This is a genomic window from Streptomyces hebeiensis, from assembly GCF_052983195.1.
Map to the genome: position 1 here is coordinate 6,947,878 of NZ_CM129812.1, position 55,419 is coordinate 7,003,296.

The 55,419-nt window shown below is 72.8% G+C and carries 54 protein-coding genes, 1 tRNA gene and 2 pseudogenes (2 of these 57 cut by a window edge); 38 read left to right on the forward strand and 19 right to left on the reverse strand.

All coding sequences use genetic code 11. From position 1 onward, the window contains the following. On the forward strand, positions 1-572 hold the final stretch of the coding sequence (locus tag ACU6P3_RS29800) for a hypothetical protein (RefSeq protein WP_447194929.1). It extends 826 nt beyond the left edge of the window; 572 of the gene's 1,398 nt are visible here — the last part of the coding sequence; its start codon lies off the left edge, out of view; the stop codon is at positions 570-572. A gap of 78 nt (positions 573-650) precedes the next feature. Here ACU6P3_RS29800 and ACU6P3_RS29805 read toward each other — a convergent pair whose 3' ends face one another. From ACU6P3_RS29805 to ACU6P3_RS29815, 3 genes are read right to left on the reverse strand one after another with little or no spacing between them, the layout of a single operon-like run. Continuing rightward, complete coding sequence (locus ACU6P3_RS29805; RefSeq protein ID WP_447194930.1) at positions 651-1,358, reverse strand: class I SAM-dependent methyltransferase; 708 nt, start codon at positions 1,356-1,358, stop codon at positions 651-653. 11 nt (positions 1,359-1,369) lie between these two features. Beyond that, positions 1,370-1,993, reverse strand: coding sequence for a TIGR04282 family arsenosugar biosynthesis glycosyltransferase (locus tag ACU6P3_RS29810; RefSeq protein ID WP_447194931.1), 624 nt, complete (start codon positions 1,991-1,993; stop codon positions 1,370-1,372). Then, positions 1,990-2,736, reverse strand: coding sequence for a glycosyltransferase family 2 protein (locus ACU6P3_RS29815; protein ID WP_447194932.1), 747 nt, complete (start codon positions 2,734-2,736; stop codon positions 1,990-1,992). The genes ACU6P3_RS29810 and ACU6P3_RS29815 overlap by 4 nt, the downstream gene beginning before the upstream one ends. Positions 2,737-2,828: 92 nt before the next feature. On the opposite strand from ACU6P3_RS29815, the gene ACU6P3_RS29820 reads away from it, so the two are divergent. Then, positions 2,829-3,551: a response regulator transcription factor gene (locus tag ACU6P3_RS29820; protein ID WP_447194933.1), complete on the forward strand. Its 723-nt coding sequence runs from the start codon at positions 2,829-2,831 to the stop codon at positions 3,549-3,551. Between the two features lie 6 nt (positions 3,552-3,557). Then, positions 3,558-4,673, forward strand: a complete 1,116-nt coding sequence (locus ACU6P3_RS29825) for a sensor histidine kinase (protein ID WP_447194934.1) — start codon at positions 3,558-3,560, stop codon at positions 4,671-4,673. A 108-nt stretch (positions 4,674-4,781) separates the two neighbouring features. Here ACU6P3_RS29825 and ACU6P3_RS29830 read toward each other — a convergent pair whose 3' ends face one another. Then, positions 4,782-5,864 (reverse strand): NAD-dependent epimerase/dehydratase family protein, encoded by a 1,083-nt coding sequence (locus ACU6P3_RS29830; protein WP_447194935.1) that lies wholly within the window; start codon positions 5,862-5,864, stop codon positions 4,782-4,784. Positions 5,865-6,169: 305 nt separating this feature from the next. After that, complete coding sequence (gene cobF / locus ACU6P3_RS29835) at positions 6,170-6,964, reverse strand: precorrin-6A synthase (deacetylating) (protein WP_447194936.1); 795 nt, start codon at positions 6,962-6,964, stop codon at positions 6,170-6,172. A gap of 209 nt (positions 6,965-7,173) precedes the next feature. Between cobF and ACU6P3_RS29840 the strand changes: the two genes are divergently transcribed. The 3 genes from ACU6P3_RS29840 to ACU6P3_RS29850 all read left to right on the forward strand — a co-directional run bounded on the left by ACU6P3_RS29840 (position 7,174) and on the right by ACU6P3_RS29850 (position 10,348). Next, entirely contained in the window at positions 7,174-7,893 is a 720-nt protein-coding gene (locus tag ACU6P3_RS29840; protein ID WP_447194937.1) for a (Fe-S)-binding protein, read from the forward strand. Beyond that, entirely contained in the window at positions 7,890-9,527 is a 1,638-nt protein-coding gene (locus ACU6P3_RS29845) for a lactate utilization protein B (protein WP_447194938.1), read from the forward strand. The genes ACU6P3_RS29840 and ACU6P3_RS29845 overlap by 4 nt, the downstream gene beginning before the upstream one ends. Before the next feature lie 197 nt (positions 9,528-9,724). Next, the gene (locus ACU6P3_RS29850; RefSeq protein ID WP_447198125.1) at positions 9,725-10,348 is read left to right on the forward strand and encodes a LutC/YkgG family protein; all 624 of its coding nucleotides are present in this window, start codon (positions 9,725-9,727) and stop codon (positions 10,346-10,348) included. Positions 10,349-10,376: 28 nt separating this feature from the next. On the opposite strand, the gene ACU6P3_RS29855 is transcribed toward ACU6P3_RS29850, so the two are convergent. Continuing rightward, positions 10,377-10,865: a DUF309 domain-containing protein gene (locus ACU6P3_RS29855; RefSeq protein ID WP_447194939.1), complete on the reverse strand. Its 489-nt coding sequence runs from the start codon at positions 10,863-10,865 to the stop codon at positions 10,377-10,379. Positions 10,866-10,970: 105 nt separating this feature from the next. Here ACU6P3_RS29855 and ACU6P3_RS29860 point away from each other — a divergent pair. The 9 genes and pseudogenes from ACU6P3_RS29860 to ACU6P3_RS33605 all read left to right on the forward strand — a co-directional run. After that, positions 10,971-11,047, forward strand: a tRNA-Pro gene (locus tag ACU6P3_RS29860). A gap of 316 nt (positions 11,048-11,363) precedes the next feature. Continuing rightward, on the forward strand, positions 11,364-12,086 hold the full coding sequence (locus tag ACU6P3_RS29865; RefSeq protein ID WP_447194940.1) for a hypothetical protein: 723 nt from the start codon (positions 11,364-11,366) through the stop codon (positions 12,084-12,086). Positions 12,087-12,388: 302 nt separating this feature from the next. Continuing rightward, positions 12,389-13,102, forward strand: a complete 714-nt coding sequence (locus tag ACU6P3_RS29870; RefSeq protein ID WP_447194941.1) for a hypothetical protein — start codon at positions 12,389-12,391, stop codon at positions 13,100-13,102. Positions 13,103-13,389: 287 nt separating this feature from the next. Next, a complete protein-coding gene (locus ACU6P3_RS29875) occupies positions 13,390-13,626 on the forward strand; it encodes a hypothetical protein (protein ID WP_447194942.1) in 237 nt (78 codons plus the stop codon). Further along, complete coding sequence (locus ACU6P3_RS29880) at positions 13,623-13,787, forward strand: hypothetical protein (protein ID WP_447194943.1); 165 nt, start codon at positions 13,623-13,625, stop codon at positions 13,785-13,787. The genes ACU6P3_RS29875 and ACU6P3_RS29880 overlap by 4 nt, the downstream gene beginning before the upstream one ends. Beyond that, positions 13,784-14,155 (forward strand): hypothetical protein, encoded by a 372-nt coding sequence (locus ACU6P3_RS29885; RefSeq protein ID WP_447194944.1) that lies wholly within the window; start codon positions 13,784-13,786, stop codon positions 14,153-14,155. Before ACU6P3_RS29880 ends, ACU6P3_RS29885 begins: the two co-directional genes overlap by 4 nt. 415 nt (positions 14,156-14,570) lie before the next feature. Continuing rightward, entirely contained in the window at positions 14,571-15,266 is a 696-nt protein-coding gene (locus ACU6P3_RS29890) for a TetR/AcrR family transcriptional regulator (RefSeq protein ID WP_447194945.1), read from the forward strand. A 403-nt stretch (positions 15,267-15,669) separates the two neighbouring features. Beyond that, positions 15,670-16,812, forward strand: coding sequence for an FAD-dependent oxidoreductase (locus ACU6P3_RS29895; RefSeq protein WP_447194946.1), 1,143 nt, complete (start codon positions 15,670-15,672; stop codon positions 16,810-16,812). Positions 16,813-16,873: 61 nt separating this feature from the next. Next, positions 16,874-17,254, forward strand: a pseudogene (locus ACU6P3_RS33605) (alpha/beta fold hydrolase); the annotation flags it as partial. Positions 17,255-17,728: 474 nt separating this feature from the next. Here the strand turns inward: ACU6P3_RS33605 and ACU6P3_RS29905 are convergent. Beyond that, positions 17,729-17,961: pseudogene (locus ACU6P3_RS29905) on the reverse strand (hypothetical protein); the annotation flags it as partial. Between the two features lie 94 nt (positions 17,962-18,055). On the opposite strand from ACU6P3_RS29905, the gene ACU6P3_RS29910 reads away from it, so the two are divergent. Together ACU6P3_RS29910 and ACU6P3_RS29915 are read left to right on the forward strand one after the other, a co-directional pair. Next, positions 18,056-19,162: a glycoside hydrolase family 43 protein gene (locus tag ACU6P3_RS29910; protein ID WP_447194947.1), complete on the forward strand. Its 1,107-nt coding sequence runs from the start codon at positions 18,056-18,058 to the stop codon at positions 19,160-19,162. Between the two features lie 395 nt (positions 19,163-19,557). After that, on the forward strand, positions 19,558-19,998 hold the full coding sequence (locus tag ACU6P3_RS29915) for a VOC family protein (protein ID WP_447194948.1): 441 nt from the start codon (positions 19,558-19,560) through the stop codon (positions 19,996-19,998). Between the two features lie 324 nt (positions 19,999-20,322). Here ACU6P3_RS29915 and ACU6P3_RS29920 read toward each other — a convergent pair whose 3' ends face one another. Continuing rightward, on the reverse strand, positions 20,323-21,237 hold the full coding sequence (locus ACU6P3_RS29920) for an SDR family oxidoreductase (protein ID WP_447194949.1): 915 nt from the start codon (positions 21,235-21,237) through the stop codon (positions 20,323-20,325). 193 nt (positions 21,238-21,430) lie between these two features. Continuing rightward, the gene (locus ACU6P3_RS29925) at positions 21,431-23,158 is read right to left on the reverse strand and encodes an enoyl-CoA hydratase-related protein (RefSeq protein ID WP_447194950.1); all 1,728 of its coding nucleotides are present in this window, start codon (positions 23,156-23,158) and stop codon (positions 21,431-21,433) included. A 550-nt stretch (positions 23,159-23,708) separates the two neighbouring features. On the opposite strand from ACU6P3_RS29925, the gene ACU6P3_RS29930 reads away from it, so the two are divergent. The 8 genes from ACU6P3_RS29930 to hypA all read left to right on the forward strand — a co-directional run bounded on the left by ACU6P3_RS29930 (position 23,709) and on the right by hypA (position 30,305). After that, entirely contained in the window at positions 23,709-25,127 is a 1,419-nt protein-coding gene (locus ACU6P3_RS29930; RefSeq protein ID WP_447198126.1) for a hypothetical protein, read from the forward strand. Between the two features lie 179 nt (positions 25,128-25,306). Next, positions 25,307-26,425: an NADH-quinone oxidoreductase subunit B family protein gene (locus ACU6P3_RS29935; protein ID WP_447194951.1), complete on the forward strand. Its 1,119-nt coding sequence runs from the start codon at positions 25,307-25,309 to the stop codon at positions 26,423-26,425. 7 nt (positions 26,426-26,432) lie between these two features. After that, positions 26,433-28,232, forward strand: coding sequence for a nickel-dependent hydrogenase large subunit (locus ACU6P3_RS29940; protein WP_447194952.1), 1,800 nt, complete (start codon positions 26,433-26,435; stop codon positions 28,230-28,232). After that, positions 28,225-28,791: a NifU family protein gene (locus ACU6P3_RS29945; protein ID WP_447194953.1), complete on the forward strand. Its 567-nt coding sequence runs from the start codon at positions 28,225-28,227 to the stop codon at positions 28,789-28,791. The genes ACU6P3_RS29940 and ACU6P3_RS29945 overlap by 8 nt, the downstream gene beginning before the upstream one ends. After that, positions 28,788-29,399 (forward strand): DUF5947 family protein, encoded by a 612-nt coding sequence (locus ACU6P3_RS29950; RefSeq protein ID WP_447194954.1) that lies wholly within the window; start codon positions 28,788-28,790, stop codon positions 29,397-29,399. The genes ACU6P3_RS29945 and ACU6P3_RS29950 overlap by 4 nt, the downstream gene beginning before the upstream one ends. A 15-nt stretch (positions 29,400-29,414) precedes the next feature. Next, the gene (locus ACU6P3_RS29955) at positions 29,415-29,621 is read left to right on the forward strand and encodes a hypothetical protein (protein ID WP_030740999.1); all 207 of its coding nucleotides are present in this window, start codon (positions 29,415-29,417) and stop codon (positions 29,619-29,621) included. Between the two features lie 99 nt (positions 29,622-29,720). Continuing rightward, positions 29,721-29,870: a hypothetical protein gene (locus ACU6P3_RS29960; RefSeq protein ID WP_447194955.1), complete on the forward strand. Its 150-nt coding sequence runs from the start codon at positions 29,721-29,723 to the stop codon at positions 29,868-29,870. 60 nt (positions 29,871-29,930) lie between these two features. Then, positions 29,931-30,305, forward strand: a complete 375-nt coding sequence (gene hypA / locus ACU6P3_RS29965) for a hydrogenase maturation nickel metallochaperone HypA (protein ID WP_447194956.1) — start codon at positions 29,931-29,933, stop codon at positions 30,303-30,305. 69 nt (positions 30,306-30,374) lie between these two features. Here hypA and ACU6P3_RS29970 read toward each other — a convergent pair whose 3' ends face one another. Beyond that, complete coding sequence (locus tag ACU6P3_RS29970; protein WP_447194957.1) at positions 30,375-34,772, reverse strand: HAD-IC family P-type ATPase; 4,398 nt, start codon at positions 34,770-34,772, stop codon at positions 30,375-30,377. A gap of 160 nt (positions 34,773-34,932) precedes the next feature. Here ACU6P3_RS29970 and ACU6P3_RS29975 point away from each other — a divergent pair, with 160 nt between their 5' ends. Further along, entirely contained in the window at positions 34,933-35,532 is a 600-nt protein-coding gene (locus ACU6P3_RS29975; protein ID WP_447194958.1) for a hypothetical protein, read from the forward strand. Positions 35,533-35,687: 155 nt separating this feature from the next. Here ACU6P3_RS29975 and ACU6P3_RS29980 read toward each other — a convergent pair whose 3' ends face one another. Further along, positions 35,688-35,822 carry a hypothetical protein gene (locus ACU6P3_RS29980; protein ID WP_344281300.1) on the reverse strand — a complete coding sequence of 45 codons (135 nt, stop codon included), beginning with the start codon at positions 35,820-35,822 and terminating at the stop codon, positions 35,688-35,690. A 96-nt stretch (positions 35,823-35,918) separates the two neighbouring features. Here ACU6P3_RS29980 and ACU6P3_RS29985 point away from each other — a divergent pair, with 96 nt between their 5' ends. After that, positions 35,919-36,956 (forward strand): coiled-coil domain-containing protein, encoded by a 1,038-nt coding sequence (locus tag ACU6P3_RS29985; protein ID WP_447194959.1) that lies wholly within the window; start codon positions 35,919-35,921, stop codon positions 36,954-36,956. Positions 36,957-37,348: 392 nt separating this feature from the next. Here ACU6P3_RS29985 and ACU6P3_RS29990 read toward each other — a convergent pair whose 3' ends face one another. The 4 genes from ACU6P3_RS29990 to ACU6P3_RS30005 form a co-directional block, all read right to left on the reverse strand. Next, positions 37,349-38,059: an HAD family hydrolase gene (locus ACU6P3_RS29990; RefSeq protein WP_447194960.1), complete on the reverse strand. Its 711-nt coding sequence runs from the start codon at positions 38,057-38,059 to the stop codon at positions 37,349-37,351. Positions 38,060-38,078: 19 nt separating this feature from the next. Continuing rightward, positions 38,079-38,771, reverse strand: coding sequence for a phosphatase PAP2 family protein (locus ACU6P3_RS29995; protein WP_447194961.1), 693 nt, complete (start codon positions 38,769-38,771; stop codon positions 38,079-38,081). Between the two features lie 348 nt (positions 38,772-39,119). After that, positions 39,120-40,055 (reverse strand): M56 family metallopeptidase, encoded by a 936-nt coding sequence (locus tag ACU6P3_RS30000; protein WP_344280650.1) that lies wholly within the window; start codon positions 40,053-40,055, stop codon positions 39,120-39,122. 113 nt (positions 40,056-40,168) lie between these two features. Further along, the gene (locus ACU6P3_RS30005; RefSeq protein ID WP_447194962.1) at positions 40,169-40,858 is read right to left on the reverse strand and encodes a DUF5134 domain-containing protein; all 690 of its coding nucleotides are present in this window, start codon (positions 40,856-40,858) and stop codon (positions 40,169-40,171) included. Between the two features lie 302 nt (positions 40,859-41,160). On the opposite strand from ACU6P3_RS30005, the gene ACU6P3_RS30010 reads away from it, so the two are divergent. Beyond that, the gene (locus ACU6P3_RS30010; protein ID WP_447194963.1) at positions 41,161-41,712 is read left to right on the forward strand and encodes a GNAT family N-acetyltransferase; all 552 of its coding nucleotides are present in this window, start codon (positions 41,161-41,163) and stop codon (positions 41,710-41,712) included. A 116-nt stretch (positions 41,713-41,828) separates the two neighbouring features. Here the strand turns inward: ACU6P3_RS30010 and ACU6P3_RS30015 are convergent, their stop codons facing one another. Continuing rightward, on the reverse strand, positions 41,829-42,512 hold the full coding sequence (locus tag ACU6P3_RS30015; RefSeq protein WP_447194964.1) for a glycerophosphodiester phosphodiesterase: 684 nt from the start codon (positions 42,510-42,512) through the stop codon (positions 41,829-41,831). A 245-nt stretch (positions 42,513-42,757) separates the two neighbouring features. On the opposite strand from ACU6P3_RS30015, the gene ACU6P3_RS30020 reads away from it, so the two are divergent. The 4 genes from ACU6P3_RS30020 (at position 42,758) to ACU6P3_RS30035 (ending at position 47,002) form a co-directional block, all read left to right on the forward strand. Beyond that, entirely contained in the window at positions 42,758-44,155 is a 1,398-nt protein-coding gene (locus tag ACU6P3_RS30020) for a DUF6421 family protein (RefSeq protein ID WP_447194965.1), read from the forward strand. Between the two features lie 26 nt (positions 44,156-44,181). Continuing rightward, positions 44,182-44,943: an SDR family NAD(P)-dependent oxidoreductase gene (locus ACU6P3_RS30025; protein WP_447194966.1), complete on the forward strand. Its 762-nt coding sequence runs from the start codon at positions 44,182-44,184 to the stop codon at positions 44,941-44,943. Beyond that, positions 44,922-46,010 (forward strand): threonine aldolase family protein, encoded by a 1,089-nt coding sequence (locus ACU6P3_RS30030; RefSeq protein WP_447194967.1) that lies wholly within the window; start codon positions 44,922-44,924, stop codon positions 46,008-46,010. The genes ACU6P3_RS30025 and ACU6P3_RS30030 overlap by 22 nt, the downstream gene beginning before the upstream one ends. Positions 46,011-46,303: 293 nt before the next feature. After that, on the forward strand, positions 46,304-47,002 hold the full coding sequence (locus ACU6P3_RS30035) for a B3/B4 domain-containing protein (protein WP_447194968.1): 699 nt from the start codon (positions 46,304-46,306) through the stop codon (positions 47,000-47,002). Positions 47,003-47,099: 97 nt separating this feature from the next. On the opposite strand, the gene ACU6P3_RS30040 is transcribed toward ACU6P3_RS30035, so the two are convergent. Further along, the gene (locus ACU6P3_RS30040) at positions 47,100-47,828 is read right to left on the reverse strand and encodes a lysophospholipid acyltransferase family protein (protein ID WP_447194969.1); all 729 of its coding nucleotides are present in this window, start codon (positions 47,826-47,828) and stop codon (positions 47,100-47,102) included. Positions 47,829-48,218: 390 nt separating this feature from the next. Between ACU6P3_RS30040 and ACU6P3_RS30045 the strand changes: the two genes are divergently transcribed. From ACU6P3_RS30045 to ACU6P3_RS30060, 4 genes are all read left to right on the forward strand, one after another. Further along, positions 48,219-48,536, forward strand: coding sequence for a TlpA family protein disulfide reductase (locus ACU6P3_RS30045; protein WP_030740962.1), 318 nt, complete (start codon positions 48,219-48,221; stop codon positions 48,534-48,536). Between the two features lie 218 nt (positions 48,537-48,754). Beyond that, a complete protein-coding gene (locus ACU6P3_RS30050; protein WP_344280677.1) occupies positions 48,755-49,549 on the forward strand; it encodes an electron transfer flavoprotein subunit beta/FixA family protein in 795 nt (264 codons plus the stop codon). 93 nt (positions 49,550-49,642) lie between these two features. Continuing rightward, positions 49,643-50,605, forward strand: a complete 963-nt coding sequence (locus ACU6P3_RS30055) for an electron transfer flavoprotein subunit alpha/FixB family protein (protein WP_352085751.1) — start codon at positions 49,643-49,645, stop codon at positions 50,603-50,605. 387 nt (positions 50,606-50,992) lie between these two features. Then, positions 50,993-52,330 (forward strand): DUF6986 family protein, encoded by a 1,338-nt coding sequence (locus tag ACU6P3_RS30060; protein WP_447194970.1) that lies wholly within the window; start codon positions 50,993-50,995, stop codon positions 52,328-52,330. Here the strand turns inward: ACU6P3_RS30060 and ACU6P3_RS30065 are convergent. After that, entirely contained in the window at positions 52,327-53,370 is a 1,044-nt protein-coding gene (locus ACU6P3_RS30065; RefSeq protein ID WP_344280685.1) for a LacI family DNA-binding transcriptional regulator, read from the reverse strand. The two genes, ACU6P3_RS30060 and ACU6P3_RS30065, sit on opposite strands and share 4 nt — an antisense overlap. Before the next feature lie 316 nt (positions 53,371-53,686). On the opposite strand from ACU6P3_RS30065, the gene ACU6P3_RS30070 reads away from it, so the two are divergent. Further along, on the forward strand, positions 53,687-54,652 hold the full coding sequence (locus ACU6P3_RS30070) for an ROK family protein (protein ID WP_447194971.1): 966 nt from the start codon (positions 53,687-53,689) through the stop codon (positions 54,650-54,652). A gap of 217 nt (positions 54,653-54,869) precedes the next feature. Here ACU6P3_RS30070 and ACU6P3_RS30075 read toward each other — a convergent pair whose 3' ends face one another. Beyond that, a complete protein-coding gene (locus ACU6P3_RS30075; RefSeq protein WP_107055501.1) occupies positions 54,870-55,046 on the reverse strand; it encodes a DUF8839 family protein in 177 nt (58 codons plus the stop codon). Positions 55,047-55,278: 232 nt separating this feature from the next. Between ACU6P3_RS30075 and ACU6P3_RS30080 the strand changes: the two genes are divergently transcribed. Beyond that, on the forward strand, positions 55,279-55,419 hold the 5' end (the start) of the coding sequence (locus ACU6P3_RS30080; RefSeq protein ID WP_447194972.1) for an NUDIX hydrolase. 897 nt of this gene lie beyond the right edge of the window; 141 of the gene's 1,038 nt are visible here — the first part of the coding sequence; it begins with the start codon at positions 55,279-55,281; its stop codon lies off the right edge, out of view.

Genomic DNA, 55,419 nt, shown 5'->3' on the forward strand with positions numbered 1-55,419 from the left:
ACGGGCTCACGCTGTTCGCGATCGTCGCCCTCGGCGTACTGCTCGCCGCCCGCACGACGCGCCCACTGCCGCTGGTGCTGTCAGGGGCGGCCGCCGTACCGCTGGTGTTCACCGTGCTGGGCTTCGACTGGTGGGAGGCGTACCGGCTGCTGACGGAGCGCTACTACCAGGGGGCGGGAGGTGTCCGACCGTACGGGTACTGGGTGTGGGCCAACCTCGCCTGTACGGTGATCGTGCTGGGCCCGGCCACCGTCGCGGGTCTGCGGCGGGCGGTGGTGGCCTCACCCGGTGCGGTGCGGGCGGCCCGTCTCCGTCAATCCGTGTCCTGGCCCGTGAGGGGGACAACGGGGGCGCAACGACTGGTGATTCTCGTGCTGGCGGCTCTCCTCGCCCTTGTCGTCGCCGATCTGTCCGGAATGAGCAAAGCCGAGACCGAGCGCATCTGGTTGCCGTTCGCCACGTGGCTGCTGGCCGCCGCCGCCCTGCTGCCTGCCCGTGGCCGCCGAGCCTGGCTGACCAGCCAGGCGGTTCTGGCGCTGGTGGTCAACCATCTGCTGTTCACCGGCTGGTGAACAGCGGGGCCGGGGCCTGGCCGCCGCTCGAGCCCGAAGGCTGAGCAGCGGCCGGGCCGATGAGCCGGACCGGTTCGGTCAGGACGGTTGAGCCGGGGCAACCCTGCCCGCCGCCACACGCCGCAACTCCGCGAAACTGCGCTCTTCCGCCCGCCACTGTCCGGTGACCCTCCACCCCGCCGCTTCGGCGGCGGAACGCAGCGCCCGGGCACCGACCCGGGCCCAGGGGAACGCGTCCCCCCGGGCCCCGCGCCCGTCGTCGACCCTGACCCGTACCCGTTCGTCGACATCGGGCAGGGCGGTTTCGACGAGCGCCACCCCGTCATCGGCGGCGAGTTCGGCCACCCTTGTCAGCAGCGCGGCCGGGTCACCGCCGATGCCGATGTTCCCGTCCATCAGCAGCACCGTGTCCCAGCGGCCCCCGCCGGGCAGCCGCTGGAAGACCGAGCGGCACAGCGCCCGGCCGCCCGAGCGGACGGTGCGCCGCACCGCCTCGGGGTGCACATCTATGCCGAGCACGGGACGGCCCCGGGCGGTGAGCGCCGCCACCAGCCGACCGGGCCCGCAGCCGATGTCGAGCACGGAACCCCGGCACCGCTCCAGCACCGCCAGGTCGGCCGCGTCCGGCGCGGCGCACCAGCGCTCCACCTCCAGCGGCAGCAACCAGCCGTCCCCGCGCCGCAGGAAGAGCGGGCCGCGACCGGTGCGCAGGGCGGCGGCATACAGATCGTCTCGCCATGCCGCCCGTATTGGTTCCGGGGCGCGGGCGACCGATACCTCGGCCACCTTTCCCCCGCTCACCGGGCCCCGGTCCGGTCGAGTTCCGCGTGGAGAGCACCGAACCGGGTGCCGGGTGCCCCGGCCGCGACCGCCGACGCGTCGGCCGCCGTGTCGACATCCCGCAGCATCGGCAGATCCCGCACAGCCAGGCGGGCGTGCGTCAGTCTGCGCCGCTGCGCCGCGCCCGTCCCGGGCACGGACATGGGCACGCCACGCAGCAGGGCCGGGTCCGGTTCGGCGAACCCCAGCGCCCAGAAACCGCCGTCGGCGGCCGGTCCGAACCTCGCCCGCGCGTAGCCGAAATCGAGCCCTTCGGCCAGGAGCGACGGGGTGACCTGCGGGGTGTCCATGCCGATCAGGAGCGTCGGCCCGGTGCTGAGCGCGAAGGCGCCGGCGAGCCGTTCGTCCAATGTGCCGTCGCACTGGGGTACGACCTCGAAGCCGGGCGGCAGCCACGGTCCCGGTCGCCCGTCGAGTACCAGCACCCGGCGCTCGGCCGGAGTGGCACGCACCGCCTCCAGCGTGTCGGCGAGCGCCGCCGCCGCGAGCCGGGCCGCCTCCTCGGGGCTGAAGGGCGGGCTGAGCCGTGTCTTCACCCGGCCCGGCACGGGTTCCTTGGCGATGACGAGCAGTGTGGTCATCGGACGCTCCCCGCTCCGGTCGTACTGGTCGTCGACGGCGCGGCGAGTACCCCGCGCATATCGTGGACCGTTTGCCAGGTGCCCCGCCATGTCCCGGTGACCTTGGACTTTCCGGTACGGGGTAGATACGGCACGTCCATCTCATGTACTCGCCACCCCGCGTCGGCGGCACGCACCACCATCTCCAGCGGATAACCGCTGCGACGGTCGGTCAGCCCGAGCCCGAGCAGTTCCGCGCGCCGCGCTGCCCGCATCGGCCCGAGGTCGTGCAGGCGCAGCCCGGTACGGCGGCGCAGCATCCGGGCCAGCACCAGATTCCCCGCACGGGCGTGCACAGGCCAGGACCTGGGAGTCCGCGGGCGCCGGCGCCCGAGCACCAGGTCTGCTGTGCCGGCGGCCACTCGGGCGACGAAAGGAACGAGCAGTGCCGGATCGAGCGAGGCGTCGCAGTCGCAGAAGCAGACGACATCCGCCTCCGCGGCCAGCAGCCCCGCGTGGCAGGCGGCGCCGAAGCCACGTTTCGGCTCGTGCACCACGGTCGCCCCCAACGCGTGGGCGATGCGAGGGGAACCGTCGGTGGAACCGTTGTCGACGACGATCGCCCGCCACGCGGCGGGTATACGCTCCAGGACCCAGGGCAGGGCCGCCGCCTCGTCGAGGCAGGGCAGGACGACGTCGACCGTCGATGAGATCGAGGGAAGGGAATCGGTCACGGTTTCACCGTACGGAGCCGAAGCGGACATTTGGGATCTCGGGGTCTTACGAAACGCGAACGTCGTCCCGTGACACCGGCAATCGCAGGGAACGGCGGCAACCGCGGTGCGAGTCTGGAGACATGGAGAGCAACAAGAGCATCCTGGTCGTGGACGACGATCCCACCGTGGCCGAGGTCGTCACCGGCTATCTGGAGCGGGCCGGGTTCGCCGTGCACCAGGCTCCCGACGGGCCCGCAGCCTTGCGGGCGACCGAACTGCGGTGGCCCGACCTGGTCGTCCTCGATCTGATGCTGCCCGGTATGGACGGCCTGGAGGTCTGCCGCCTCCTGCGCTCCCGCGGCCCCCTCCCCGTCATCATGCTCACCGCGCGCGGCGATGAGGACGACCGGATCCTCGGCCTGGAGATCGGCGCCGACGACTACGTCACCAAGCCCTTCAGCCCTCGCGAGCTGGTGCTGCGCGTCGAGTCCGTACTGCGCCGTGGCTCATCGTCCCAGCCGCCCGGGGCGACATTGAGCGCGGCGGGCCTGGAACTCGACCCCGCGGCCCGCCGCGCCACCAAGCACGGGCACGACCTCTCCCTGACACTGCGAGAGTTCGACCTCCTGGCCTACTTCCTGCGTCACCCGGGGCAGGTCTGCGACCGCGACCGGCTGATGCGTGAGGTGTGGGGCTGGGAGTTCGGGGACCTGTCCACCGTCACCGTCCACGTACGGCGACTGCGCGGAAAGATCGAAGACGACCCGGCCCGGCCCCGGCTCATCCACACCGTCTGGGGTGCGGGGTACCGCTTCGACCTCCCAACGGGTCCCGCACCGCACCCGGCGGGGAATCAGGTCTGACAGCCAATGCGCGATCTTCTGCTCATCGCCCTGTACGCCTTCCTCGGCGCGGCCGCCGCCGGGCTGCTCGGAGCTCTCGCACTGCGTCTGCTGCGCCGCCGTTCGATCGCGGTCTCCCTCGCGGTGGTCGCCGCCGTCGCGGTCGGCGCGATGCTCGCCGGAACTCTCGCGGTCGCCAGGGCGATGTTCCTCTCCTCCCACGACCTGACCGTCGTCACCACCGTGGTCGCCATGGCCGCCGCCGTCTCGCTCGCCACCGCTCTGCTGCTGGGCCGCCAAGTCGTCGTCATCTGCCGCGATCTGGCCCGGGCCGCACGCCGCTTCGGCGAGGGCGGCACCTTCACCGCCCCCGGCGCCACGGCGCCCGCCGAACTCAGGGCACTCAGCCGCGAACTGACCGCCACCAGCGAACTCCTCACCGCGGCCCGGGAGCGGGAACGCGCGCTGGAGACATCCCGGCGCGAACTCGTCGCCTGGATCTCACACGATCTGCGCACCCCACTCGCGGGGCTGCGTGCCATGTCCGAGGCTCTGGAGGACGGCGTCGTCACCGACCCCGCCCGCTACCACCGTCAGATCCGTACCGAGGTCGACCGCCTCAACTCCATGGTCGGCGACCTCTTCGAACTCTCCCGTATCCACGCCGGCGCCCTCGCCCTCACCACCGCCCGCGTCTCCATGTACGACCTGGTGGGCGACGCCCTGGCCGGTGCCGACCCGCTCGCCCGCGAACACGGGGTCCGTCTCGTCGGCAATCGCGTCGCCGCGGTGCCCGTCGAGGTCGACGGCAAAGAGATGACCCGCGTCCTCGCCAACCTCCTCGTCAACGCGATCCGGCACACCCCCGCCGACGGCACGGTCGCCGTCGCCGCCGAACTCCGCGCCGACTCCGTCGTGCTCTCCGTCACAGACGGGTGCGGAGGCATCCCCGAGAGCGATCTGCCGAACGTCTTCGACACCGGCTGGCGCGGCACCGCCGCCCGCACACCGAGTCCGGCGGGCGCCGGACTCGGTCTGGCCATCGTGCGCGGCATCGTCGAAGCGCACGCCGGCCGCGCCGCCGTGCACAACGTCACCGGCGGCTGCCGCTTCGAAGTCACTCTCCCCGCAGCCCGCTCCTAGTGCCCCTCCCGGCAACGTTTGCCCCGTCGCGGCGCCCGGCACGCGCGCTCGCCGCGTTGGCCAAAAGCCCAGGTAGCTCCGCTACATGGACTTCTGACCGCCTTGCGATCACACGCACCGGACGCCGCTCCTTGACGGGCAAACCTTGCCGGTCGCGGCACTAGCGAATTCCGCCATACCCTCCGCGAAACCGGTCTCCGGCTTCCACCCTGTCTCGGCGATCAGCCGTCGCGAGTCGGCCGTGATGTGCCGGACATCACCGAGCCTGAAGTCGCCGGTGACCGTCGGCCGGGGCCCGTCGTGCGCGGCGGCCAGCGCCCGCGCCATCTCGCCGACCGTGTGCGGCTCGCCGCTACCGGTGTTGTACGCGGTGAACGCGCCCGGCGGCCGCCCGGCGATCGTCTCGGCCACCAGTGTGTTGGCCGTGGCCACATCGTGCACATGGACGAAGTCACGGCGCTGGCCGCCGTCCTCGAAGACCACGGGAGCCTCACCACGCGCCAGCGCCGATCGGAACAGGGAGGCCACACCCGCGTAGGGAGTATCGCGGGGCATGCGCGGACCGTACACGTTGTGATAGCGCAGCGACACGGCCCGGCCGCCCACCGCGCGTGCCCAGGAGGCGGCCAGGAACTCCTGGGCCAGCTTGGTCGCCGCGTAGACATTCCGGGGATCGGCCGGGGCGTCCTCACCGACCAGCCCAGGCTCCAACTCGGCTCCGCAGCGCGGGCAGAGCGGCTCGAAGCGACCGGCCTCAAGATCCGACACGGCGCGGGGTCCCGGCCTGACCTGGCCGTGCCGGACGCAGTCGTAGCGCCCCTCCCCGTACACCACCATCGACCCGGCGAGAACCAGGTCCCGTACCCCGGCCTCGGCCATCGCGGCGAGCAGAACCGCCGTCCCGAGGTCGTTGCAGGCCACATACGCGGGCGCGTCCGCGAAATCCTTACCGAGCCCCACCATCGCCGCCTGATGGCACACCACGTCCACCCCGGCCAGAGCCCGCGTCACCGTGTCCGGGTCCCGCACATCGCCGGGAACCCACTCCGCTCCGTCAGGAACCGCCGGGGCCTGCTGGTGAGCGGTGGGAAGCAGGGCGTCCAGGACGACCGGCTCATGCCCGCGTGCCCCGAGTTCCTCGACGATGTGCGAGCCGATGAAGCCCGCCCCTCCGGTGACAAGTACTCGCATGATGCCAACGCTACGGAACCCGGCCGCCAACGGAACGGACGTGGCCGCCGATGTCACGAAGGCGTAAGAACCCGCGAGACCATCCGAAGCCGTCGCGCCGGGCGTATGTCTCGGAGAAAGCGACGACGTGAGGGTCGGCGGGGCGGAAGAAGCGCCTTCCTCTTGCCGTGGCGGCCCGGCGACCGTACGGTGATCCGAGGGGTGAAACGTTTCACATCCGGTGTGGCAGGGAGGGTGAGGGGATGGCGCGAGGCCGCGCCGCGATCGCGATCGCAGTCGGGTCGGCGATCGAGGACCCCATGGCGCTACCGGCCCCGCTCCGGTTCCCCGTCGCGCCGCAGCAGATACGTGTCCATGATCCAGCCCTTGCGGGCGCGCGCCGCCGCCCGCAGTTCCTCGATCCGGCCGGCGGCCTCGGACAGCCGCCCGGAGACCAGGATCTGGTCCTCCGTCCCCACGTAGGCGCCCCAGTGGATGACCGGATCCGCCGCGAGATGGCGCCGGTAGGACTGCTGGGAGTCCAGCATCACCACGACGTCGTCCACGCCCTCGGGCCAGCCGTCGGCCAGCCGGCGGCCCGTGGTGATCTGTACGGGGCCGCCCACGCGGTTCAGTGCGATCCGGTGCGCGGCGGCGAGCGCGGAGACACTGCTGATGCCGGGGATCACCTCGTGGTCGAAGCGGACCGTGCCGCGCGCCAGGATGTCCTCCAGGACGGCGAGCGTCCCGTCGTAGAGGGCCGGATCGCCCCAGACGAGGAAGGCTCCGGTCCGGTCGTCGGCGGGTCCCTCGCCCAGTTCCTCGGTGATCAGGCGTTCGTAGAGGTCCGTCCGGCGAGCGCGCCACTCGGCCACGGTAGCGGAGTAGGCGGCGGTGTCCGGCGCGGGCGCCCGCACCGGATCGCGCGCCTCGACCACCCGGTGCGCGTGACCGCCGATGTGCCGGCGCAGAATCTCGTGCCGCAGCCGCCGGGGGCCGGACCTCTCCTCGCCCTTGTCGAGGAAGAAGAAGACGTCCACCTGATGGAGCGCCTTGACCGCCTGCACGGTCAACTGGTCCGGGTCGCCCGCGCCGATACCGATGACATAGATCTTTCGCACCCGGTCGAGTCTGCCGTACGGGCCGCTCGGCGCCACCGTCGCGGTGGCCGGATCCGGTCCGCCGGGTCCCTCGGGGCCGGATCCCCCCGGCTCCGACTTATCTCCGCCGAGAAAGGCGACGATCCCTCCGATGTCTGATGCCTGATCTCCCGTCATCCGCGTCGCGTGACGGGCTTACGTATGTCCCTGACGCGACATATGCTCCGCCCATGCGTGCCGCCCTCTTCGTGACCTGCGTCAATGACGCCCTCTATCCCTCCACCGGGATCGCGACCGTACGGCTGCTCGAACGGCTCGGTGTCGCCGTGGACTTCCCCGACGCGCAGAGCTGCTGCGGCCAGCCGCAGTTCAACACCGGCTACCGCCGGGAGACCGAGCCGCTGGTACGTCGCATGGTGCGGGCGTTCGAGGAGTACGAGTACGTCGTGACACCGTCCGGGTCCTGCGCCGCGATGATCCGTCACCACTATCCGAAGTTCGGGGGCCGGGCCGCCGCCTCGCTCGCCGCGCGGACCTACGAGCTGACGGAGTTCCTGGCCGACGTCCTCGGGGTGACGGACGTCGGGGCGTACTTCCCGCACACCGTCACCTACCACCCCTCCTGCCACGGCCTGCGCGTGCTGGGCCTCGGGGACCGGCCGCGGAGACTGCTGGAGGCGGTGCGCGGACTCCGGTTGCGCGAGCTGCCGGGCGCGGAGGAATGCTGTGGCTTCGGCGGCACCTTCGCGGTGAAGAACTCCGATGTCTCGGTGGCGATGGGCCGGGACAAGGTGCACAACGCCGTCTCCACCGGAGCCGGTGTGCTGTGCGGCGCGGACAACTCGTGCCTGATGCACATCGGCGCGATCGCGAGCCGCGCGGACGCCCCGCTGCGCCCCGTCCACCTCGCGGAGATCCTGGCGTCGACGGAAGAGGAGCCCTGGTCATGAGCGGCACGTTTCTGGGCATGCCGGCCTTTCCCGCGGCGGCGCGCGACGCGGTGGCCGATCCGACGCTGCGCGCCAATCTGCGGCACGCCACCCACACGATCCGCGACAAGCGGGCCAAGGCCGTCGCGGAACTGGACGACTGGGCGCGGCTGCGGGAGGCCGGCAAGCGGATCAAGGACCACACGCTGCGCCATCTGGACCGCTACCTCGTCCAGTTGGAGGAGGCGGTCACGGCGGCGGGCGGTGTGGTGCACTGGGCCGCCGACGCGGCCGAGGCGAACCGCATCGTGGCCGGTCTGGTCAAGGCCACCGGCGAGCGCGAGGTCGTCAAGGTCAAGTCGATGGCCACCCAGGAGATCGGCCTCAACGAGGCGTTGGCGGCCGAGGGCATCACCGCGTACGAGACGGACCTGGCCGAGCTGATCGTGCAGCTCGGCGACGACCGGCCGTCCCACATCCTGGTGCCGGCGATCCACCGCAACCGGGGCGAGATCCGGGACATCTTCCGCGACCGCATGGCCGCGTGGGGCCGGGCGGCGCCGGAGGGCCTGTCCGACACGCCCGGCGAGCTGGCGGAGGCGGCCAGACTGCACCTGCGGGAGAAGTTCCTGCGCGCCAAGGTCGGTGTCTCGGGCGCCAACTTCATGGTCGCCGAGACCGGTACCTGCGTGGTCTTCGAGTCGGAGGGCAACGGGCGGATGTGCCTGACCCTGCCGGAGACACTGATCTCGGTGGTGGGGATCGAGAAGGTGGTGCCCACCTGGCGGGATCTGGAGGTCTTCCTCCAGACGCTGCCCCGTTCCTCGACCGCCGAGCGGATGAATCCGTACACCAGCACATGGACCGGCACGCATGACGGCGACGGGCCGCGCGTCTTCCACCTGGTGCTGCTGGACAACGGCCGCACGGACACCCTCGCCGACGAGGTGGGCCGGCAGGCGCTGCGCTGCATCCGCTGCTCGGCCTGCCTGAACGTCTGCCCGGTGTACGAGCGCGCCGGCGGGCACGCGTACGGCTCCGTCTACCCCGGCCCGATCGGCGCGATCCTCACCCCCCAGCTGCGCGGGACGGAGAGCGAGATCGACGCCTCGCTGCCGTACGCCTCCTCGCTGTGCGGGGCCTGCTACGACGTGTGCCCGGTCGCCATCGACATCCCCGAGGTCCTGGTGCACCTGCGGGAGCGGGTCGCCGACCGGGGCGGCAAGGGGCACCGGCTGGAGAAGGCGGCGATCAAGGCGGCCGGCTGGGTCTTCGACCACCCGCGGGCGCTGGCGGCGGGGGAGCGGATCGCGTCGAGGACCCGCGCGGTCCATCCGTCGAGGATCCCGGGCGCGGGGGCGTGGACGGAGGGGCGCGATCTGCCGGTGCTGCCGAGCGAGCCGTTCCGCGACTGGTGGCGGAAGAACCGGAGGAACGGCGCGGACCCCGCCGGCCTCGGCGTGCGTGGGCCGGTGCGGGCGAGCCCGGACGCCGACGCCGGCCGGTCGGACGATCGATCCGGCGAGCGTCCGGACGGCCGGCCCGCGGTCCGCTCGGGTGATCGGGTCGGCGACCGGCCGGGCGACCGCGCAGAGGACCTGTCCGGGGAACGGACCTCGGAGAAGCCTGCCGAGCGGAAGGACGGCGACGTATGAGCGGGGACGGCGGTACGGGCCCGGGCCGGGAGCCCGGCGCGGGGGCGGCAGGCGTCGGTACGGGCGCGGTCACGGGCCGGGACGCGGGGCCGGGCGCCTCGGTCGGTTCCGTACCCGGCGCGGCGGGAGGCCCCGGGACCGGTTCGGGCGGCGGCACTCCGGGTGCCGCCGGCGCCACCACGGCCTCGCGGGCGCGGATCCTCGACCGGATCCGCAGGGCCGTGGCCGACGCGCCGGAGGCGCCCGTACCGGACCGTGACTACCTGGACACGCACACCCCCGACAGTCGTGCCGTCGACCTGCTCGCCGAGAACCTCGCGGACTACCGCGCGATCGTGCACCGCACCGACGCCGAGGGCCTGGCGGTGCTGATCGCCCGGCTGCTGTCGCGGCGCGGGGCCCGCACCGTCCTGGTGCCCCCGCTCCTGCCGTCCTCCTGGCTCTCCGCGACACCTGCCGAGGTGGCGCGGGTCCAGGACGGGGCCGGGGACACGGCACGGGAGCTGGACGCGCTGGACAGCGTGGTCACCGGCTGCGCGCTGGCCGTCGCCGAGACCGGCACGATCGTCCTCGACGCGGCACCCGACCAGGGGCGGCGCCGGATCACGCTGGTCCCCGACCACCACATCTGCGTGGTGAGCGTCCCCGACCAGGTGGTCACCTCCGTGCCGCGGGCCATGCCCCGGCTCGACCCGACGCGCCCGATGACCTGGATCTCAGGCCCCTCGGCCACGAGCGACATCGAGCTGGACCGGGTGGAGGGCGTGCACGGGCCGCGCACGCTGGAGGTGGTGCTCGTGACGGAGGGCCCCGCGGGGTGACGGCGGGGGCACCCCACGTCCGTAGGCGTCAGGCGGCTTTCGTAAGGCGGGGTGCCTCCTCCGCCGCGTCCACGGTCGCGCCCCCGGCTACCCGCGCGGCCAGCTCCCGGGCCCAGATCAGCAGCCCCGCGATGTCGATGCCATGAGGGGTGGGAGTCATCCCGTACGCGGCGATCCCGTCGGCACCGCGCAGCAGCAGCCGCGCCCCGCCCGTCGTATTGCCCCGGGCGGCGTGCGTCAGGCCGACCGCCAGCTGCGCCATTCCACGCCACAGCGCTTCCTCGTCGGCGGGACCCGATTTCCACGCGTCCTCGAACACCTCGTGCGCGTGAAAGGGCTTGCCCGCCGCCAGCAGCCGCTGTGCCTCACTCAGCGTCTGCTCGGGCCCACGGACGATTCCCTCCGGCTGCCGAGCCACTCCGGGTGCCCCGTACGGCAGCGGACGCCCCAGCCCGTCCCGCGGCCGAGCGCTCCGCGCCCGCCCCTCACTGTCCCGGTCCCGTCGGTTCTCCGTCATACCGTCGATTGTCGCCCGGGGCGGGGGCGTCTTCCCGCCACGTGGAGTGAGGTAAACTCTCTTTCGCACGGCCGGACGGGGCGGTTTCCCGAGCGGGCCGGGCACCGGGACGTGGCGCAGCTTGGTAGCGCACTTGACTGGGGGTCAAGGGGTCGCAGGTTCAAATCCTGTCGTCCCGACCAGCGTTTTCGCAGGTCGTAGGCGGTATCGGAGAAATCCGGTGCCGCCTTTCCATGTTTCTCGGGGGACCGGTTGGTGCCACGGGGATCCGGTGCGGCGAGCCGCTCGGCGGGGCGGGAGCGGTGCTCGTGCTCGGCGTCGGCGGAGCGCGCTGCCGAGATCGGCGAGTGCGAGCCGGATCGTGAGCACGATCCGGGTGAGCGAAATCGAGGCCCGCGACTGCGGCTTGATGTCACCTACGCCGGACAGCCGGCATGTCGCACACTGGTCGCCAACGGCCAAGTTGTCATGTTCACACCTTAATAAGGAGGGTGCCCGGTGGAAGGATGCACGTTCACACGGCGCTCGGTGTTGGCCGCGGCGGCCGGGGGGATCGCGGCGCTTGGTTCCGGGCCGTTCGCCGACACGGCCCGCGCGGCGACGGGACCGGCGGAGAGGAAGGTCGCCGACCCGCCGACCGGGACGGTGCGAGTGTTCTGGCTCAAGCCCTCGGACGTGGCGAACGACGCGCGGTATCCCAACGGCATCACCGGCGTGATGCGGGAGTCGCAGCGCTTCTACCGCCAGGAACTCGGCGTGACGTTCAAACTGAACAACCCGGTGGTGGAGGTGGTCCAGGGCAACCACGGGCGGGCCTGGTACGAGAACACGCCGAACGGCGGCGAAGAGTACTGGTGGGTGGTCTTCAACATGCAGCAGGAGCTGATGGCCAGGTTCGGACTCAGATCCCCGGACCCGCGCTGGCTGTGCGTCGGCGAAGTCAGCGCCGAGAAGGCGGGTGTCTCCGGCGGTGGTGGGGGCAGCGGCTGGGTGATCCTCAGCGGCCACGACGCCGACGGTGCTGCCGGGACCAACGGCGCGATGAACCGGTGGTACGGCGGCATGGTGCACGAGTTGGGCCACGCCTTGGGTCTGCCCGACTCCTCACGCACCGACGGCACACCGATGTCGGCCTCGTTCTACGACTACCCGAACTGTCACTTCAGCCAGCAGCAGAAGGACGGGATGCGGAACGGGCCCTACGGCAGCTTCCTGTCCTAGGGTCCGGTGCGTGTGATCGCAAGGCAGCCAGAATTCCATGTAGCGGAGCTACCTGGGCTTGTGGCCAACGCGGCGAGCGCGCGTGCCGGGCGTCGCGACGGGGCAAACGTTGCCGGGAGGGGCACTAGGGTCTCGAACTGGCGACCTGGCGTCATCGGAAGTCGCGTGATCCCCGCTTCGAGGGTTCGAGGCCACGGTGAGTGGTCGCCCGGGGCATGGTGCCGCCGCGCGGAGACGGCTCACGGGCCCAGTGGGCCGCCCCGAGGCCGGCCGGGGCGCGTTCCCCCTGCATTGTCAGACCCATGCGGAAGGATGATCCGCATGACGACTTCTCCCGCCGTTTTGAGGCGCTGACCACCCCTGCCCAGTACCGGCACGCGATCGTGCGCGTACGCGAGGCCGCCCAGGCGTACTACGGCGGCGACGGGGACTTCGCCACCGAGAGCGCGATGGACGACGCCACCTATGACGAGTGGCTGCTCGCGATCGCCGCGTACGAGCAGGACCACCCGGCCGAGGTCGCGCCGCACTCCCCGACCGACCACCAGGTCGCGGCCGGCGCCGCGCCGATCGGCGATGTCGCGCACACCGTACCGATGCTGTCGCTGGACAACGTCTTCTCCGCCGAGCAACTGGTGTCATGGGGCGAGGGGTTGCTGCGGCGCCTGGGCCGTCCGGTCGAGGGCGGCTTCACCGTGGAGCCCAAGCTGGACGGAGCGGCGGTCGCCGCCCGCTACCGCGACGGGCGCCTGGTCCAGATCGTCACCCGAGGCGACGGCCGGTTCGGCGAGGACGTCAGCCACGTGATCGGCACCATCATCGGCCTGCCGGAGCAGCTCGAGGTGGCGGACACGGTCGAGGTGCGCGGCGAGGCGCTGTTCACTCAGGACCAGTTCGAGCGCGCCAACGAGATCCGCGTCCGGCACGGCGCGACGGTGTTCCGTCATCCGCGTAACGGCACGTCCGGCACGCTGCGCGCCAAGGACCGGCCCTACAGGCTCTCCATGACGTTCTGAGTGTACGACCACGTCGTCGTCGCGGAGAACCTCCACCGCCTTCAGCCGCTGCTCCAGCGGCTCGGCGACGCCCGGCGCGCGGAACTCGGCTGGGACGGCGGCGAGGGCCTGGGCGACATGCTCCTGGCGCGCCGCTACTTCGGCCCCGAGGCCCTGCCGATGTGGCGCTGGCGCGACGCAGCTCGCCGGCGGCGACCGCGTCGCGGAGGTCCGGCTCGGAGCCGACCGCATCGTCCTTGCCCTGCGGACCGACGTGACGGTCGGGCGACGTCGGCTTCGAGGTCCTGGTGGGCTGCCCTGCCGACGACGAAGGCGAGGGCGCGGCGTGGGCGCCGGTCCACAACGTGACCGACCTCCTGCGCGCCCTGACCGGCGAGCCGATGAACGACCCGGACGTGCGCCGCACCGTCCACGGCGGCCCCGACGACGTCGAACAGGAGGCCGACGACCACGCCCTCCAGGGCGACGACCCCGAGGGCCGCGCCGACCTGGAAGCGCAGCACGCGGACGCGGTCCGCGCGTGAGCCGCGCCGCCGACGGGCCGCGCCCGCATCCGCTCACCCCGGCCGAACTCCCCGACCGGGACGACTGGTTCCACGGCTGCCCGGACTGCCACCTGCCCATCCAGGGCGGGAGCGCCGGCCTCGCCGCCCACCGCCGCACCGTTCATACCCCGAGCCGGTGACCCGCGCATCCCCATCACGATCCGGCTCGACTTCTGACAAGGAGACCCGCACGGCCGTCCAGACCAGGACCGACACTTTCGCCGCGCTCCGCGGCTGCTTCGCCACCGACCTCGACGCCCTCATCGGCGACCGGCCGCCGCGCGGGACCGCCCCGAACGCCTTCATCGACCTGGCCGAAGATGTCCGCGACGTCCCCGGCGCGTCCAGTATCGGCAACCGGCAGGACGCCAGCAAACACCTGGACTCCGCTGCCGACTACCTCACCGACGCACTGACCAGCAAGGAGAACGACCATCGCTCACTGCTGGCCTGGGCGCGCGCCCACCTGCGCGACGCCATTACCACGGTCGGCCGAACCCAGAGCTGAGCGCACTCTGTGCCGCTCCGCCCCCGCTTTGACGGAGCCGGAGCGGTCGCAGTGGCCCCTCAGGACTCACCAACCGAGAGTCGGCCTCTGAAGGAGCCCGTGCAGACGGCTCAACTCCAGGCTCTGAGCTGTAGCTCCGCCCCCGGGACAGGCGCGCAAGGCGTCCCAACCAACCGCCCGCCCCGGGCCCACCCGACCCGTACGAGACGAGAGGGCGATCCCCAGTATCGGCTCCGCTCCGCGTTCAGTGGGCCACCGCCATCGCCGCTGGGGCCAAGCCGATCGAGAACCGACCGCAGCCCTGGTCCTGGCGCGCCTGGCTCATCCTGTACACGGGCCGGCAGACCGACCGGACCGCCCTGCGCGAGTGAACCGGGCAATCCCGCTCAGCGAACATGTTCGTTACGATCGGGTTATGACTGTAGGAAGAGAGCCGATCAGCCGCCGGGACCGTCCGGCGAAGCCCGCCCTGTCCCGGCACTGGATTGTGGACACCGCCGTGCGGATCATGCGGGCGGAGGGGCTGGGGAAGGTCACGATGCGTCGCCTGGCGCAGGAGCTGGACACCGGCCCGGCGTCGCTGTACGTCTACGTCGCCAACACCGCCGAGTTGCACGCGGCCGTACTGGATTCCCTGCTCGGCGAGGTCGACCTGACCGGGCGGGACGGCGGTGGGGACTGGCGCGAGCAGCTCCGTGCCGTCATGACGTCGTACACCCAGGTGCTGTTCGAGCACCCGCAGCTCGCGCGGGCCGCGCTCGTCGCCCGCCCGAGCGGCGAGAACTACCTGCGCCTGGTGGAGCGCATCCTCGATCTCCTCTCGCAGAGCGGGGCCGGCCGCGAGCAGGTCGCCTGGGGGTTGGACAAACTGCTCCAGGATGCGACAGCCACCGCTGCCGAGCATTCCACCAGTGAGCACGACCCCGCCTCCGAGGACGAGTGGAGGGCCACCGCGCGTGCCCTGCACGCCGTGGACCCCGCCACGCATCCGGCGATCACCGCGCACATGCCCGCCCTGATCGGCGGCTCGGTGCCGGACAGGATCCGCTGGAGTTTCGACGTCCTCGTCAACGGCATCACGCGCACACCTGTCCCGGGCGCAGGGGGCTGAGCCCGGGGGCGGGGGCCCGCGTGACGGCGGACGCCGCCAGGAGACACGGAAGTCCTCCTCGCCGCCTGACGCTACCGGCGCGGAACTTGTTCGTAGCGAACGTGTTCGTTACGGTGGCGCCGTGGCCGAGGCACCCCTTGCCGCCCCGCCGTGCACGCCGCCCTAGTGCCCCTCCCGGCAACGTTTGCCCCGTCGCGACGCCCGGCACGCGCGCTCGCCGCGTTGGCCAGAAGCCCAGGTAGCTCCGCTACATGGACTTCTGACCGCCTTGCGATCACACGCACCGGACGCCGCTCCTTGACGGGCAAACCTTGCCGGTCGCGGCACTAGCAAGGAGCCTTGCGGCGTCGGCGGCGATGACTCGGCGCACCGAGGTATTCCCCTACTGCTTCCGGAGGCCCCCTTGAGCACCAGCCATTTCCCGATAGCGATCATCGGCGCGGGGCTCGGCGGCCTGACCGCCGCCCGCGTCCTGCACGTCAACGGCATCGAGTCGGCGATCTTCGAGTTGGAGGCGTCGGCGGCGGCCCGTACGCAGGGCGGGATGCTCGACATCCACGAAACCAACGGGCAGAAGGCCCTGCACGCCGCCGGCCTCCACGACGACTTCCTCAAGATCGTCCACGAGGGGGGTCAGGCCATGCGCCTGCTCGGCCCCGACGGCACGGTGCACGTGGCCGAGGAGGACGACGGCACCGGCGGCCGGCCGGAGGTGGACCGCGGTGACCTGCGTGACCTGCTGCTGGGCTCCCTGCCCGACGGCACGATCCACTGGGGCCGTAAGGTCACCGGGGCCCGGGCATTGGGCGACGGGCGTCATGAGGTGACGTTCGCCGACGGCTCGGCCATTACCACCGATCTCCTGATCGGCGCGGACGGCGCCTGGTCCCGGATCAGGCCGCTGGTCTCCAGCGCCTGGCCCGCCTACACCGGTATCTCCTTCGTCGAGACCGACCTGTTCGACGCCGACACTCGCCACCCGCGCAGCGCTGCGGACATCGGCGGTGGGTTCTTCGTCGCGCTGGGGCACGAGCGCGGTGTCCTCGCGCACCGGGAGAGCGACGGCAGTCTCCACGTCTACACCGCGCTCAAGGCCGACGAAGGCTGGCTGGACACAGTCGACTTCACCGACGAGATCGCCGCCAAGGCCGCGGTCCTCGCCCACTTCGAGGGCTGGGACGAGAGCCTGCGCGCCCTGGTCGCCGACGCGGACATGATCACCCCGCGCCATATTCACGCCCTGCCCGTCGGGCACCGCTGGGACCCCGTCCCGGGCGTGACGCTGCTCGGTGACGCCGCCCACGTGATGTCCCCCTTCGCCGGGGAGGGCGCCAACCTCGCCATGCTCGACGGCGCCGAACTCGCCCTGGCCATCGCCGCCCACCCCGGCGACACCGAAGCCGCCCTGGCCGCGTACGAGGAGGCCCTCTTCCCGCGCAGCGAGGAATCCGCCGCCGAGTCCGCCGCCAACCTGGACACGATGTTCGGCGAGCGCGGCCTGGAGCAGATGGTCGCCTTCTTCACCTCCGACCCGGCAGCCCAGTGAGGCCCGCCCCGACGGCCACCGGACCCCTCGGCCACCGACCCCCCGCGTCCAGGAGCACCTCATGACCGCACCCCTGCAGCGCGCCGTACCGCTACGGCCCGGCCTCGACCTCGACCTGTGCGTGGCCGGCACCAGTGGCAGCCCGGTCCTCGTCCTGCACGGCGGCCCCGGCCCCTCCAGCATCACGCCCCTGATCGACCACCTTGCACCGGATCACAGGGTGGTCGCGCCGACCCATCCGGGCTGGGAGGGCACCGTACGGCCCGACGTCCTGGACTGCGTGCCCGCACTTGCCGCTGCCTACCTGGAACTTCTCGGCCACCTCGAGTGGAACGACGTGACGGTGATCGGCACGTCCTTCGGCGGCTGGGTCGCCACCCAGACCGTCCTGGACGACCGCGAGGGCCGGATCTCCCGGCTCGTCCTCATGGACGCCATCGGCCCCGTCATACCCGGCCAGCAGATCACCGTGCCCGTCGGGCCACCGGCTCCGGCGGCCGGAGGACTGGCGCCGCAGGGCGGACCGTCCGCACAGGCGATGGCCGCCATGCGCGCCTACGCCGGGCCGGCCATGGCAGACGCCGGCATGCTGCCCCGCCTTTCCACCGTCACCTGCCCGGTCCTGGTGATCTGGGGCACCGACGACACAGTCGTCACCCCCGGCTTCGGCCGCGCCTACGCCGCGGCGTTCCCCCACGCGCCCTCGTCGAGCCGCTCGGGGGCACGGACACGGTCGGTCCACCCCAGGCCCTTCGGGGGCGCAACCCGGTCCGCACGTCGGACTCGCTCACCGCTCGTCGTCCTCGACGCCGTCGGGGCCGGCAGGATCGCGCAGCGGGCGCGGGCCGCTTCCGACGGGACAGTGGCGCGGGAAGCTGTAGCGGCCCACGCAGTTGAGGTGGGCGTGCTTGAGCGGGGACAACCGGGCGACATCGGCGTCGGCGACCGCGTCCCACTGCTTGCCGTCCAGCAGCCACGCCCGCGGGGTCCGCCCACCGGTTCGACGGCGAGGCGAACACGTCGCGCCGGTTCAGCGCGCGGTAGAGCTGCTCCAGCACGCACACCACGTACGCGTCGCGGTCCAGCGCGCTCTCGGGCAGCTCCGGGGTTGGAGTGCACGGCCCGCTTCCACGCCGACGGCGAAAGACGGGGCCATTCCTCATATTGATATTGACGGCCGCTCACCGCATGGACATGCTCTGAGAGCGCTCTCAGTCATGAACACGACCAGGAGGAAAACCTGATGTCCCCCATTCGCTGGCTCGCCGGCCTCGTTCCGCTCGGACTCGTCGGCACGCTTGCCCTCGGGCAGGCTGTGACCACGGCCGGTCCCGCCGAAGCCATCGCCGCGGTGGCGGACGACCAGGCGTCCGTGCTCGGCCGCGCCCTCGTCGGCGGCGCGGACCCGAGTGTCATCAAGGTCGGTGACCTCTATGTCTCCGCCAAGTCCGTGGACGGCGGCATCGCGGTGCGGACGGCGTCCACTCTGGAGGGTGTCGCCACCGCGCCCAAGCACCAGGTGTGGCGGGACACCGGCGACCTCGGCGAGGTCTGGGCCCCCGAGATCGTGTATCACGACGGCCACTACCGCATCTACTTCGCGGCCGGCCGCGGCGCGGCCCACCGGATGTACCACATCAGCTCGACCAGCGCGGACACCGGCTATTCCGCCGCCACCAAGGTCGCCCTGCCCGGTGACAAGTGGGCCATCGACGGAGTGCCGTTCACGTTCGGCGGTCAGCGCTGGTTCGTCTGGTCCGGCTGGTCCGGCGACACCAATGTCGAGCAGAACCTGTACGTCGCCCGGATGAGCGGTCCCACCACGACCACCGGCGGCCGTTACGTCATCTCGCAGCCGCGCGAGTCGTGGGAACGGGTCGTGGGAAACCCGTACATCAACGAGGCGCCCCAGCCGATCGTCGACCCCAAGGGGCAATTGCACGTCGTGTACTCCGCGAACGGCAGCTGGAGCAGCAAGTACTGCCTCGCGGACCTGCGGTTGCGGGCCGGTGGCGATCCGACGTACGTATGGGACTGGTACAAGAGCAACGGCTGTCTGTTCGGCTCGTACGCCCCGTCCATGATGTCGGGCTGGGACCCCACACTGAACGTCGACGGCCCCGGCCACCACACGTTCGTCCTGCCGCGCGGCGACGTGGCCGCCGGTCCACCGTCCGGCAACCGGTTCCCGACCATGTTCCACGCGGTCGCCAAGGGCACACCGTACTCGTGGTCCAACCGCTACTGGTACACCGGCACGGCCGTCTGGTGGGGCGACACCACCTACCGCCGGGCCAATGTTCCCGGCGCCACCACCAACGTCGGGTACGGCCTGAAGTTCTTCGAGTGAGAACCGTGCCCCTGACGACCGGTCGCGACCGTCTCCGCGGTGTCGTTCACCGCATGTCCGCCGCTTCGTGCGCGGCCGCTTGCGCCGCGAGGCCCGAGCCCGCTCCCGCGGTGGACCCGCGGGAGCAGGCCGGGTGACCTTCGCCCCGCCGGGGCGCGCCGCCCTGACCGAGACGGCGCACCCCGGCGGGACTCAGCGGGGCCGGCGGACGGCACCATCCGAGGGGACGTCGGTCATCCGGAGGGTTCGACGGAAGATCTCCGACCGGCCGCGGACGTCACCAGCGTCAGGACCATGCCAGTGGAGTTCGGGAAAAGCGGGGACGGCACGCTGCGGCTGATCGTCTTCATGGGAGCGGCCACCACCGGCCGCACGAGGAAGAAGGAGAAGCCGGCATGGCGATTCAGCGGATGGACAACGTCGGCATCGTCGTCGAGGACATGGATGCCGCCATCGCGTTCTTCGTGGAACTCGGCATGGAGCTGGAGGGCAGGGCGGAGGTGGAGGGCCTCTTCGCCGACCAGTGCACCGGACTCGACGGCGTCCGCTGTGACATCGCGATGGTCCGGACCCCGGACGGTCACGGCCGGCTCGAGCTGGCGAAGTACCGCAGCCCCGCGGTGATCACCGCGGGGCCGCGCAACCGGCCGCACAACGTTCTGGGCACGCACCGCGTCATGTTCGCCGTCGACGACATCGAGGACACCGTTGCCCGCCTGCGCCCTCACGGCGCCGAACTCCTCGGCGAGATCGCCCGGTTCGAGGACAGCTATCTGCTCTGCTACGTCCGCGGCCCGGAGGGCATCATCGTCGGACTGGCCGAGCAACTGCGCTGAGAAGGAGCGGCCTGCGTCTGCGGGCCTGACGGGCGACGGGTCGATGCGCCACCAGCCGATGAGCGGGACGATCTGTCCGCTCGGCCCAGCGACGCACTCACCGTACGCAACTCGTCCAGGGCCGCCAGGACATACCCGGTGGGCTCGTCCTCGCCGTCGTGGCCGCGCCGTCACGGCGGTCCTGGGCCTGGTCTCGCGCGGGGCCCGGAGCACGGCCGTACGCCTGCCCCGCACGGTCCACGACCAGGGCACGGGCGGGTGCGCCGGCTTGCTGACCGACATGGCACACCGCGGCCGAGGCCCCGGCGCGAGGCGGGTTCCGGGTCAGCGGTATCCGGCCGCGTCGGCCGGCTTGCCGGCGTCCTGGACCTCGGAGATGTACCGCCAGGCGTCCGGCCGGCTGCCGTCGAGATCGGTGAAGCCGTATACCTGTGCGAGTCCGCCGCTGGACAGCGACCGACCGTTCCAACGGCTCACCTGAGGGTCCGCGGCCAGGGCCGCGACGGCGCGTCCGACGTAGGACGGTGTCTCGGAGATGCAGAAGTGCGGCTCGTGCTCCAGCGCGGCGCGCCACGTCTGCTCGGTGACACCGAATTGATCCAGCATGATCTCCGAGCGCATCCAGCCGGGTGTCAGTGCCACGGCGGTGGCGCCCCGCGGCCCCAGTTCGTGGCCCAGGACGAAGGCCGTCCGGAGCACCGAGGCCTTGGCGAGATCGTAGAAGTACGAGTTCCGGTAGGTGTGCCGGTTGTATTCGGCGGTTCCGTCGGTCATCTCGACCACCAGGCCGCCCTCGTTGCGCAGCAGGAGGGGCAGGGCGTGATGGCTGGTGATGGCGTGGGTCTCCACCGCGAGCCGGAGCAGCCGCAGTCCCTTGTCGAGGTCGTGCTCCCAGACGGGGAGGTTCCACTCGAAGAGGTTTTCCCCGCCCCAGATGTCGTTGACCAGCACGTCCAACCGGCCCTGCTCGGCCTCGACGCGCTCCACGAGAGCGCGGACCTGGTCGGGGTCCAGGTGGTCGGTCGGCACCGCGATACCGCGGCCGCCCGCCTCCGTCACCAGATCGGCCGTGTCCTCGATCGTCTCGGGACGGTCGTACTCCGACCGCTGCCGCCGGGTGCTCCGGCCGGTGACGTAGACGGTGGCCCCGGCCGCGCCGAGTTCGACCGCGATCCCTCTGCCGGCCCCGCGCGTCGCTCCCGCGACGAGAGCGATCCTGCCGTGCAGTGCTGCTGACATGTCTGTCCTTCCGTGTTCACGTGCCGTGCCGTGCCGACACCGCGGTGCCGACGCCCGTGGGGACGTCGACGGCACGATGCTCGCGCGGAAAGCGGACAGCTTCTGTCGGCTTTTCCGAAGGTCTTCGGCGGCCTTCCCGTCCGGGTGCCCCCGCCGGGTACTCGGCACGTCCTCGCGCGTGGACGGTTGACGGTTACGGCGTGGTGGCCAGGTCGAGGCCGGGCGGCGGCATCAGCGGCCGGGCGGATCCGTCGCCGGTTTTGTGGACGAAGGCCGTACGCAGTCGGTGGTAGGGAGCTAGCGGGTCGAAGAAGATCCGGTGCATGGCGGCGAGTTCCGCGCGGCGGTGGTCGGCCAGCGGCCGGGCCGCCTCGTCCCGCTCCAGCGCCGTTCGCTTCGCCGCGACCCTGCGCGCGAGATCCGGGGCGTGTGCCGACTCGGCGGCCATGCGTTCCACCGTGGCGGCGAAGTTCGGCGGGGACACGGGGAGGACGCGGTCCACGAGCCCGGCGCGGGCGCCCGCGGCCGCGCTCACCGGGAGTGCCCGCGCCATGAGTTCCTCGGCGGCCTCCGTCCCGGCACGGCGGGGGAGCGTGTACGTCCAGAACTCCGATCCGTACAGCCCCATCCGCCGGTAGTGGGGGTTCAGGACCGCTCCGGCGCGGCACCAGACCTCGTCGGCCGCCAGGGCGAGCATGGCGCCCCCGGCCGCCGCGTTCCCGGCGAGCGCGGCGACCACCAGCCGGTCCGTCGTACGCAGCACCGCCTCGACGAGGTCGTCCATCGCGTTGATGTTCGCCCAGGACTCGGCGGCCGGATCGGCGGCGGCCTCGATGACGTTGAGGTGGATGCCGTTGGAGAAGAAGTCGCGGGTCCCGCCGAGCACCAGGACCCGGGTGGGCCGCGTCAGCGCGTACCGGTAGTCGGCGAGCAGCCGGCGGCAGTGGTCGGTGCTCATGGCGCCCCCGGGGAAGCCGAAGCGCAGGAGGCCCACGTCGCCGCGTTGCGCGTAGCGGATGTCGGCCCAGGTGCGCCGCCGCTCGGGCAGTTCCAGGGGTGCGGGCTCCTCCGGCACACCGGCGAGCCGGCCGCCCAGCACGGCGGCCGCGGGGAGCCGGTACGTGGCGGGGCCGCCCGGCCGGCGCCGGGGCCGCAGCTCGGGGATCCACACGGCACCGTCGAGCGTGGCCCGGCACACGGCGCCCCTACGCGTCGCCAGCAGCTCTCCCGGGCGTCCGCGCAACTCGTCCTCCGGGTGGCCGCCGTGCAGGAAGAACTCCTCGCCGCACAGCTCGTCCAGCACCCCCGGCCGGGAGTCTGCGCCCCGGAGCCTGCTCAGCACCGCCTCCGTCGTGTCTCTCCGCCAGTCGATGCGCCGGTGCTCCTGCCGGCAGGGGGCGCGCCGTACGACGCCGACCGAGGGATCGTGCTGAGGACGCGGTTTGAAGGAGCCGCTGCCGAACCGCTCCACGGCGAGCAGGACCGCCGCCACCGCCGCGTCGGACACCTCGTTGCGGTACAGGTCGCTCTTGCCGACCGGGGGTACGTCGAACGGGACGCTCGCCCAGATGTCACCGGCGTCCAACTCGGCCTCGGCCTGGAGGACGGTCACCGCCCAGCGTGTCGCTCCCCCGGCGATGGCCCAGTCCAGCGCGGACGGGCCCCGGTCCCCGGGGGGCCCGGGATGGACGATCAGGCACGTACGGGACGACCACACGTCCTCCGGCAGGGCCGTCCTCAGCATCGGCGCGAGGACCAGGTCGGGCCGCGCCTCGCGCACGGCCTCGCGCACCGCCGTGTCCCCGTGCGCGTCCCCGCGCCCCGCGAGCACCACGTCCACGTGGTGGCCCCGGTCGGACAGCTCGGCGTACACCCGCTGGGACAGGCTGTTGAAGGCGCTGGCGACGAGCAGGACGTCCATGAGGCTCCCTGGGAGGTGAGGGGCGGACCGGGGGAGGAGGGCAGCATCGTGGCCCGGGGCCCGGGGCGGGTGGAGGAGCCCGCCCGGCCCACGCGGGGAATTACGTCGAACGGGCGCCGAGGTCGACGGCACGGGCGTCCGTGAATCCACGGCACGGGCGCCGGGCGGGTCCGCGCCCCGCCCCGGAAGGGGTTCCGTGCCCGGGAAGCGGCTCACCGCGGGCGGAACACGCGGATCGCATGTCACCCCAATGGCCCGAAAAAACGCGGCACCGGACGAGCGGTGCGAGTGTGAGCCCGAGAGGAACGGGCCACGGACCTGTCGGGGCGCCCTCCGCCGGGCACACCGTGTCCTCGGCCCCGGGCGTGCGAAGGAGACGTGGATCGTCGCGCTGGGAGGCGAGATGGCGCAGCAGCATCCCCCAGGTGGTCATCTCCTGGGTGGTCCTTTCGGGGAACCGGCTGAGAGCGAGCCCCTTCAGGGTGGGGAGAGCGGCCCCCTTCGGAGTGTGGACGACGGCCCCGTGCACGGTACGGACGCGTTCCACGGGATGGCGGCAATCGCCGATGCCGTCCTGTACGAGGGCTACCTGCTCTACCCCTATCGCAGGTCCTCGCCGAAGAACCGGGTGCGCTGGCAGTTCGGCGTCCTCACACCCAGGAACTGGGCGGAGGCGAACGGCCCCGTGCCGCCGGGCCTCTCGGGCTCGGTCGATTCCTGGTACCAACAGACCGAATGCCTCACGCGCGCCGAACGCACCGCCGTCGTACGGGTACGGGTGCGCTACCTGCGGGTGTGGCACAAACGCGTGGAGCGCAGAGACCGCGACGGGCGCCACCACCCGGTGGAGTCGCTGGCGCTGGGAACGGGCACCACCCACCTCACGTTCGACGAGGCGCTGCCGTGCGAGACGGACCTGGTCGTCCCGCTGGCGGACCTGCTGGACGGTGAACGGTGCTTCGCCGTGGGCGCGCCGGCCGGGGAGGAGACGGAGGAGCTTCCGGACCTCGCCGGGCGTGTCGTGCGCCGGTGCGAGCGCGTTGCGGCCAGGACGGTGGTACGGGCCCGGCGCCTCACGGGCCCCGACGGCCTCTGCCGGCTCACCGTTCGTACGGAGAACACCGGAACCGCGGCCGGCCCGGCGGTCTCCCGCGAGGAAGCCCTGCGTCAGGCGCTCGTCGCCACCCACACGTTCATCGGCGGAGAAGGGCTGGAATTCCTCTCGCTGATCGATCCGCCGGAGGAGGCCGAGGAACACGCGCGGGACTGCCGGAACCTGTACACGTTCCCGGTGCTGGCCGGGGCGACGGGCTCCCGCCGTGCCGTGCTCTCGTCGCCGATCATCCTCCCGGACCACCCTCAGGTGGCGCCGGAGAGCCCGGGGGACCTGCACGACGCCGCCGAGATCGACGAGATCCTGACACTGCGCACGCTGCTGCTGACCGACGAGGAGAAGCACGAGGCACGGGCCACCGACAGCCGGGCCGCGCGGATCCTGGACCGGGTCGAGGCCATGCCGCCGGAAGTCTTCTCCCGACTGCACGGTGCCATCCGCTCGCTCGGGCCCGCCGGGGCATCCCGGCCGTCCGCGCCGGAGCCCGCCCCGGAGCGCGGTTCCCTTCCCTGGTGGCGGGAGGGCGGCGACGACGGTTTGTCGCCCTCCACGGACAGCGTGCTGGTCGACGGGGTGCCCGTGGCGGGCGGCAGTCCGGTCAGGCTGTGCCCGCGCGGCCGGGGCTCCGACGCGCAGGACATGTTCCTCGCGGGCCGGACCGCGCGCGTGGCGGCGGTGTTCCACGACGTGGACGGCAGTGTGCACGTCGCCGTCACCCTCGACGACGATCCCGCCGCCGAACTCAACGACTGGTACGGCCGGTTCCGCTACTTCCGGCCCGACGAACTCCGGCCGCCGGCCGCCGGCCCGGACGAGGAGGAGCGCCATGGACGCGGTCGAGCCGTCGAGGCGTGACCACCGCCGGCCGGTGACCGGACATGGCCGGGCCCGTGGTCCGTGAGCCGTCCTCGTGCCCCTCACGGCACCAGCACGCGGCGCGGAGCGCCCCCGGACACTCGGAGCCGGCGCTCACGGGCCCGGCGGCCGCGGCCCTACGGCCGGCCCAGAGACCGACTACAGCGAAGGCCGAGCACATGAGCATCGAAAGCGGCACCACAGAAGTCAGCAGGGAGCCCGGAGGGGACCAGGAACGGGCCGGCTTCGACGAGATCCATATCCTGTGGATCTCCGAGGGAATGAGCTGCGACGGTGACACCGTCTCCATGACGGCCGCCGGCCAGCCGTCGATCGAGGACGTCGTGCTCGGGCTGATCCCCGGGCTGCCGAAGGTGAACCTGTACAACAAGGTGCTCTCCCCGAGCCTCGGCGGGGAGGACTTCCTCGCCCCGTACCGCGCGGCGGCCCGCGGCGAGCTCACCCCGTTCATCCTCGTCATCGAGGGCTCGATCCCCAACCAGAACATCATCGAGGGCGACGGCTACTGGACGTCGTTCGGCAACGACCCGGACACCGGGGAACCGCTCACCCTCAACTGGTGGATCGACCGGCTCGCCCCCAAGGCCTGGGCGGTGGTGACCGCGGGCACCTGCGCCGCCTACGGCGGCATCCACGCGATGGCCGGCAACCCCACCGGATCCATGGGCCTGTCCGACTACCTCGGCTGGGACTTCACGTCGCGGGGCGGCCTGCCCGTCGTCAACGTCCCCGGCTGCCCCATCCAGCCGGAGAACTTCATGGAGACCCTGATCTGGGTGCTCCACCACGCCGCGGGCTCGGCGCCGCCGCCCCCGCTCGACCACATGCTGCGCCCGCAGTGGCTGTTCGGGAGGACGGTGCACGAGGGGTGCGACCGAGCCGCGTACTACGAGCAGGCCGACTTCGCCCGGGACTACAACTCGCCCAAGTGCCAGGTCAAGGTCGGCTGCTGGGGACCGGTCGTCAACTGCAACGTGCCCAAGCGGGGCTGGATGGCGGGCCTGGGAGGCTGCCCCAACGTCGGCGGCATCTGCATCGGCTGCACGATGCCCGGCTTCCCCGACACCTTCATGCCCTTCATGGACGAGCCCGCGGGCGGCAGCCTGTCGTCGATCCTGATCAAGCCCTACGGGGCGTTCATCCGGCGCATGCGCGGCATCACCAACATCGCGGTGAACCAGGAACCGAAGTGGCACCACAACAAGCCGGAACTGACCAGTGGCTACGCCCCGTACTGGCGCCCCTCACCGGCGCGCCCGCAGCGAGGAACGAGGTAGGAGCACCATGACGTCAACCGAGGAGCGCACCCGGGCCGGGAAGCGGAAACCCGGGCAGATCGTGGACATGTCCTGGGATCCGATCACCCGGATCATCGGCAACCTCGGCATCTACACGAAGATCGACTTCGCCAACCGCGAGGTGGTCGAGTGCCACAGCACCTCGTCCCTCTTCCGCGGCTACTCGGTCTTCATGAAGGGCAAGGACCCGCGCGACGCGGGCTTCATCACGTCACGCATCTGCGGCATCTGCGGCGACAACCACACCACCTGCTCCGACTACGCCCAGCAGATGGCCTACGGCGTCAAACCCCCGCCGCTCGCCGAACACATCGTCAACCTCGGAGAAGCCGCCGAGTACATGTTCGATCACACGATCTTCCAGGACAACCTGGTGTTCGTGGACTTCTGCGAGGCCATGGTCAAGGCCACCAACCCGGGCCTGCTGGCCACGGCGGAACGCACCGAGGCACCGAACGGGCGGATCCACGGCTACCGGACCATCGCCGACATCATGCGCGCCTTCAACCCCTTCGAGGGTGAGGTGTACAAGCAGGCCCTCAAGGTCAGCCGCGTCACGCGCGAGATGTTCTGCCTGATGGAGGGGCGTCACGTCCATCCCTCCACGCTGTATCCCGGCGGTGTCGGCACCATGCCCGAGCCGACCACGTTCACCGACTACCTCTCCCGGCTGATGAGGGTCCTCGACTTCGTCAAGCGGGCGGTGTCGATGAACGACGACGTCTTCGACTTCTTCTACGAGGCCCTGCCGGGCTACGAGGAAGTGGGACGCCGCCGGATCCTGCTGGGCTGCTGGGGGGCGTGGCAGAACCCCGACGTCTGCGACTACCGCTACGAGACGATGAACGGCTGGGGGAAGGCGATGTACGTCACCCCCGGGGTCGTCGTGGACGGCGCGCTCGTCACCAACAACCTGGTCGACATCAACCTCGGCCTGCGGATCCTGCTCGGCAGCTCCTACTACGAGGACTGGGTGGCCGAGGAGCCGTTCGTCACCCACGACCCCCTCGGCAACCCCGTCGACATGCGCCACCCGTGGAACCAGACGACGGTTCCGGTGCCGCAGAAGCGAGAGTTCGACGGCAAGTACAGCTGGGTGATGAGCCCGCGCTGGTACGACCGCAACACCGATCAGCACCTCGCGCTGGACACCGGGGGCGGCCCGCTCGCCAGGCTGTGGTCGACGGCGCTGAACGGACTGGTCGAGACCCCGTACATCAAGGCCACCGGGCACAGCGTGCGGATCTCCCTGCCCAAGAGCGAGGAACTGCCGGAGATGACGCTGGAGTGGAAGATCCCGAAGTGGAGCAACACCATCGAACGCGACCGGGCGAGGCCGTACTTCGTCGCCTACGCCGCCGCGATGGCTCTCCAGTTCCTCGAACAGGCCATGGGACTGGTCCGCGCCGGGGACACCAGGGTCTTCCAGGAATTCGAGGTACCGGACGAGGCGATCGGCTGCGGCTTCCACGAAGCGGTCCGCGGCGTCCTCTCGCACCACCTGGTGATCAGGGACAAGAAGATCGCCAACTACCACCCGTACCCGCCGACCCCCTGGAACGCCAGCCCCCGCGACAGCTACGGGACGCCCGGTCCCTACGAGGACGCCGTCCAGGGCCAGCCGATCTTCGAGGAGAACGGCCCCGACGACTTCAAGGGTGTCGACATCATGCGCACCGTCCGAAGCTTCGACCCGTGCCTGCCCTGCGGGGTGCACATGTATCTCGGCAAGGGCAAGTCGATGCAGGTGTCGCACACACCGACGTACGGGGCGAGCCATGGCTGACGTCGCGCGGCTCGACGACACGGCGGTCGCCGGGCGGCTGGGCCGCGTGGACGAACTGCTCGAACAGCTGGAGGCCGAGCCCGGGCCGGCCGCGCGGACGGCGATCGAGACGGTGCGGGCCCTGACGGAGATCTACGGCGAGGCGCTGGCCCGCGTGCTGGACCACGCGGACCGGCGGCTGGCCGGCCGGCTGGCCGACGACGAACTGCTCGGGCACCTGCTGGTGCTGCACGAGATCCACCCCGACCCCACGGACCGCCGTGTCGCGCGCGCCGTCGACGTACTGCGGCCGGCCGTCCGCGAACGGGGCGGTGACCTGGAACTGGCCGGGATCGACGGTGGTGTGGCCCGGGTACGGCTGACCACCAAGGGGTGCGGTTCCGCGTCCGCCGGCCTCGAGGAGGCGGTCCGGGAAGCACTGTGTGCCGCCGCCCCCGAGCTGTCGGGAGTGGAACGGGTCAAGGACCCGGCCCGGCCGCCCGCGTTCGTCCCCCTCGACACCCTGACGCGGCGCGTCGCCCCGGCGGGCCCGGCGGCCCCCGCGAAAGAGCCGACATGACCACCGGCGCCCTGGCCCGGGTCCTGCGCGGGTCCGCCGACCACGCGGAGGGCCGGTCGGCCACGCGGACCGACGCCGCCGAACCCTGTGACCTCTGCGGTGCTCCCGTACCGGCCGACCACCGTCATGTGTTCGACGTCGGCCGGCAGGAGATCCTGTGCGCCTGCCGGCCCTGCTCGCTGCTCTTCGTCAAGGAAGAGGCCGGAGAAGGGCATTACCGGCTGGTGCCCCGGCGACGGGTACGGCTGCCCCCGGTCGACACGAAGGCCCTGGGAGTCCCGGTCGGCCTCGCCTTCTTCGTCCGGCGGCCGGACACCACGGTGACCGCGCACTACCCGAGCCCGGCCGGGGCGACCCGGTGGGAGGCGGATCCACGGGCCTGGCGGGAGGCCGTGGCGCGCTGCCCCCCGCTGGACACCCTGGCGCCCGACGTGGAGGCCCTGCTGGTCAACACCGCACGCGGCCTTCGGCACCACTGGATCGTCCCGGTCGACGACTGTTTCCGGATGGTCGCCCTGGTACGCCGCCATTGGCGGGGGATGTCCGGGGGAGACCGGGTGTGGCCCGCCCTGGAGCGGTTCTTCGGGGAACTCACCGAACAGCGGTAAGGAGTGGAGTGGAAGATGAGCGGCATCAGAGTCGGCAAACCCCAGGCGAAGCCCGACACCCCGGCACACGTCCGCGGGATGCGGCAGGGCAACAGGGGCCCGTACCGGCGGCAGCCCGGACACCACATGGACGGCACCGCCGACGCCCGGCGGGCCACCGGCATCCACTGGAAGAAGCACAACGCGGTCGCGAAGACCATGCCGAGCATCCCCCCGGGATGACGGTGCCGTGTCGCCACGCGAACCCGGAGCGTACGGCCGGCCGTACGGAGGGCCGGCCGTACGAAAGGACGACGAGGAGCAGAGGACGAGGAGCGAAGGATGAAGGCCGAACGGGTACTGATGGCACAGGCCGCGCTCGTGGGCGGACTGGCGCTCGCGCTGCTGGTGAGGGAGTTCCCCGGACTGGTGCGTGAGATCAAGATCTGGCGGATCGTGGGCTTCCGGCCCGGCATCCGCCGCCGGCGGTGACCCCACGGGGGAAGACGGCCCGTACACCGACGACATTCCGTACCGGTACCGGGAGCGGTCATGCATGAACTGTCGATCGCGACGGCGATCGTCGACCGAGCGGCCGAGGTCGCGCGCGAGCACGGTGCGGCCGGTGTCTCCTCGGTCACCGTACGGCTGGGCGAACTGGCCGGTGTCGTCCCCGACGCCCTCACCTTCTCCTTCGAGGTGGCGCGCGAGGGCACGGCACTGGCCACGGCCGCGCTCGTCGTCGAGAAGGTCACCGCCCGGGCGTACTGCGAGCCGTGCGCGGCCGAGTTCCCGGTCGGGATGCCGCCCCTCTTCTGGTGTCCGCGCTGCGAGCAGCCCTCGACCGGATTGCGTGGGGGACGCGAACTGGAGGTCGTCCGCGTCGAGTTGCGGGAGGACGCGGGGCCGGTCCCCCGCCGGCGGTGAACGCGGCCCCGCTCCACCCGGAGGCCGCGCGGAGCGGAAGGCGCGCCCGGCGCGCCGGGCGCGCCCTCATCAGGAGGCCGACGCGGGGAGGGAGGCCAGAACCGTCCGGGCGCGCCGGGCCACCGGGGGGAGGAAGACGGACGCGAGGGTGGCCGCCGTGGCCGCGGTGAGGGCGATCGACCAGCCGAACGGGCCCAGCGGGGTGCTGCCGAAGAAGTGGCTGACGCCGGGCGTCTGGATGACCGCGGCGAGCGCCGCCATGGAGCCGGCCGCGGATGCCAGGACGGCGAGGCTGCGCCCCCCGACCAGCAGGGTCTGACCGAGCTGGGTGCCCACCAGCGCGGCGAGGGCGACCGTACGGGCCCGGGCGGGGCGGCCCGTGGCGCGGGCCGCGAGCCACGCGGCGGTGGCGCCGAGGGCGGTGGTCACGGCCCGTACGGTGATCTCGTCCGTCAGGGCGGTGCCGAGCGAGGACTCGGGTCCTTCCTGGAGCAGCCGTTCGGCCGCGTCCTCCCCCGGCGGGCGCAGGGCCACGGCGATGGCGGGCGCGAGGTCGGTGAAGAGGTTGACCAACAGGAGCTGACGGGCCGTCAGGGGCGAGGCGCCGGTGACGGTGGCGCCGAGGACCGTGAAGCCGATCTCGCCGAGGTTCCCGCCGAGCAGGATGGCCAGGGCCTGGCGCACGGAGGCCCACATCGCGCGCCCCTCGACCAGCGCCGCCAGGATCGTCTCCAGCCGGTCGTCGGTGACGACGAGGTCCGCGGCGGCGCGGGCGGCCGGGGTGGCGCGGGCGCCGAGGGCGATACCGACGTCCGCGAGCCGGATCGCGGGCGCGTCGTTGGCGCCGTCGCCGGTCATCGCGACCGTACGGCCCAGCCGCTGGAACGCCCTGACCACCCGCACCTTGTGGGTGGGGGTGCCCCGGGCGACCACACCGACGTGCGGCAGCAGCTCGTCGAGCGCGTCGTCGTCCAGCGCGTCCAGATCCGCGCCGGTGACGACCCGGCGGCCGTCGACCACGTTCAGTTCCCGGGCGATCGCCTCGGCGGTCTGCGGGTGGTCCCCGGTGATCATCACGATGTGCACGCCGGCCTCGGCCAGCTGCCGCACCGAACGGGCCGCGCCCACGCGGACCTTGTCGCTCAGCAGGAGGAAGCCGAGGAAGTCCAGTCCGCGCACCGTGTCGTCGGTGAGCGGGCCGCCCTTCCCGCCGCGCGCCTCGGCGACCGCCAGGACCCGGTGGCCCCGGGCGGCCAGCCGCTCGCTCTCGGCGAGGAGCGCGTCCTTGTCCGCGCGGCTCAGGGAGCAGCGCTCGACGACCCGCTCGGGGGCGCCCTTGACCGACAGCAGCCACTGCCCGTCGCCGTGGGCCCGAGTGGCGTGGAAGCCGCGACTGGGTTCGAACAGCAGGCCGGCGGTCCGCCGCCAGCCGCGTGCCCCTTCGGTACGGGCCACCCCGGCGCGCTCGGCGCCGGTCGTCACGGCGCGATCGGTGAAGTGCTCCAGTTTGCGGCCGCCGCGCGGCCGGGGGGTGGCCCGCAGCCCGGCCGCCAGCACGGCCCGGTGCCCCGGCCCGAGGCGTTCCGGCGGCCGGGCCTCCGGGTCGCCGTACGCGACCACCTCGGCGAGTTCGATCCGGCCGTGCGTGAGCGTGCCGGTCTTGTCGAAGCACAGCACGTCCGCGCGGCCCGCCGCCTCGATGGTGCGCGGGTCGCGGACCAGCACCCCCACGGCGGACAGCCTTCGGGCGGCGGCGAGTTGGGCCGCGGAAACCAGGAACGGCAGCCCCTCCGGCACGCTCGCCACGGCGAGGCCGACGCCCGCGCCGACGGTCTCCTTGACCGGCCGGCCGCGCAGCAGCCCGGCCGCCAGCACCGCGCCCGCCGAGCCCAGGGCGAGGGGCAGGGTGGTCCTCGTGATCCGCGCGAGCCGGTGCTCGACCCCCACCGGGGGCGGCGCGCCCCGGGCCGCGCCGGCGCCCCGTCCGGCCTCGGTGGCCCCGCCGGTCGCCACGACGACCGCGCGGGCCCGGCCGGCGGCCACGGTGGTGCCCTCGTAGAGCATGGACGTACGGTCCGCCACATCGGAGGCGAGCACGGGGTCCACCGTCTTGGCGACCGGCAGGGACTCCCCGGTCAGCGCCGATTCGTCCGCCTCCACACCGTGGGCGTCCAGCAGCCGGCAGTCGGCGGGGACGACATCGCCGGAGGAGACGGCGACGACGTCGCCCACGACCAGGTCCTCGGCCGGGATGACGTGCTCCTCGCCGCGGCGTACCACCCGGGCCCGCACGGCGGAGCGCTCGTGCAGCCGCCGTACCGCCCGGTCGGTGACATGGCGCTGGGTGCCGCCGATGAGCCCGGACACTCCGGTGACGGCGAGAACGATGGCCGCGTCGAGCACGCCGCCGACCGTCGCGGACAGGGCGGCGCCGCCCACCAGCACCGGCGTGAGCGGATTGGCCAGCTCGGTCGCGACGGCGCGGGGCAGCGAGGTGGGCCGCACGGGACGGTCGCCCGACCGCTCGGAGCGGTCCAGGGCCTCGCGTTCGCTCAGACCGTTCCCCGTGCTGCCCGTTCTGGCCAGGACCGTCTCCGGGGTCATCGCGTGCCAGGGCTGCCGGGACGCCACGCGGGCCGGCGGTCGGCGCAGCAGCTCGGCCGCCGACCAGGCCCCGTAGGCCAGGCCGAGCGCGGCGGACCAGTTGACGGCCGCCAGGCTGCGCACGCCCTGCGTGCCCGTCCGCCCGGCGAGCGTCATCGTGCCGCCGAGGCCCGCGGCGCCCTTGGACAACCAGACGCCACGCCGCGAGACCCGGCGGGCCACCCCGCACGCCTCGACCACGACCACGGCGTCCCCGGGGTCGGCGGTGTGCAGATGGGCCCCCCAGGCGGGCTGTCCCTCCGAGCCCGCGATGCCGATGCCGACGTCGGCCGCGTCCAGCGCCACGCGGTCCCGGGAGATCAGCAGCACCCCCGCGCCGTCCTCCTGCCGCTCGCGTACGGAGGCGGTGAGCCGCAAGCCGCCGGGGACGGTGCCGTCGGCCCCGGTCACCACGGCGGGGGCGCCCTCGCCCGTCGCCAGTACCCGCAGTCCGGCCCGCCGGGCGGCGCCCACCAGCGCCTCGGCGGCCTCGTGCGCCTCCGGCACGATGCCGACCACCGCCATCAGCCGTGCCTCACGCGCCAGGCCCAGCACCCGCGCGGCGCCCTCCCGCTCCAGTCGCGCCCGGGCCCGGGCCCCGGTGCGGCCGCGCAGGGAGAGCCGGTCGACCGGGCCGAGGCACCAGCCCTCACCGTCCTCGCGGTCCCGGCTGAGCCGTTCGGGGTGCTCCGGGTCGAAGAGGCGGTGGGCGGTGGCCGCGAGCTGCCCCGCGGCGCCGTCCGCGTCCAGCGGGACGAGCGTGGCGAGGGCGTGCGCCCCGGTGGTCAGCGCGGCGGTGTCGAGGACGACGGTGTCGATCCGGTCGAGCCTGCGCAGCGCCTCCGGGGTGGCGACGAGGGTGCCGCTGTGGGCGAGGGCGCCGCCGAGGGCGCAGGCGAACCCCTCCCGGGCCAGCCAGGGAGCCTTGGGGATGGCCGCGAGCGAGGCGGTCGCCGCGTCGGGCACCCGCCGGGTGACCGCCAGCGCCCCGGCGAAGGTCAGACCGGCGAGGACGGCGGCCGTGTCGGCGTACCGCTCGACGGGGCCCGGCCGCAGCGGTACCGGCCGGGGTGCCAGGTCCTGGAACTCGGCCCCGGCCAGGTGCGGGGCTCCGGCCAGCTCCGGCTCGGCCGTGGTCCAGGAGGCGCGGTGGGCGTTGAGTTCGGCCGTGCGCATGGCATGCCGTACGACGTCGACCGAGAGGCCCAGGAATCCGCCCGCGCTGCCCTGGGCCGCGGCGTTGACCGTGGCGAGCACCACGGCGGTGTTCCGCTCGCCCACCATCCGCGACACCATGCGCCGCAGGCGGGGCTGGGTCTCCACGATGGTGACGAACGAGGCCACTTCGAGGGGCAGGGGTGCGCTCCGGGTCAGGCGGGCGAGGACCGCCACCGGCAGGGCCATGGCCTGGCTCGCCATGGCCCAGGCGGCCCGGCCGGCCGGTTCCGGGGAGACCGGGTGGGGCGGCAACGGCCCGCGGGCGGTGTCGTGGGCCTGTTCCGCCGCCTCGACCACGTCGATCAGCGCCTGTACGGTCGCCTCCTCGTCCGCCGGGCCCTCGGTGGCGACGACCACGGCCTCCAGGACCGCGTTCACCGCCGCCCACCGCACCCCGGGCACCTCGGCAAGCTGTCGCTCCACGTGCTCGGCGAGCTTGACGCCCGACGCTCCCCGCAGGCCCCGTACCGCCAGATGCACCCGTTGGCGGTGGAGCATCCGTACCCGTGGGTGGGGACGCGGCGAGAGAGGAGTGATCAAGGCTTCCAGCAGGGTGCCGACGGGCCGTCCGACTGCCCTGAACGCGCCGAGTCCCGGGATTCTCAAGGGCTGACCCTCCACCTTCGGCTGATCGGCCCGGGTGCCGGTGGAGCGGCGTCCGGCGCGGACCGCGCCTCGCCGACGGCCGTCGGCGGCCCGGGGCGCACGGCACGGATATGGTGGAAAAGTAGTATAAAAAGGACAAATCCTCAAGGAGGTGGCCGATATGGCAGACGACACCGCGACCACACGCGGGGGCAAACGGGGGAGTGCGGGCAAGAAGCACCCGGACGGGAACCGGTCCGACGGTGATGGTCTGCGGATGCACACGCTCCACGCGGAGCTGCCCATCCCGTACCTCACCCCCGGCGACGTCACCGCCAACGCGCGCGCCGCCGGATCGAAGCTGGTGCCCCCCATGCCGTCCAAGGCGTCGATGCCGTCGATGCCACCGCCCAAGCGGCTCGCCTTCTACGGCGGGCTCGGTGCCCTCGCGGTCTTCGGGGCCGTCGACTGGCCGGTGGCGTTGGCCATCGGGGCGGCGACCGTGGTCGCCCGCGGCGGCCGGCGCCAGGAGGGGAACGGGGACGGGCGTGCCGCGAAGCGCTCGGAGGAGGGCGGAGCCGCGTCGACGGCGACGTCCCGGCGGCGCGGTGGCGGGGCGCGGTCCGGTACCGAGGCCGGCGCGGGTGCGGGGGGCGGCACGAAGGCCGCCGCGAAGACCACGGCGAAGACCACCGCGAGGAGCGGCTCCAGGGGTGGGACGGGGAGTGCGACGACGTCCGGCACGCGGAGCGGCGCGAGGAAGCGGACCGCGAAGGCGTGACAGGGAGGGCGATACCGGCCTCCCGCTCCACCCGGCGGCATCCCGGCGGCCCGGCGGCACCGTCCGCCGGGCCGCCCCGGGACGGGCTCCGGCGGGGCCGCCGTGGTCGGTGGACGGGTCGGCGGACGGGCCGGCCGCGGCCGATGGGCCGGCCGTCAGGCGTAGGCCGGCGCGGCGGCGCGCCGTGAGTGCGCGTAGTCCGTCCACAGCCGCGTCAGCGCGCGGGTGACGACCGCCTCGATCGCCGCGAGTGCCAGCTTGGTGAGGATCGAGCCGAGAATGGCGGGCATGGGGCGCCCTTTCTGTCCGTGGTGTCCTTTCCTCCCTTTGTGGGCGGAACAGGCTTCGAGGTGGCGGACGACGACCGAACACCAGGTGAACACGTCATGACGAACGAGTCCGGGAAGGGAGGCGGTGGGCCCACGGGCGCACGGCCCGCCAGGACGCGCACGACGCGGGACGAGGGCCGGTCGACGGACCTGGAGGAGGTCGCCGATGAGCTGTACGGGCTGCTGCCGGGCGAGTTCGTCGCGGCCCGCGACGCCCGCGCGGCCGAGGCACGGAAGGCCGGGGGTCGTGACCTCGCGGACCGGATCCGGGCGCTGCGCCGGCCGACTTTGTCGGCCTGGGCGAGCAACCTCCTCGTACGCGAACGGGCGGACCAGGTCGAGCCGCTGGTCGACCTCGGCCGGGCATTGCGCCACGCCCACCAGGAGCTGGACGGGGAGCGGTTGCGCGAGCTGTCCCGCGGGCGGCACGCCCTGGTGACGGCGCTGGCGAGCCAGGCACGTCAGCTGGCGGCCGACGCGGGGCAGCCGGTGGGCGAGCAGGCGCGACGGGAGGTCGAGACCACGTTGCACGCGGTCCTCGCCGACCAGGACGCGGCCGAGCGCTGGGCGGCGGGGCGGCTGGCCAGGCCGCTCAGCCCGCCGGTCGGCTTCACCGCGGCCCGCGCCGCCGCCCCGGCCCCCACGTCCGGGCCGGTCCCCGCCGGTCGGAAGAGCCGGAACGGTCGGAACGGCCGAACCGACCGGAAGAGCGAGGCGGCCATGGTCGGCGACCTGGACGAGGCGCGCCGGCGACGGGCCGGGCGGCGGCGCGAGGAGCAGCGCCGGGCGGAGCTCGCCCGCGCCCGTGAGGCGGCCCGGGCCGCCGAGCGGGAGGTCACCTCGCTGACCGGCCGACTCCGGCGGGCCGAGGCGGAGCGGGACCGGGCCCAGGTCGCGTTGGAGGAGACCGACCGTCGGGCCGCGGACCTGAGACAGCGGCTCGAGGAGACCGAGGAACAGCACCGCACCGCGCGGCGGGAGGTGGGCGACGCCCGCTCCCGTGCGCGGGAGGCCGAGCGCGTGGTACGGGACGCGCGCCGCACGGCCCGGGACGCGGCGACCGTCGTCGAACGCCTCACGGCCGACGGCCCCTGAGGTCGTCGCACGCCGCGGCCCGCGTGCCGTCGCCGTACGCACGCGGGACCAGGCGCTTGGGGGCGGCCGGTGGGCCGGGCTCGGCCCGGCGTCGGGGTCGGTGACGGCCTGTCGGCCGCCCGCCCCGGGGCCGGCGGCCGGTGGGCCGGGCTCGGCCCGGCGTCGGGGTCGGTGACGGCCTGTCGGCCGCCCGCCCCGGGGCCGGCGGCCGGTGGGCCGGGCTCGGCCCGGCGTCGGGGTCGGTGACGGCCCGTCGGCCGCCCGCCCCGGGGCCGCGAGGCCCGGCGACTCGCCCCGGACACCGCGGCCGGTCGCCGCCGGTGCCCGCGCGGTCGCCGCGCCCCTCGGATTCGCGGTCGGCCCGGGGCGGGACCGTGACGGCGGACCCGCGCCTACGGCAGTGGCCCCCGGCTCGCCGGCTCCAGCACGGGCCGCAGCCCGGCCGGGCGCTCCTCCACCGGCAGATGCTCCACGAAGTGCACGGAACAGCCCAACTCGACCGCTCCGCCGTCCGCCCGCCGGTCGTCCCCCACCATCAGGCAGTCGTGCGGATCCTGGCCGAGCAGCTCGCAGGCCGCGGCGAACAGGCGCGTGTCGGGTTTCTGGACGCCGTGTTCGTAGGAGAGCACGTACGTGTCCACCCAGGTGTCCAGGCCATGGGCCCGGAAGACCGGCCGCAGGTCCCAGCCGATGTTGCTCACGACCGCGACACCGATGCCCTCGCGCCGCAGTGTGCTCAGTACCTCGGCGGCGTCGGCGTACGGACGCCAGGCGTCCGGAGTCATATGGCGTTCGTACAGCGCGTCGTACAGGGCGGGGGAGGGCAGCGGCACCGTCCTGGCCAGCCCGGTGTACGCGGCCCGGTGCCGTTCCGCGCTCTCGTCGCGGGTGGCCCATACCTCGGCCAGGTCCGGCGGCACCTGCTGAGGGGCGGTGCCGCCGGGCAGCGCGCCCGCCACGGCCAGCCGCATCGCGTACCGCCGTACCTCCTCGGGCGGCAGGACGATGCCCGCCTCGTCGAGCACGGCCCGCAGCCAGGATCCGGCGGATTCGATGCGGAAGAGGGTTCCGGAGAAATCGAAGAGCACACCCTTGTAGGTCATGCGTCCGATCCTCGCGAAGTCATCGCGCCCGGGACAAGGCCAGTCGTTCGTACCCGGCCACGGACAGCGCGACCAGCAGGCCGCCGACCAGCCAGCCGCCCAGGACGTCGGAGCCCCAGTGAACGCCCAGCCACATCCGGGTGAACCCCACTCCGACCACCGAGACGACCGCGAGGGCCAGGATCGTGGCCCATGCCCAGCCGGACACACCGTGTCGGCGTACCAGCCACAGCACCAGCCCACAGGTCACGGTCGCCGTCAGCGCGTGTCCCGAGGGGAAGGCCGCGAAATGGGCGGAGTCGACCGGGTCGGGCCAGTGCGGCCGCGAGCGCCCCACGGCGGACTTCATCGCCTGCGAGACGCCCGCACCCACCCCGCTCGTCACCGCGACCCACAGGGCGAGGAGTCGTTCCCGCCGCAGCCACACCACGACCACCGCGACCGCGGTCAGCGCGCGCATGGTCCAGGGGTCCCAGACCCAGTCGGTGAGCACCCGGTTGGCGTGGGTGAGGCCCGGGTCGGCGACCGCCTGCCGGTGCAGCCCGACGGCGATCGTCCGGTCGAAGGAGTACAACGGACCCCACTTGGCCGCCACCAGCGCCACCAGCACGGCGGACGCGGCGCCGAGCACGATGGCCGCGCGGGCGGCAGTGACCCGCCGAGGACGGACCGGAGGCGGAGGGGCGGGCGCGGGAGCAGGTGCGGAGTGCATGGAGCCGATCTTCGCCGACGGCGTACGTGCCGGGCCAGGGCGTGTCGCGAAAAGAGCGCCGTCCGTCCCGGAGCGCGGGGCCGACGGCGTCCGGTGCGTCGCGCCGAGGTGGTCGCCGGGGGACCGGAGGCGAGTCACCGGCGGAGATTCGCCGCCGGGTCTCGAAGGCCCCCAACAGCGTCCGGAGACAGGGAGGTTGGCAGGCAGGGCTTGGTCATCCGCGCGCGGGCGGGAACGGCCGTGTCGCCGCCGAGAGCGACATCGGACGCTGCGCGGCGGGCGCTCCTTGACGGGCGAACCTTGCCGGTCGCGGCACTGGACCAGGTGCGTCGCGCACGACGAATCGTGTCAGCCGAGTGCGCGCAGCGCCGGGAAGAAAGCCACCAGCAGCGGGATCGCGGGCACCGCGGCCGCGGCGGCCGTCAGGCGCAGCCGGCGCCCCGCGGTGAGCCGGGGCACGGGCGACAGCAGCCGATTCACGCGCTGCGACAGCTGTGCCTGCGGGGTGGTGGCGGGCCCGAACACGCCACGGTCCTCGTTCAGTTCGACCAGGGCGAGGGCGATCGTCAGTCGCCCGAAGCGGCGGGAGGCCACGTCGTCCGCGGCCAGCTCCACCAGCCGGTGCATCTCGTCGCGGAACGCCGCGAACACCGGCACCTGCGGAAAGCCGTTCGCCAGAGCGCCCGAACAGTGCAGCAGCCAGTCGTGCCGAGCGCGCGCGTGACCCTGCTCGTGCGCCAGTACGGCATCGAGCTGACGGCCCTTCAGGCGACGCAACGCGGCCGTGGTGATGACCAGTTGCGGCGCGGCACCGGCCAGCCACCAGGCGTCGGGACGCTCGCCCTCCAGGACGACCAGCGGCTCGTCGCCCGGCTCCTCGCCGGGCAGGACCGGGGCGCGGACGAGAAGTTCGGCCCGGCGCTGCCGCCGCCTGCGGCGCGCCCGGTGGATCTCGCGGGTGAGCATCGCCGCCGTCCACACACCGCCGCTCGCCAGCAGGACGGCGAGCACGGCCGACCACGGCCCGTGCGCGGTGAGCGCGTACGCCTCCACCACCCCGCGTGGTGCCGGCGCGAAGACATGGCCCCTGACGGCCTGCCAGGCCGCCGCAGCGCTGAACACCATGGAGAGCGCGAAACTCAGCAGCACGGCCGCCACCACGCACTGCCACACCCACAGCGCCACCACGGGCTCTCGGTCCGGCCACTCGGCACGCGACAGAAGCCGCGGGGCGACGACGGCGGCCAGTGCGCCGAGCGACAGCAGCGCCAGGGAGACCATCATGGACGACAGACTATGAGGGTCCTGATCCTCAGGGGTATGCCCTGAACCGTCAAGTGACCTACGACACGTTTCATCCTGGACAAACGGCGGTCGTCGTGTCGGGTGGCGGAGTGTCAGAGGATGAGGAGCATCGCCAGCATGGCGAGCCCCATGGACAGCCGGCAGGCCAGGGCCAGTTCGGCCCGCGCGCCCCACGGGACCACAGCCGTCCCACCGCCGGTCGCTCCGCCCCGGGCCGTCACGTCACCGGTCACCCCGCGGCCGGCGACCGCGCCCCGCGTGATGCCGCCGGTCATGTCACCACGGGGCGTTCCGCCCACCGGGCCCACGTCCTCGGGCCCGGCCGGTACCGCCACCGGAAGCAGGCGTGTGCCCGCCCGCAGGACGTAGACCGTGTAGTACGTCAGCAGCACACCGGTGACGAGCGGCGCCCCCGACGGCATGTGTCCCGCCGCCGCGCCGTGCGCCTCGGTGGGCGCGGCGGCCATCGCACCGGCCATGTAGACCATGGCGAGCGTGCCTATCAGGTGGTGCAGGCGGTGCCCCGAAGCGCGCGGGCCGTGACCGAGCGCGTGCAGTGCCGCTCCGCCGAACACCACCGCGTACACCAGCCAGACTTCCCGCGGTGGCGTCAGCGCGGCGGCCGGTACCGCCATGACCGCCATACCGAATCCCATCACCGCCTCACCGCCGGCCGTGTCACCCCGTCCGCTCGGACCGGCGCGCCATCGGAGCAGGCAGTACCCTCCGGACGCCGCGCACAGCGCGACGAGCAGCCAGCCGGCCGCTGTCGGTCCGTGCATCGCGCGCCTCCCCGTCCCCGTTCGGATGGTGTCGTGATTTTTCCTGCCCCTCGTGCCCGGTGCGCATACGAGCGCAGAGGGTCACAAGGGGAGCGCGGCGGGCGGACGAAGGGCGCCCATCCGGGCGTGCGCGCCGTGCGGTTAGGCTTCCTCGATCACCCGCGACCGACACGACGGACGCGGGGCACACGATGCCGCGCGCCACGACCGTGCGCCGCAACGGCCGGGAGACCGCACCGTCGGCGCCGTCGCCTTGTGCGCGAGGAAACACACCGCGCCACCCGACTACGGAGACCGAGCCCATGGACACCGCGCCGCGCACCGCCGACGACCTCATCTACCGGAACGCCACGGCGGCCGACGCGGAAGCGGTCGTCGCGCTCGTGCAGTCGGCCTACCGGGGCGAGTCCAGCCGGGCGGGCTGGACCACGGAGGCGGACATCCTCGACGGGCAGCGGACCGATCCGCAGGGCGTTCTCGAGGCGATCGAGTCCCCCGGCAGCCGGCTGCTGGCGGTCGAGCGGGACGGCGCGCTCGTCGCCTGCTGCCGGCTCGAACGCCAGGGGGACACCGCCTACTTCGGCATGTTCGCCGTACGGCCCGGCGCGCAGGGCGCGGGGCTCGGCCGGAAGGTGCTCGCCGAGGCGGAACGAACCGCCCGGGAGAGCTGGGGAGCGCGGGAGATGCGGATGACCGTGATCACGGTGCGCGAGGAGCTGATCGCCTGGTACGAGCGGCGCGGCTACCGCCGTACGGGAGAGGTGTCCCCGTTCCCGTACGGCGACGAGCGCTTCGGCGTCCCGCGCCGCCCGGGCCTGGCCTTCGAGCTGCTGGTCAAGCCCCTCGCGGCCTGATTCGCACCGCCGCCGGACCCGGTCCGCCCGTCCTGACCCGCCCGGCCGGCGCGGGGGCGCCGGGACCGGCGGCGGACCGCTCCCGTTCCAAGCCCGGTCCGCCGTCGGCGGCGGCTTCAGGCCGACTGCCTGGTCGCGTGCCGGATCTCGGGGAAGTCCGTGGTCACCGCGTCCAATTCGAAGGCCCGCGCCAGTCGCAGGTGATCCGAGGTGTTCACGACCCAGCCGATGATCTCGAGCCCCTCCGCGCGGGCGCGCTCGACGGTCTCCAGGGTCAGCCTGCGGATGTTCAGCGCCAGCCGCTCGGCCCCCACCGCCGTGGCGCGGTCCACCACGTCGGCGCCCCAGCGGCTGGCGATCAGTACGGTCCGTACCCCCGGCACCAGGGACTTGATCTCGGCGACCGCCTCGTCGTGGAACGACGAAACCTCCACCCGTTCCACCAGCTTCCGTCGGCGCATCACCTCGGCCAGCGCGCGGGCGGCGGCCACGTCCTTGATCTCCGCCTGGACCGGAGATCCCACGGCGTCCAGGACCTCCTCGAAGACCGGTACGCGCTCGCCCTGCCCCGCGTCCAGCTCGCGCAGCTCGGCGAGCGTCCGGTCGGCGATCGCGCCCGTGCCGTCGGTCGTACGGTCCACGTCCGTGTCGTGCATGACGACGAGAGCGCCGTCCTTGCTCAGGTGCAGGTCCAACTCGATGGCGTCCATGCCGACGCGCTCGGCGTGCGCGAAGGAGCGCAGGGTGTTCTCCGGTTCGACACCCATCACTCCGCGATGGCCGATGGTGAGGAAACTCAAGGCGGATCTCACTTCCGTCGACGCTGAATCCCGCCCGGGAGCCTAGTCCCTCACCGCGACGCCCGGCCCGCCCCGCGCCGGAGCCTTCGACAGGTGAGGGATACACGTGTCTCCCGGTCGTACGACAGGAAAATCAACGGTGATCGAGGGGTTCAACAGGAGGATTTCCCCAAGGTGCGCTTGTATAGAAGAACGAACGGCCTATACGGTGCCTTGACGCCAGATTCTCCCGTGGAGGAAGTGACATGACGGACATCCTTGTGCGGCCCGGGGCCGAACCCGGAATGCACGACGCCCCACGGGTGGTCGACCACCCGGCCTGGCCGGAGCTCAAGGACGCGGTCGAGGAGATCCGTCCCTGGCAGTCCGAGGACGGCTCGATCGACCTCGCCGCGGACGGCGCGCCCGGGCGCGCCACCGTCGAGGCGGCGCTCGACCGGGTCGTGGCCGCGCTCCAGCGGCTCTCCCCGCTGCTCCCGCACGATGCGGCGTACCACTCCGCGCTGGTGACGGACCTGCGGCGATGGGCGGAGGGCGGCTTCGGCGTGCCGGACTTCCTGGACTCGCTGCTCGCGTTCCAGCCCGCGGCGCACCGGGCGGACGGCCGCCAGCACCTCGCCGTCTTCCCCATGTACACGCAGAACGGCAACCCGGACCGCAACCTCGAGGCGGTCGTGGTGCGCATGGTCTGGCCGGAGTGGCTGGCCGAGCTGGAGCGCACCCGGTACGACAACCCGCTCTTCTGCGGCATCACCTTCGAGGGTTTCACCGCCGGCTACGACACCAACTCCGCGGTGTTCTTCCCGGAGACGATCGCCGTGCGCGAAGCTCCCGAGAGGTTCAGCTGGGGTGCGATCTTCTGTGACCGGGAGGCCGCCCGCTTCCGCCGGGTCATCGGGGCCGCCGTCGACACGCTCGGACTCGAGCTCCCCGACGACATCCGCGAGATGATCGCCGACCAGGACCGCTGCCAGCAGGCGTTCGTGCTCTGGGACATGGTCCACGACCGCACCCACAGCCACGGCGACCTGCCGTTCGACCCGTTCATGATCAAGCAGCGGCAGCCGTTCTGGATGTACGGACTGGAGGAGCTGCGCTGCGACCTCACGGCGTTCCGTGAGGCCGTGCGGCTGGAGTCGGAGGGCGTCGCGCAGGGCCGGGACGTCCAGTACGCCGTGCTCTTCGACCGCATGTTCCGCTTCCCGGTCACCGGGGAACGGGTGCGCAACTACGACGGCCTCGGCGGCCAGCTCCTGTTCGCCTACCTCCACCGGCACGACGTGGTGCGCTGGACCGACAACACCCTGCGCATCGACTGGGAACGGGCGCCACTGGTCACCCAGCGGCTCTGCGCGGAGATCGAGGACCTCTACCGGGCCGGGATCGACCGTCCCAAGCTCGTCCACTGGTTCGCCGCGTACGACCTGGTCTCCACGTACCTCGCCCCGCACCCCGGCTCCCGCTGGGCCAAGGGTCCCGACGCCCTGGACCTGTCGCTGCCGCCCCGTAAGCTCGTCGACGACGTGCTGCCGGACGAGTTTCCGCTCAGCATGTTCTACGAGGCGCTCGCCAAGAAGCTCAGGAAGGTGGTCGCCTCGACCAAGGGCATCACCGCGACAACCATCGATCGAGCGGCCGCGTGAGCGCCCGCGGACGGGAGACGACGGACATGAGCGACAGCGACGGAAAGGGGAGCGGGTTGGACGGCGCGGTCGTCGCGGTGGCCGGCGCCGGGGGCCCGGCGGGGCGGGCGACCCTGCTCCGGCTGGCCGAGGCGGGCGCCACCGTCGTCGCCGCGGACGCGGACGCCGCCCGGCTGGCCGAAGCTGTCGACGCCACCCGGTCCGCGCACGACGGCGCGGTCGTCATCGGGGACACCGTCGACCTCCTCGACCCCGCCGCGGCGCGGGCCTGGGCGGACAAGGCCGAGAAGGAGCACGGCCGGATCGACGGGCTGGTCCATCTCGTGGGCGGCTGGCGGGGCAGCGCCTCGTTCACCGACACCGACCCCGCGGACTGGTTCCTGCTGGAGAAGCTGCTGGTCAGGACCGTGCAGAACACCTCCCTGGCCTTCCACGACGCCCTGCTGCGCAGCGACCGGGGCCGCTTCGTGCTGGTCAGCGCCGCGGGCGCGACCAGGCCGACGGCGGGCAACGCCGCCTACGCCGCCGCCAAGGCCGCGGCCGAGGCGTGGACGCAGGCGCTCGCCGACGACTTCCGCAGGGAGGGGGGCGAGGAGGGGCCCCGCGCGGCCGCTGCCATCCTGGTGGTCAAGGCACTGGTGCACGACGCGATGCGCGCCGAGCGCCCGAACGCGAAGTTCGCGGGCTTCACGGACGTCAAGGACCTGGCCGAGGCCATCGTCGAAGTCTGGGACCTGTCCGCCCGGCGAGTGAACGGAAACCGACTGTGGCTGACCCCCGAGCCGTGAGGCCCCGCACGACCGACGCGCGCCGCCACCACGACCCCGAGGTACGGGGCTTCGCCAGCGACAACTACGCGGGAGCCCACCCCGAGGTGCTCGCCGCCCTCGCCCTGGCCAACGGCGGCCATCAGGTCGCCTACGGCGAGGACGAGTACACCGACCACCTCCGGCGGATCATGCACAGCCACTTCGGGGCGGGTGCCGAGACGTTCCCCGTCTTCAACGGCACCGGCGCCAACGTGGTCGCGCTCCAGGCGCTCACCGACCGCCGGGGCGCGGTCGTCTGCGCCGAGACCGCGCACATCAACGTGGACGAGGGCGGCGCCCCTGAGCGGGTGGCGGGCCTGAAGCTGCTGACCGTACCGACACCGGACGGCAAGCTCACGCCCGAGCTGATCGACCGGCAGGCGTACGGCTGGGACGACGAGCACCGGGCCATGCCGCAGGTCGTATCGATCACCCAGAGCACCGAACTGGGCACCGTCTACACGCCCGACGAGGTCCGGGCCATCTGCGAGCACGCCCATGAACGCGGGATGAAGGTCCACCTGGACGGTGCGCGGATAGCGAACGCCGCCGCGTCGCTGGACGTCCCGATGCGCGCCTTCACCAACGCCGTCGGTGTCGACGTCCTCTCCTACGGCGGCACGAAGAACGGGATGCTCTTCGGCGAGGCCGTCGTCGTGCTGAACCCCGACGCGGCGCGGGCGATGAAGCATCTGCGCAAGCTGTCCATGCAACTGCCGTCCAAGATGCGGTTCGTCTCCGTGCAGTTGGAGGCGCTGCTGGCGAAGGACCTGTGGCTGCGCAACGCCCGGCACAGCAACGCCATGGCCCAGCGCCTGGCGGCGGGCGTGCGCGCGGTCGACGGCGTGGAGATCCTTCACCCCGTCCAGGCCAACGCGGTCTTCGCGCGACTGCCGCACGACGCGGCCGGGCGTCTCCAGGAGCGGTTCCGCTTCTACTTCTGGGACGAGAAGGCGGGGGACGTGCGCTGGATGTGTGCCTTCGACACGACGGAGGAGGACATCGACGCCTTCGTGCAGGCGCTCAAGGAGGAGATGGCCGCCTGACGCCAGGGGGTCGCACGAGCATGCGGGGACGTCCTCGCGCTGCGGACCGGCGTCTGCCACGCCAAGGCCCACGCGCCGACCGCCCCGCTGCGGGCCCGCCTGGACCGTACGGGCGGAGTGCAATGAGTTGGACTATCCGGTACTGTTCGATGCACCACGCCCGGCCGTTCTGAGCGTGCTCAAGGCCGCCGTGGACCGGACCCGTCTCTGGCGGACGCTGCCGACCTCGCTCCGACGCCGGCCTGCGGCGCCCGGAGCCCACCCTTTCCGAACGCAGCGAGGCACGACAAACGATGACCACTCCCCTGAAGCTCTCCGTGTCCGACGAGGTGCGTACCCTCGCTCCCGGCTTCGCCCACCTCGCCGTCGAGGCCCACGGCCTGGTCAACGGGGCCGGTACGGAGGAGAGTTCCGCCCTGCTGGACGACGCGGCGCGTCGGCTCGCCGTACGCCTGGACGGGCGCGCCCCGCACGAGGACCCGCACCTGGCCGCCTGGCGCGAGGCCTACGCGGCCTTCGGCGCCAAGCCGTCCCGTACCCGCAACTCGGCGGAGGCGCTCGCCAGGCGCGCCCTGTCGGACGGCGGGCTGCCCCGGATCAACCTGCTGGTCGACCTGTACAACGCCGTCAGCGTCGCGCATCTGATCCCCGTCGGCGGCGAGGACGCCGACCGGATCGCGGGCGGTATGCGGCTCGTGCGGGCGACCGGAGAGGAGCCGTTCGCCACCGTCGCGGGCGGCGAGGAGGTCATCGAGCGCCCGGAGCCCGGCGAGGTGGTGTGGTGCGACGACGCGGGCGTCACCTGCCGGCGCTGGAACTGGCGCCAGGGTGTGCGTACCCGGCTCACCGAGGAGTCGGTGAACGCGGTCTTCCTGCTGGAGGGGCTCGCACCGCTCACGCGGGAAGCGCTCGAGGCGGCGGGCGCCGAGCTCGCGGAGTCGCTCCAGAAGCTGAGCCCCGGGGCGCGGATCACGGTCCACGAGGTGGAGTGAGCCGGGCGCCCCGCCGTCGACCGGCTCCTGGCGCGGCCCGTGGTCCGGGCCCGGGGGAGAGGCGTTTCCGTCGGGCCGGGACCAGGTCCGGGAGGTCTCAGCCCGCCTCGGCCGCGCGTGCCTCGGCCGGCGTGGGTGCCGTACCGCCGAGGTGTGCGGGCACCCACCAGGTGTCGTGGGCGTCCTTCGGCCGTACCGGGTAGGCCCGCTGCGCGGCCTCCAGCAACTCCTGCACCCGTTCGCGCACCCGCCGGGTGATCGCCCCCGCGTACTGGTCCGTCGCCGCCTCGATCTGCTCGCCGACCCGGATCGTCACCGGGATGTGCTGGCGCTTGAAGTTGCGCGGCCGGCCCTTGGTCCACAGCCGCTGCGTGCCCCACAGGGCCACCGGCACCAGCGGCACACCGGCCTCCTGCGCCAGCCGCGCCGCCCCCGACTTGAAGCTCTTGAGGGTGAAGGACTGGGAGATGGTCGCCTCGGGGAACATCCCGACGATCTCTCCGGAGCGCAGTGAGTCCAGCGCATGCGCGTAGGCGTGCTCGCCCTGCTTGCGGTCCACCGGGATGTGTTTCATCCCGCGCATCAGGGGACCCGAGACCTTGTGCCGGAAGACCGACTCCTTGGCCATGAACCGCACCAGGCGCTTGTTCGGGAGGGCGGTGAGTCCGGCGAACACGAAGTCCAGATAGCTGATGTGATTGCTGACGAGCACGGCCCCGCCGGTACGCGGGACATGCTCGGAACCCTGGGTGTCGATCTTCAGGTCCAGCGCCTTGAACATGGTGCGGGCAGCGCCGATGACCGGCCGATAGACGAGCTCTGCCATCTGGTGGAAACCCTTCTTGTCCCGGGCAGGGTTCTCCCGGCGGAAGTTACGCAGCCGTAGGTCTGCGGCATTGGGCCGATCGTGCCGCATACGAGCCTTCGAGGCCAGCCCCGGTCTGCTCGTACGGCGAGATTCTTGTCACGTCGGCGTGTCCGTCAGCTTACGTTCGCTGACGTCAGGGCGGTACGGCGGGGAATAGTGAGCGCTCCGGCGGGCGCTGGGCGAAGGCGAGAGGCACTGTGATCGCGGACCGGCGGACAGGGAAGGGGACAGGTGGTAGGGGTGGCGTACGAGCGACACGTCAACACCGACATCGGCACCGGCATCGCCGTCGAATCGGGGGCGGAGCGCGGGCGGAACCGCACGTCCGACCCGGCTCCGGACGGCAGCCTGGGTGAACGGCGTCGGCTCGGGGCGGCCGAACTCGGTGCCGCGCCGGGGGAGCGGGCCACCCTCGTCCAGTTCTCCACCGCGTTCTGCCAGCCCTGCCGGGCGACCCGGCGCGTCCTCGCCGAGGTGGCCGCCATGGTCCCCGGGGTCGCACACGTCGAACTCGACGCCGAGTCCCGGCTCGACCTGGTCCGGGAACTCGGGATCCGGGCGACGCCCACCGTGCTGGTCCTCGACGCGGCGGGCCGCGTCGTACGGCGCGCCACCGGGCAGCCGCGCACGGCGGACGTGATCGCCGCGCTGGGGGAGGCGGTCTGACGCGCTCGGTTTCCCGGGCGCGCGCCTGTCCGCTTCCGGCTGCTCGCGTTGGGTAGGTCACAGTGCGAAGCGCTTGCTCAGCGGGAACCATCTGGGTGTACTGGCGAGTAATATTTATCGCGGGTGCACCGGTCTTCCGGCCGGAAACCGCCTGACAAGGCGCCTATGCTGCGTGCAACGAGGCAGCCCGGAAATAACGATGCAGTAGGAGAGCCGGCGTGAGCTTGAGGATCGTTGTCTGTGTGAAGTACGTGCCCGACGCCACCGGCGACCGCCATTTCGCCGATGACCTGACTCTGGACCGCGACGATGTCGACGGGCTGCTGTCGGAACTCGACGAGTACGCGGTCGAGCAGGCGCTCCAGATCGCGGACGAGGCGGACGACGCGGAGATCACGGTGCTGACCGTCGGTCCGGAGGACGCCAAGGACGCGCTGCGCAAGGCGCTGTCCATGGGGGCCGACAAGGCCGTTCACGTCGAGGACGACGACCTGCACGGCACCGATGTCCTGGGCACGTCACTGGTGCTGGCCAAGGCCATCGAGAAGACCGGGTACGACCTGGTGATCTGCGGTATGGCGTCCACCGACGGCACGATGGGTGTGCTGCCCGCGGTGCTCGCAGAGCGGCTCGGCGTCCCGCAGGTCACGCTGCTCTCCGAGGTCTCGGTCGAGGGCGGTGCCGGGGGTACGGTCAAGGGCCGCCGGGACGGCGACAGCGCGAGCGAGAGCCTGGAGGCGTCCCTGCCGGCCGTCGTGTCCGTCACCGACCAGTCCGGCGAGGCCCGTTACCCCTCCTTCAAGGGGATCATGGCGGCCAAGAAGAAGCCGGTGCAGGCCTGGGACCTGGGTGACCTGGAGATCGAGGCGGACGAGGTGGGCCTCGAAGGGGCCTGGACGAAGGTCGACTCCGCCACCGAGCGGCCGGCCCGCACGGCCGGAACGATCGTCAAGGACGAGGGTGAGGGCGGCAAGCAGCTCGCGGCCTTCCTCGCGGAGCGGAAGTTCGTCTGACGACGCGGTCCGACGGCTGCCGGCGGCCCGGCCGGCCCGCTCCCGTCACTCCCACCCTCACGACCACCAGCACCGCAGGAGAGAAGAAGTCCCATGGCTGAAGTCCTCGTCTATGTCGACCACGTGGACGGTGCCGTCCGCAAGCCCACTCTGGAGCTGCTGACCCTGGCCCGTCGCCTCGGCGAGCCCGTCGCGCTCGCCCTCGGGGCGGGCGCCGAGGCGACCGCCCCGGCCCTCGCCGAGCACGGTGCGGTCAAGGTGCTCACGGCCGACGCCCCCGAGTTCGCCGACTACCTCGTCGTGCCCAAGGTGGACGCGGTCCAGGCCGCCTACGAGTCGGTCTCGCCGTCCGCCGTCCTGTTCCCCTCCTCCGGCGAGACCAAGGAGATCGCGGCCCGCCTCGCGGTCCGGATCGGCTCGGGCGTCATCACCGACGCGGTGGACCTCCAGGCCGGTGAGGAGGGCCCGGTCGCCACCCAGTCGGTGTTCGCAGCCGCGTACACCACCACCTCCCGGATCACCAAGGGCACCCCGGTCATCACCGTCAAGCCCAATTCGGCGCCGGTCGAGGCCGCCCCCGCCGCGGGCACCGTGGAGCCGCTGACGGTGGCGTTCGGGGAGCTGGCCACCGGCACGAAGATCACCTCCCGCACGCCGCGCGAGTCGACCGGCCGCCCTGAGCTGACCGAGGCGGCGATCGTGGTCTCCGGCGGCCGCGGTGTGAACGGCGCCGACAACTTCGCGATCATCGAGGCGCTGGCCGACTCGCTCGGCGCGGCCGTCGGCGCCTCGCGCGCCGCGGTCGACGCCGGCTGGTACCCGCACTCCCACCAGGTGGGCCAGACCGGCAAGTCCGTCTCCCCGCAGCTGTACATCGCCTCCGGCATCTCCGGCGCGATCCAGCACCGGGCCGGCATGCAGACCTCGAAGACCATCGTCGCGGTCAACAAGGACGCCGAGGCCCCCATCTTCGACCTGGTCGACTACGGCGTCGTCGGCGACCTCTTCGAGGTCGTCCCGCAGCTGACCGAGGAGATCAAGGCCCGCAAGGGCTAGGGCGTGTTGCGAAAGTCCCGCCTGGCCGGCGACGCCTGGCACGCACTCCCCCGGCTACCGCTGGGAGGTGCCCCCTGCTGCGTTGTCGGAGTCGTCCAAGTACGTCCCAGTACGAGGACGATCCTCCGCCTTGCGATCGCACGCACCAGACACCGCCGGCCCGGACGGCGCTACTTTCGCAACACGCCCTGGCCGGACGGCGGTACGAGTGGTACGGGCCCGGGGCGCGCGGCGAAGACACCGCACGCCCCCGGGCCCGCCCCGTGTCCAGGGCCCCTCCTGGAGGCGCCCGGTCCTCGTTGACGGGGAACGAACCCCGCTGCTTGACTTCCGCCGCCGGCGGAGCGCCGCTCCCGTGCGGCGGAAAGCGGAAAGAGGAGGCCCGGGATGGGACAGCGGGAGACGGTGACGACCAGCCTCACCGACCGGGTCGACGCGGAGATCGGTGCCCTGCTCGCGCCGGTCGACGCCGAACTCGCCCGCCGTTACCCGGGCGACCCCGGCACCCGTCGGCCCGTCCACACGGTCTACGTCCCGGCCGACGTCTTCCACGCCGGCACCATCCGCTCTTGGGGCGACCAGGCGCTCGCCGCGCTCGACGAACACGCCCCGGACGCCGCCACGCTGGCCCGGGTGCTCGGCCTGCCCGACGAACTGGCGGGTCCGGTGTACGAACGCGTCCGGGACAAACTCGGCCGCGAGCCCGTCGAGGACCTCCGGATCGACTTCGAGGACGGCTACGGCGCGCGGTCGGACGACGAGGAGGACGAAGCCGCCGCCCGCGCCGCGCGCCTGGTCCGTGAGGCGTACGACGGCGGCACGGCGGCGCCGTACACGGGCATCCGCGCCAAGTGTCTGGAGGCCGCCGTACGGAGCCGGGCCATCCGGACCCTCGACATCTTCCTCAGCGGGCTGGCACGGGCCGGCGGACTGCCCGACGGGCTCGTGCTCACCCTGCCCAAGGTCACCTACGCCGAGCAGGTCGCCGCGATGGCCCGGCTGGCCGGGGAGTTCGAGAAGGCGCTCGGACTGGCGGCCGGGCGGATCGGCTTCGAGATCCAGATCGAGACCAGCCAGGCGATCCTCGCCGCGGACGGCACCGCCACGGTGGCCCGGATGATCGACGCGGCCGGCGGCCGGGCCACCGGCCTGCACTACGGCACCTTCGACTACAGCGCCTCCCTCGGGGTCGGGGCCGCCCACCAGGCGAGCGACCACCCGGCCGCCGACCACGCCAAGGCCGTCATGCAGGTCGCCGCCGCCGGCACGGGCGTCCGCGTCAGCGACGGCTCCACCAACGTCCTGCCCGTCGGCCCGACCGCCCAGGTGCACGAGGCGTGGCGGCTGCACTACGGCCTCACCCGGCGCGCCCTCGCCCGCGCCTACTACCAGGGCTGGGACATGCACCCGGGCCACCTGCCCACCCGGTACGCGGCCGTCTACGCCTTCTACCGCGAGGGCCTGCGCCCCGCCGCCGCACGGCTCACCGCCTATGTCGCCAAGGCGGGCGGTGCCGTTCTGGACGAACCCGCCACGGCGGCGGCGCTCAGCGGTCACCTGCTGCGCGGACTCGACTGCGGCGCGCTCGACCCGGACGAGGTCACCCGGCTCACCGGCCTCACCCGCGCCGACCTGGCAGGTTTCACGAACCCGGCGGCCCGGCACCGACCGGCGTACGGCGTCGCGCCGCACGGCTCCCGTCGGGGCGGAGACCCGAGACCCTAACCGTCCGCCGGCGGCGGGATCTCCCCGGAGCCCCGGGCGATCAGCCGCGTCGGCAGCACCACCCGTGACGGCGCGTCGGCCGCCCCGTCGAGCCGGTGGAAGAGCCGTTCCGCCGCCGTGCGCCCGAGGGCGGCCGCGTCCTGGGCGATCACCGTGACCCCCGGGTCCAGGAGGTCGGCCAGTTCGATGTCGTCGAAGCCGACCAGTGCGACGGGGCGGTGATGCGCTGCCAGGACCCGTACCGCCGTCACCGTCACCCGGTTGTTCCCCGCGAAGATCGCCGTGACCGGCTCGGGGGCGGCGAGCATGGCGGTGACGGCCTCCCGGACGCGGTCGGGGGCGGTCGTACCGAGGGACACCCACGCGTCGTCGATGGCGAGATCCGCCTCGGCCATCGCCGTGCGGTAGCCGCGCAGCCGCTCGCTCGCCGTGTGGATCCGGGGCAGGTCACCGACGAAGCCGATACGGCGGTGCCCGTGCGCTATCAGGTGCGCGGTGCCCGAACGGGCGCCGCCGAAGCTGTCGGAGAGCACCGCGTCCGCGTCGATCCGGCCGGCCGGGCGGTCCACGAAGACCGTCGCAACCCCCGCCTTGATCTCCGGTTCCAGATACCGGTGGTCGCAGCCGGCCGGGATCACGATCAGCCCGTCCACCCGGCGCGCGCACAGGGCGAGGGCCAACTCCTGCTCGCGGTCCGGGTCCTCGGCGCTGGAGCCGTTGATGAGCAGTGCGCCGTGTGCCCGGGCCACCTCCTCCACCGCCCGGTTCAGCGGACCGTAGAACGGGTCGGCGAGGTCCTCCAGGACCAGGCCGATGCTCGCCGTACGCCCCTTGCGCAGCACGCGCGCCGAATCGTTGCGGCGGAACCCGAGCGCGTCGATGGCCTCCTGCACCCGGCGCTCGGTGTCGGGGGTGACGCCCTGCTCTCCGTTGACGACTCGGGAGACCGTCTTGAGCCCCACCCCGGCCCGCGCGGCCACGTCCTTCATCGTGGGGCGGGTGCCGTAACGGGGCTCGGGTCGGCGGGCGGTGTCTGCCACGGTGCGCAATCCTCGTCGTCGCTCGGAGATAGGGGCGCCGTGGTGTGCCATGGGACTTGCCATACACGGCGATGGCGTCGAGCATAGGCCCTGGACAACGTTGTCACCGAGGGGAGGGCGTACCGCCGGACCGGAGGTTCACTCACCTTCCTGTAGGTCCGGACCATCCCCTGTCCGTGCGGGGAGACATCATCTTCTGTTGTCCGTCATGTCCGGCCGTCGACTGCCGGCCGTCGAGGCCCCGCCCGGCACCGGCGGCCGCCGTCGCGTCCCCGCCCCCTGCCCACCGACCCCTACCCATGGAGACCCGAGACCGATGCATACCGACACCGTTGCCGCACTCGACATCGGCGGCACCAAGATCGCCGGCGCGTTGGTGGACGGCAGCGGCAGGATTCTTGTCCGTGCTCAGCGGCCGACTCCCGCGCAGGAGGACGGTGAGGCGGTGATGCGCGCGGTGACGGAGGTGGTCGCCGAGGTCTCGGCGTCCCCGCTCTGGCCGTCGGCCACGGCTCTCGGCATCGGCAGCGCGGGGCCCGTGAACGCCCTGGCCGGTACGGTCAGCCCCGTCAACGTGCCCGGATGGCGCGGATTCCCGCTCGTGGAGCGGGTACGGTCGGCCACCGGCGGACTGCCGGTGACACTGGTCGGCGACGGTGTCGCGATCGCCGCGGCGGAACACTGGCAGGGCGCGGCCCGCGGGTACGACAACGCCCTGTGCATGGTGGTCTCCACCGGTGTCGGCGGAGGACTCGTCCTGAACGGGAAGGTGTACCCGGGCCCGACCGGCAACGCGGGCCACATCGGCCACATCAGTGTCGACCTGGACGGAGATCTGTGCCCGTGCGGTGGCCGGGGGTGCGTGGAGCGCATCGCCAGCGGACCCAATATCGCCCGCAGGGCACTGGAGGGCGGTTGGGCGCCAGGGCCGGACGGTGACACCTCGGCCGCCGCGGTGGCCGCCGCCGCGCGGGCGGGCCATCCGGTCGCCGTCGCGTCCTTCGAGCGGGCCGCGCAGGCGCTGGCCGCCGGGATCGCGGCGACGGCGACCCTGGTCGAGGTGGGCATCGTGGTCGTCGGCGGGGGTGTCGCGGGCGCGGGCGAGGTGCTCTTCGCCCCCCTGCGCCGGTCGCTCCAGGACTACGCCGCGCTCTCGTTCGTCCGGCGGCTCACGGTCGCACCGGCGCTGACCGGCACCGACGCGGGACTGGTGGGCGCCGCAGCGGCCGCCGCGGCGGCGCTCCGGGACCGGGATAGCCGAGCCGCGGCGGTCGGCGGCTGAGAGGTCCTCGCACTGTGCCCGTCCGGACCACGTGACCCGGACGTGCACAGTGAAAGGCCCCCTGAGCCGGGGGCGGGCCCACCGGGGGCCGGGGTCACCGGTGGCGCCGGCCGGGGCCCGTCGACAGCGTGCACGCCGTCCGCGCGGCGGCAGGCGGGGATCCGGTGCCGTGGCCGGCGAGGTGTGCGCCGTCGCGGCGCGCCCTTCGCCGGACGCCCTAGGCGGGCGAGTCCGTCGCCTGCCGCACCACGACGACGAGGAACAGGTCCGCGTCCAGGTCCATCACCACCTCGGCCGGCGTCCCCTCCGCCCGCCGGGCCCGTGCGAACTCCTCCGCCGGCCAACTGCCGCGCGGTCCGCCCGCGGGAAATCTCTCCAACACCGTCCTGCCCATGAGGCACCCCCCTTTGTCGTGGTCCAGTGTCCGACGACTCCCCGGCGCCGGTGTGACGGCCCGGCGCGGGGATCGGTTCGTACAGTGGACGCTCCGCCGGCATCAGGATGACCTCGAACCGGCCACAGCTCGGCCACAGCCGGCTGGCCGCTCAGGCGCCCTGATCCGAACAGGGGTTTCCGTGGCAGGGTGTTGCGGGCAGTCCACTGGGGGCTATGGAAGAGGGGGAACCGTGATCGTCTGGATCAACGGTGCGTTCGGGGCCGGCAAGACCAGCACCGCGCGCGAACTGATCGACCTGATCCCGAACTGCACGCTCTACGATCCGGAGCTGATCGGCGCGGAAGTGGCGAGACTGCTGCCGCAGAAGCGG

What these genes read in the sequence shown, in the direction of transcription:
- ACU6P3_RS29810 (WP_447194931.1), bottom strand. Translation starts at nt 1,993, where the DNA reads ATGACCACACTGCTCGTCATCGCCAAGGAACCCGTGCCGGGCCGGGTG.
- ACU6P3_RS29815 (WP_447194932.1), bottom strand. Translation starts at nt 2,736, where the DNA reads ATGTCCGCTTCGGCTCCGTACGGTGAAACCGTGACCGATTCCCTTCCC.
- ACU6P3_RS29820 (WP_447194933.1), top strand. Translation starts at nt 2,829, where the DNA reads ATGGAGAGCAACAAGAGCATCCTGGTCGTGGACGACGATCCCACCGTG.
- ACU6P3_RS29825 (WP_447194934.1), top strand. Translation starts at nt 3,558, where the DNA reads ATGCGCGATCTTCTGCTCATCGCCCTGTACGCCTTCCTCGGCGCGGCC.
- ACU6P3_RS29830 (WP_447194935.1), bottom strand. Translation starts at nt 5,864, where the DNA reads ATGCGAGTACTTGTCACCGGAGGGGCGGGCTTCATCGGCTCGCACATC.
- ACU6P3_RS29840 (WP_447194937.1), top strand. Translation starts at nt 7,174, where the DNA reads ATGCGTGCCGCCCTCTTCGTGACCTGCGTCAATGACGCCCTCTATCCC.
- ACU6P3_RS29845 (WP_447194938.1), top strand. Translation starts at nt 7,890, where the DNA reads ATGAGCGGCACGTTTCTGGGCATGCCGGCCTTTCCCGCGGCGGCGCGC.
- ACU6P3_RS29855 (WP_447194939.1), bottom strand. Translation starts at nt 10,865, where the DNA reads ATGACGGAGAACCGACGGGACCGGGACAGTGAGGGGCGGGCGCGGAGC.
- ACU6P3_RS29870 (WP_447194941.1), top strand. Translation starts at nt 12,389, where the DNA reads ATGCGGAAGGATGATCCGCATGACGACTTCTCCCGCCGTTTTGAGGCG.
- ACU6P3_RS29890 (WP_447194945.1), top strand. Translation starts at nt 14,571, where the DNA reads ATGACTGTAGGAAGAGAGCCGATCAGCCGCCGGGACCGTCCGGCGAAG.
- ACU6P3_RS29910 (WP_447194947.1), top strand. Translation starts at nt 18,056, where the DNA reads ATGTCCCCCATTCGCTGGCTCGCCGGCCTCGTTCCGCTCGGACTCGTC.
- ACU6P3_RS29915 (WP_447194948.1), top strand. Translation starts at nt 19,558, where the DNA reads ATGGCGATTCAGCGGATGGACAACGTCGGCATCGTCGTCGAGGACATG.
- ACU6P3_RS29920 (WP_447194949.1), bottom strand. Translation starts at nt 21,237, where the DNA reads ATGTCAGCAGCACTGCACGGCAGGATCGCTCTCGTCGCGGGAGCGACG.
- ACU6P3_RS29925 (WP_447194950.1), bottom strand. Translation starts at nt 23,158, where the DNA reads ATGGACGTCCTGCTCGTCGCCAGCGCCTTCAACAGCCTGTCCCAGCGG.
- ACU6P3_RS29930 (WP_447198126.1), top strand. Translation starts at nt 23,709, where the DNA reads ATGGCGGCAATCGCCGATGCCGTCCTGTACGAGGGCTACCTGCTCTAC.
- ACU6P3_RS29935 (WP_447194951.1), top strand. Translation starts at nt 25,307, where the DNA reads ATGAGCATCGAAAGCGGCACCACAGAAGTCAGCAGGGAGCCCGGAGGG.
- ACU6P3_RS29940 (WP_447194952.1), top strand. Translation starts at nt 26,433, where the DNA reads ATGACGTCAACCGAGGAGCGCACCCGGGCCGGGAAGCGGAAACCCGGG.
- ACU6P3_RS29945 (WP_447194953.1), top strand. Translation starts at nt 28,225, where the DNA reads ATGGCTGACGTCGCGCGGCTCGACGACACGGCGGTCGCCGGGCGGCTG.
- ACU6P3_RS29950 (WP_447194954.1), top strand. Translation starts at nt 28,788, where the DNA reads ATGACCACCGGCGCCCTGGCCCGGGTCCTGCGCGGGTCCGCCGACCAC.
- ACU6P3_RS29955 (WP_030740999.1), top strand. Translation starts at nt 29,415, where the DNA reads ATGAGCGGCATCAGAGTCGGCAAACCCCAGGCGAAGCCCGACACCCCG.
- ACU6P3_RS29960 (WP_447194955.1), top strand. Translation starts at nt 29,721, where the DNA reads ATGAAGGCCGAACGGGTACTGATGGCACAGGCCGCGCTCGTGGGCGGA.
- hypA (WP_447194956.1), top strand. Translation starts at nt 29,931, where the DNA reads ATGCATGAACTGTCGATCGCGACGGCGATCGTCGACCGAGCGGCCGAG.
- ACU6P3_RS29975 (WP_447194958.1), top strand. Translation starts at nt 34,933, where the DNA reads ATGGCAGACGACACCGCGACCACACGCGGGGGCAAACGGGGGAGTGCG.
- ACU6P3_RS29980 (WP_344281300.1), bottom strand. Translation starts at nt 35,822, where the DNA reads ATGCCCGCCATTCTCGGCTCGATCCTCACCAAGCTGGCACTCGCGGCG.
- ACU6P3_RS29985 (WP_447194959.1), top strand. Translation starts at nt 35,919, where the DNA reads ATGACGAACGAGTCCGGGAAGGGAGGCGGTGGGCCCACGGGCGCACGG.
- ACU6P3_RS29990 (WP_447194960.1), bottom strand. Translation starts at nt 38,059, where the DNA reads ATGACCTACAAGGGTGTGCTCTTCGATTTCTCCGGAACCCTCTTCCGC.
- ACU6P3_RS29995 (WP_447194961.1), bottom strand. Translation starts at nt 38,771, where the DNA reads ATGCACTCCGCACCTGCTCCCGCGCCCGCCCCTCCGCCTCCGGTCCGT.
- ACU6P3_RS30000 (WP_344280650.1), bottom strand. Translation starts at nt 40,055, where the DNA reads ATGATGGTCTCCCTGGCGCTGCTGTCGCTCGGCGCACTGGCCGCCGTC.
- ACU6P3_RS30005 (WP_447194962.1), bottom strand. Translation starts at nt 40,858, where the DNA reads ATGCACGGACCGACAGCGGCCGGCTGGCTGCTCGTCGCGCTGTGCGCG.
- ACU6P3_RS30010 (WP_447194963.1), top strand. Translation starts at nt 41,161, where the DNA reads ATGGACACCGCGCCGCGCACCGCCGACGACCTCATCTACCGGAACGCC.
- ACU6P3_RS30020 (WP_447194965.1), top strand. Translation starts at nt 42,758, where the DNA reads ATGACGGACATCCTTGTGCGGCCCGGGGCCGAACCCGGAATGCACGAC.
- ACU6P3_RS30025 (WP_447194966.1), top strand. Translation starts at nt 44,182, where the DNA reads ATGAGCGACAGCGACGGAAAGGGGAGCGGGTTGGACGGCGCGGTCGTC.
- ACU6P3_RS30035 (WP_447194968.1), top strand. Translation starts at nt 46,304, where the DNA reads ATGACCACTCCCCTGAAGCTCTCCGTGTCCGACGAGGTGCGTACCCTC.
- ACU6P3_RS30040 (WP_447194969.1), bottom strand. Translation starts at nt 47,828, where the DNA reads ATGGCAGAGCTCGTCTATCGGCCGGTCATCGGCGCTGCCCGCACCATG.
- ACU6P3_RS30055 (WP_352085751.1), top strand. Translation starts at nt 49,643, where the DNA reads ATGGCTGAAGTCCTCGTCTATGTCGACCACGTGGACGGTGCCGTCCGC.
- ACU6P3_RS30060 (WP_447194970.1), top strand. Translation starts at nt 50,993, where the DNA reads ATGGGACAGCGGGAGACGGTGACGACCAGCCTCACCGACCGGGTCGAC.
- ACU6P3_RS30070 (WP_447194971.1), top strand. Translation starts at nt 53,687, where the DNA reads ATGCATACCGACACCGTTGCCGCACTCGACATCGGCGGCACCAAGATC.
- ACU6P3_RS30075 (WP_107055501.1), bottom strand. Translation starts at nt 55,046, where the DNA reads ATGGGCAGGACGGTGTTGGAGAGATTTCCCGCGGGCGGACCGCGCGGC.